Genomic DNA, 57671 nt, shown 5'->3' with positions numbered 1-57671 from the left:
TTGCGCCGATCAGTGAAACCTTTGATGATTTACGTGCTATGCTGCAGGAGGGCTGAGTTTGAAATACAATGTTGTTCGTACTGATACCGCAGATGCTGGTCTGCGAAAGATTGTATTATATATTGCACAAAATTTCGGCAATGATGTGGCATTGAAAAAGTTAGACGAAATAGAAGATCGTATACGACAGCTGGGAGAAAATCCAGATCTTGGAATTGATCCAAGATACCTGGTATTAAAGCGTCAGGGCTATAAGGTATTGATTCTTGAAAAAGACCTTGTATTTTATAAAGTTAATGAAGCCCGAAAGGAAGTTATTATATATGCTGTCGTAGACCAGAGACAGGATTATTTGAACATTATCCGAGGGCTGTGAGGCAAACGCCGAAATATAACTGACCAAGTAAGTCAATTAAGGTTCGCCTTCGGACAGAAGAATAAGCGGTGGGAGTACTAAAATGGATTTGTGCACTTGAAGCGTGGAAACTGTCTTGATTATGAGGCGAAAATATCACAAAAGTAAACATAATTTTTTGTGCAAAAGGTAGAAAAAGTAGAATTTTGTCGATTTTTAGCCGATTTTCTTCATTTTTCCTGTTTTCAGCACCTTTTGGCAGCAACGTCATTTTAAATTGACCTATAATCGATCCCAAATTGACCTATCACATCTGAAAACCACCGAAAATGTAGTAAAAATCAGTAAGCCAAATAAGGAAAAAATCGCCTTTCAGAGCCACGAAAAAGCGTTTCAGAAAAAATTTTAAAAGTCCCGCAAAGCCAGTAAATACGCGGCTTCCGGAAATTTCATAATACGAAAAAAGCACCTCATCCGAGGTGCTCCACTTAGCAGGGCTACAAGGATTCGAACCTTGAAATGACGGAGTCAGAGTCCGTTGCCTTACCATTTGGCGATAGCCCTATGCGCTTTAGCAAGTTGTTTTCTCGCTTGCGACATGTTGTATTATATATCAACACCCATATAAAAGTCAACCCCCTTTTTTCAAATTTTTTAAAAAAATTTATTCAATTCGTGCAAAGCCTTGATTTTACTGGAAAAAATTAAGATTTCAAGTGCCTTTTCCCTGTGCATTTCGGGATGAATGTGTTATAATCAAGCAAAATATACGGAATCGCATAGGCGGCTGCCGTATAAAATTTTTATAATTAAACAGCCTGTCTGGAGCCTGTTTAAAATTATTCAGGTAATTGAGTCTCAGACTGGCCTCATTAATAAGGAGAATAAACATGAGAGCAAATAACCTGACTCTGCTCACGGATCTCTATGAACTTACCATGATGCAGGGGTATTTTAAGAACCCAACTGACCAGACTGTCGTATTCGACATGTTTTACCGTGATAACCCATGCGGAGGCGGTTTTGCTATCTGTGCAGGACTGGAGCAGGTAATTGAATATATTGAGAATCTGAGATTTACAGACGCAGACATTGAATATCTTCGCGGTCTTTCTATTTTTGAGGAAGATTTTCTGGAATATCTTCGCTCTTTCCATTTTACCGGAGACATTTATGCCATCCCGGAAGGCACTGTTATTTTCCCAAGAGAGCCAATGGTGAAAGTGGTAGCACCGATTATGGAAGCTCAGCTTGTGGAAACTGCGATTTTGAACATTATGAACCATCAGAGCCTGATCGCTACTAAGGCAGCACGTGTCTGCTATGCGGCGAAAGGTGACGGAATCATGGAGTTCGGTCTTCGCCGTGCCCAGGGACCGGATGCTGGTATTTTTGGAGCCCGTGCGGCTGTGATCGGTGGTTGTGTCGGAACATCCTGTGTGCTTACTGGTCAGATGTTTGACGTGCCAGTGCTTGGAACCCATGCACATTCCTGGATCATGAGCTTCCCGGATGAATACACTGCATTCAAGACATACGCAAGAATGTACCCAGATGCATGTATCCTTCTGGTAGACACTTACGACGTGCTGAAATCTGGTGTTCCCAATGCAATCCGTGTATTTGAGGAAATGCGGGAGGAAGGCATTGAGCTGAAAAAATATGGTATCCGTATCGATAGCGGTGACCTTGCTTATCTTTCCAAGGAAGCATATAAGATGCTGGCTGCAGCCGGATTTGATGACGCTACCATTTCCGCTTCCAGTGACCTTGATGAGTATCTCATCGAGAGCCTGAAAGCACAGGATGCCAAGATTAATTCCTGGGGCGTTGGAACAAGACTTATTACAGCCAATGATAACCCGGCCTTTGGCGGTGTATACAAGCTGGCAGCAGTGAAAAATCCTGAGACAGGTGAATTTGTTCCGAAGATCAAGCTTTCGGAGAATACAGCTAAGGTAACAAACCCTGGAAATAAGACAGTATATCGTATTTACAGCAAGTCCACAGGCAAGATTAAAGCTGATTTGATCTGTCTTGCTGACGAGAAACTGAACCCAGATGAAACTATGGTAGTATTTGACCCGGTTGACACCTGGAAAAAAACTAAGATTCTGGGCGGCACTTACGAGGTGCGTGAGCTTCTGGTTCCGGTTATTAAGGAGGGAAAACGCGTTTATACGTCTCCGTCAGTAATGGAACTTCGCGCAATCTGCCAGAAGGAACAGAGCACTCTCTGGGACGAGTCCAGACGATTCTCCAACCCACAGAAGGTTTATGTGGATCTTTCTCCGAAGCTTTTTGAGGTGAAGAGAGAGCTGATCGAGGAGATGAGCCGTAAGGATCTGGAGTTTGAGGAAGAGTAATTTAATAAGAAAATAAAGTAAGTCTAAATGGGGCAATGTATCAGCGGAAACGATACATTCGCCTCATTTTTTGTTGAAATTAATCAGAAAAGTGCAGAAAAAAACATAGTGTACAAACTGTAAAAATGGTAAACTGTAGGAAAGGAAATTTTTTACAGGAGGAGTGTATGAAAAAAAGAAAATCCATTGGTCTGTGTGTGGGAATCTGTCTTCTGCTTCTGGGAATACTGGACGTTGTAAATGTTTTTGCTGCAGTGACAGAGGGAAAGGCCGGGGAAACACTTACTGGGGAGTATGCAGTGATTATTAATACGGATACATCTGATTCGAGGAGTACAGGCACACTGATCTTTGATGACAGTGGAAGTACTGCGTCAGTTTCAAGTGGAAGTGAGCTTCCCGCAGCTCAAAGCCTGGCCGGGCTGAATGCAGGGAGCACCCGCTCAGTCACTGCGCTGAATGAAAAAAGCGCTATTTCGTCCATTACATCAGCAGATGAGACTGACGATGGTATATCCGTCCAGGCAGCGACTACCACTTATGCAATAGGAGAAGAAAAATATATTTACAGAAGCAATGGCAGCGGCAAGACCTATATATGCATTGGGATTGGTGAACATTGTTATATCTGGATGGACAAAAATATGAAAGCGGATTATGATGCCGCTGGAAAAACATCTCTCATAGCATCAGACATGGCGAGTATTTATGACAGACAGCCCTATCAAATCCTGAAAACACTGGCAGGAGGCGATCTTCCCTGGGAAGATGGATCCGGCAAGCTCTCTATTGTGCTGGAAACCTTAAGCGGCGCAAGTGGTCAGTTTCAGTATGATGAGGGAATTACAGCAATCCATATCAACACTCCGGTGGCAGCATCCTATGTCTCCGGTGAAATGACCAGAAGAAACGGTCTGCTGGTTCACGAGGGACAGCACGCAGTATTCTGGTTGAAAACAAAATTCAATGCCTCCGAGAAATATATGTGGATAAACGAAGGTCTTGCAGTAACGGTCATGGATTATCTGTGGGGCGGTACGGACACAAATGGCTGGATGAACGGAATTGCAGGAAGTACCGCTATTCGTAACGGCTCTTCCTTGATGTATAAGAGTTATCGCGATGATATTGCCCAGGACTATGGAATGCCATACCTGTTTGTCAGATACGTAATTGACCGTATGGCAGGAAGCTATGAGCCTATGGCTGTATTGCCGAGATTTTATACAGTAGATGCTTCCTCCCTTACCTGTGAAGCTTATCTGGAGAAGGTAACAGGAATTCCGTTTAAAACACTTCTTTCAGATTTTTATACAGCTGTGGCAGCAGGAGAAGCTTCTGGTATATACAGTTTTCCAGGCGATCGGATAGCGGCAAAAAAGGCATCTGCATTTCCGGTATTTTCCGGAGACAGTGGCTCAAAATATTCCATTCCGGCAGCTTCCGCGATCCTTGTGAAACTGAAGGATGGAAAATTTACAGTCCCATCTGATGGGGAAAGCGGAATTGTTTATCGTGTAATAGGAAGCCGGACTTCATTTGTGAAACCAGCTGGCGGAAATGGTACAAGCAGCAGTCCTTATCAGATTGATTCTCTGGATGATCTGAATTTGATCGAGGAAAATCAGGGCGCATATTATCAGCTGACCTCAGATATCCAGACACAGGGAAGAATTAATTTTACCATCTCTTATTTTGGTGGAACGCTGGACGGAAACGGACATACGATCTATGGATTGAAGAAGCCTCTGATAGCCATGAATCAGGGAAAAATCAGGAATCTGCGCGTAGTTGCAGATTTTGATGATGATATGCAGAACGTGCAGGGCGTCATCACACAGTACAATGAAGGAAATATTGAAGACTGTATGGTGACAGGAATGATTAGCGGATATATGGGCGGAAACGGAGCTGTTGTATATCCGGAATTTGGCGGAATTGCAGGTGAAAATGCACTTGCCGGAATTATTTTTGGCTGCACATCAAAGCTGAATGTTAATTTGATAATGGCTCCTATGAAAAGCTGGGTAGGTGGAATTGCAGGTCTGAACATTGGTACTATAAGCAAGTGTGTCAGCACCGGTACGATTCGTGTTACCCAGACAAACGGAAACGAATATCCGGTCTATGTGGGCGGAATTACGGGAGAAATCCAGAAGTTTGGGGGCATGGGCGGTGTGCTCAAAGAATGCCTTCATGCAGGAAAAATCACAGTAACTGCGACAAACAACTGTGTAGGACAGATGTGCGGAACTGCTGCTGATAATGTACTCAGCTCTTCTTACGGTTTAAGCGGACATGTGATGAACTGTTATGGAAAGAGTGGAGAGGGGAATCTTGTCGGCGGAACTGCTGCTTCCATTGGATCAGGTGGACTTCTCACAGAGGCACAGATGAAAGATTCCAAATCTTACGTGGGTTGGGAGTTTGGAACTGACTGGAAGATTTCAGAGGATGGTTTGCCAGAGCGGGTGGAGAATCCGGAGATTACTTCATTGGAGGTAAAAAACAACTGGACTTCCTGTTACGTGGGAGAAAAACCGTGGTATTGGGGCAGGCTTTTGATAAATGGTACAACTTATTCTGAGATTAAAGCCGATATGATAAGCGGATTTGACAGTTCTGCTGAAGGAACTACTCATGTTTATGTAGAATATAAGGGAAAACAGGTTGTCTATTCAATGGAAGTTGTCGCGCCGAAAACCAGTGATATCAGCAGTATTGTAATATCAGGACAGCCGAAGAAATCTTATGTGGAAGGAGATGTATTCAATCCATCCAGAGCCAGTATGTATGCAACGATTGGTGGCCGTGCAGCTTATATTTACAGTGGATTTACCTATGACAAAACAGGCCCACTGAAAACCTCGGATACTCAGGTTACTTTTGATTACTTCGGAGCAAAAATACCGTGGGCGATTACGGTTGCAGCGAATGCACCAGCAGCTTTGACTATGCTTGCAGCTCCTGATAAACTGAATTATGTAGCTGGAGATAAACTCAATCTGACTGGAGTGAAGCTTCAGATTACATATAGCAATGGAAAAGTATCGCCGGTTATTACAGGGGCTGATCTGAATACTTATGGAATACATTTGGCGCTTGGAAGTGGAAGCGGTTCATCGGCAATTGTTGATAATGGCAGAATAATAGAGTCATCAGATAATGGAAAAGATCTTATTGCTTATGCGTCTGATAAGCTGCCGGGAGAATATGGTGCCGTGATCGCTGTGCTTGGAATAATGAGCGTAACAGAACCATTGGCGATTACAGATACTGAGCTGTACGCGGTTACAGGAACTGGAAAAGAGCAGTGGATATATTCAGGCTTTGTTACAGGTGGAAGTGGTAAGTATGAAACTCAGGTTGTTTCTGAGAATTTACCGGCTGGTTTAACTGTCTTTGCGGTTCCTGGCGGAGGCTCTTATGGAAGTAAATATTTTACTTTTTCCGGGACTGTCACTGCACCAGTGGGAATTTATGAGTCACAGTATAAAATTGTGGATACAGGAACAAAGACAATTTTGCCAGTTACAATAAAAATTATAGTTACGGCTTCTAATGAGGCAAGATTTTATAGTTTTGTACTTAACAAGGCGTTTAATTCCCAGTTAAAAGAGGATGTTGTTGGGGAAATTGATAATGAGAACCGTAAGATTACGCTGCGGTTGCCAAAAGGAACTAATGTTACCAGGCTGGCACCGAATATTGATTATGGTTCTGGTACAGGAACAGCGGTGGCAGATGAGTTTACCAGTGGCAGATCTCATGATTTTACAAATTCGGTACAGTATGTTCTGACAGCGCCAGATGGCGTAACGAAGATAACATATACGGTTACAGTTGTTTTTTACGATGAAACGCAGGGTGGTTCCGGGGAAACTGAGCATACGCATACCTGGGATGCCGGAGTTATAACGAAAGAGGCTACCATTTCGAGTACAGGAATTAAGACATATACCTGTACTGTGTGCCAGAGCAAACGCGAAGAGGAAATTCCGAAGTTGGTTGTTTTACCGACGAATACGCCGGTGCCAACGGCAACGCCGACGAATACGCCAGTACCGACAAACACACCGGTACCAACGGCAACGCCGACGAACACGCCAGTGCCGACGAATACGCCAGTGCCGACGAATACGCCAGTACCGACGAACACACCAATACCAACGGCAACGCCGACAAACACGCCAGTGCCGACAAACACGCCAGTACCGACGAACACACCAATACCAACGGCAACGCCGACAAACACGCCAGTACCGACGAACACGCCAGTGCCAACGGCAACGCCAGTGCCGACGAATACGCCAGTACCGACGAACACACCAATACCAACGGCAACGCCGACAAACACGCCAGTGCCGACGAACACGCCAGTACCGACGAACACGCCAGTACCGACAAACACGCCAGTGCCGACGAATACGCAAGTACCGACGAACACACCAATACCAACGGCAACGCCGACAAACACGCCAGTACCGACGAACACGCCAGTGCCGACAAACACGCCAGTACCAACGGCAACGCCAGTGCCGACGAACACGCCAGTGCCGACAAACACGCCGGTGCCAACAGCAACGCCGACAAACACACCTGCGCCGACTGGATATAAAGTGGGCACAACAGTGAAACATCCAGCGACAAACGGATATTATAAAGTTACCGCCACAGACACGGTAGAATATATAAAACCGATAAAGAAAAAGGTAAGCACTGTCACAATTCCAGACAGCGTAAACCTGAAGGGCGCGAATTACAAAGTAACCTCAATAGCCTCCAAAGCATTCAAGAGCAATAAATACCTGAAAAAGGCTATTATAGGAAACAATGTAATCCAGATTAAGAGCTATGCCTTTTATAAGTGCACGAAACTCTCTTACGTACAAATCGGCGGCTCAGTAAAAGCGATCGGAAAACAAAGCTTTTATGGCTGCAAGAAGTTAAACGAAATGAGAATCTACACCTCCCGCCTGAAAGCCAAATACGTAGGCTCCAATGCCTTCAAAGGCACTCCATCCAGGATGAAAATCTACGTCCCCAGGAAAAAGGCAAAGAGCTACAAAACGGTTTTTGTAAAACGAGGCATAAGCAAAAAGATTGTAATAAAGAAGATGTAATATTTGTTTGCGTTATGGGGAGGTCTTGTATGAAATACCGAAGCAAAAACGGTTTTACACTAGCGGAACTATTGATTGTAGTTGCAATTATTGCGGTATTGGTTGCTGTTTCAATCCCGATTTTTAATGGACAGCTGGAAAAAGCACGCAGGGCAGTGGATATGCAAAATGCGCGAATTATTAAGTCGGCATTGACGAATGCATATAATGAAGGACGAATGGATATTCCAAAGAAAGCTGTAGGACAAGAAAATTCAGGCTGTGGTGTCTGGGTTGTGATATGTCGTAGCACAAGTGAACTGCCAGACGCATATACTTCAGATATGTTAAATGAAAAAAGTATCTATTGTGGAGCAAATTCCGGAGTTACAGTAAACGGTGTAAAAAGCAATAATTGGAAGTCGTATAATACTGGTGTTGAAGCCGTATTAAAGGAGGCCGGTTTAAATTGTGATACTCTGAAAATTAAAAGCAGAAACGATAAGGAGAAAGGCTGGGATTGGATTGTTATAGAAGTCGGGTTTGCAAAGGAGCAGTTTTACTCACGTATTTATAGTGGCTTTAAAGGGGATAAATCGGGTATGGAAGTTGTAGAAGCTGGATCTTCAAACATCGAAAAAGCAATAGGCGGATCAAATTAATGTAACAAGAGAATATATAAGGGACTGTAATAGATGCGTGCTGCGTATGAAGTGACATTCATCTGTTATAGTCCCTTTTCTCTTGACATTTTTCCACGTAATGTGCAAAATAAACCTATAAAGTTCAAACAATTTCAGGAGAAATTATATCATGAGACAGGAGTTTTTACACTTAAAGGCACCGGAAAACTGGAGTTAGAAGACACTTTCCGGCCAGGATGCCCTACGCAGCAGTAACCCATTCTGCATAAAAACAACCTTCTAAAATGGGGACTGTCTGAATGTCGAAGATTACCAGATTTCCATAAGAAATGGAACAATTTGTACTGACAGAACAAGAGTATTATAAAAATATGAATTAAAAAGAAAGTTGTGAAACAAAATGAAACGAATTGATTTTGAAAATGGCACGGTAACCAGAAACATTTTCAGCGCTGCAATCCCCATGCTGGTGGCGCAGATACTCAGTCTTTTATATAATATTGTAGACAGAATCTATATCGCCAGAATCCCTGAAGTGGGAACTACGGCGCTTGGCGCAGTCGGCTTATGTTTCCCGCTAATCGTGATTATCACTGCCTTCGCCAATCTGTTCGGCAGTGGTGGCGCGCCTGTTTTTTCCATAAACAGGGGCAAGAAAGACAACCAGAAAGCGCAGGAGGTGATGAATACTTCCTTTACTATGGTGTGCGGAAGCGGGATCATTCTGATGATAACAGGTATGCTTTTTGCAAGACCTCTGCTGGTACTTTTTGGAGCATCTGAGGATGCTTTGGTTTATGCATATCCCTACATGATGATCTACCTGATCGGAACGGTTCCATCCATGATCGCCACAGGAATGAACCCATTTATCAATGCACAGGGATACGCGACAACTGGCATGCTTTCTGTAGCAATTGGTGCAGTCGCCAATCTGATCCTGGATCCATTATTCATTTTTGTGCTTGGTTTCGGAATCAAAGGAGCTGCCATTGCGACTGTTCTTTCCCAGTTCCTATCAGCTGCTTATGTACTACTTTTTCTTGAAAAAAGAGCGGAAATGAAAGCTCGGCTTTTGAAAAAAACAGAGCTGAAAAGCTGCAAAGAGAATGCAAAAAACATTGTCAGTCTTGGTACTGCAGGCTTCATTATGCAGCTGACAAACAGCCTGGTAACCATCTGCTGCAACAATGTTCTGGGGGTCACCGGAGGGGATGTTTACATATCCGTTATGACTATCGTATCCAGTGTCCGTCAGATGGTAGAGACGCCGATTTATGCTATAAATGAAGGAACATCACCTATTCTGAGCTATAATTATGGGGCAAAAAGACCGAAGCTTGTCCGCAAGGCAATGGTCACTCTGGCAGTAATGGTTCTGGTTTATACAGCAGTAATGTGGAACGTGATTATCTTTGTTCCGGATTATCTGATTGCCATTTTCAGCTCCGATAAGCTCTTGATAAAGGATGCAGTTCCGGCACTGAAAACCTACTTTGCAGCCTTTATTTTTATGGATCTGCAGTACATTGGACAGACTGTTTTCAAGTCTTTAAATAAGAAAAAACAGGCCATTTTCTTCTCGCTTTTGAGAAAAGTTTTTATTGTAGTTCCGTTGACATACCTGCTTCCCTACGTGTTTAAAATGGGAACTCACGGAGTATTCCTGGCAGAGCCGGTATCTAATGTAATTGGCGGAAGCCTTTGTTTCGTTACAATGCTGCTGACTATATTGCCGGAGTTAAAGAGGATGGAGAAGAAAAACGGAGAGGCGGACCGTCCCATGGAGTACTTTAAAACGAGGTAAAAATATATGGAAAATACAATTATAATCGCGATTGTAAGTCTTCTCTGTATCCTGGCTCATGTCCCCACTCTGATCCTGCGAATTGTTCCGTTTCACGAAAAAATCTCAGATAAAGACAGGATCAGACTGACTGTAATCTATGCAATTGGTCTGGCTGTGGACTTCGGAATCTGCATGTGGGTGGGAAATTACCGGAAAATTGACGTGCCGTTTTATAAGATAAATCTTATTGCTTTCTGTATTGTAATGGCTGCTGTAAATATCTGGCTTGTCCCTGGATACACCAAGGTGCATTTGTTTGTATTTGGAATTGTGGCAGATATTGTCATGATTGCACTGTCAATCGGAGCTTATGTCAGTTCACTTTTGGGAATGCAGGGAAATGCGATTGGAATTGCAGAAACCAGCGCAATTGCAATTGTAGTGTATGCGCTTCTATATCCGCTGCTTAGCAGCCTGCTCCGTTATACCGTAACACCATTCCTTGAAATTGAATGCCAAAATTATTGGGAGACCTTATGGTTCATTCCTATTGCCATGTTTTTTTCCAGTATTTTTTCAGAAGGAGTGGATGTCTACACTACCACTTTTCCACAAATGTTGAGTAAATGTCTGATCGGCGTCGCCACATTGCTGATTTGCTTTGCGGTGTCTTATGATCAGCAGCATTTTCTAAATGAAAAAGAACTGAACCGGCAGATCGATCAGCAGAAAGGTTACTATCATGCGCTCACGGAGCAGGTTCTGGCAGAACGTGAAGCACGCCATAATTTCCGTCATCAGGTAGCTGCTATTAAAGGTTTTCTTGATAAAAATGATATGGAGGGCTTGCGGGGATATTGTGATGATCTGGAACTGGAAGAGATGGGAAAAGTAACAATTCCATATACAGGAAACGCCGCGGCAGACGGCGTCCTTTATCATTACGGCTGTATTGCCAGGGCGAAAAATATCGAGTTTTCCGTATGCTGCTATCTGAAAGATATTGCTATTCCGGACACTGATTTTTGTACGATTCTGGGCAATGCCCTGGATAATGCGGTGACTGCCGCCGGTCAGTATGACGGAAAACGCTTTATTGAAGTTGCTACGGAGAAGAAACACGACATGCTTCTGATTACGGTAGACAATTCTTTTGACGGAATATTATTCCAGGAAAATGGGAAAATTTACTCAAAAAAACGGCAAAACAAACAGGAAGGAATTGGCATTCTTTCCATGAAAAAACTTTGCGAAAAACACGGCGGAGCCAGTCGCTTCGAAGCGGTCGGCAACAGGTTCCAGGCCAGCTTTATATTGAAAAATGAGGTTGAAGATTAAAAAATGGTTAAAGTTGATTTGATTACAGGCTTTCTTGGTTCGGGAAAAACGACTTTCATAAAGAAATATGCTGCATGGCTGATGAGCCAGGGGCAGAATATTGGAATTCTGGAGAATGATTTTGGTGCAGTGAATGTGGATATGATGCTGCTTCATGACCTGGAAGGTGAGAACTGCGAGCTGGAAATGGTTTCAGGTGGATGTGATGCGGACTGCCACAGAAGACGTTTCAAGACCAAGCTGATCGCAATGGGAATGTGCGGATATGACAGGGTTCTCATTGAGCCTTCCGGGATTTTTGATGTGGATGAGTTTTTCGATGCCCTTTATGAAGAGCCATTGGATAAGTGGTATCAGATTGGAAATGTGATTACCATTCTGGATGCCAGACTGGAGGAGAAGCTGCAGCCACAGGCAGAGTATATTCTGGCTTCAGAGGCAGCTGATGCAGGCTGTATTGTTCTAAGCAAGAGTCAGGAGGCATCCGGGGAAGAAATCAGCGGAACTGTGAAACATCTGAATCGCGCACTGGAAAGTGTGAAATGCAAACGACGTTTTACGGAAAATGAGATACTGAATAAGGATTGGGAAACGTTTACAGATGAGGATTTTCAGCGGATTTTCAACAGCGGGTATGTGATGGAAGATTTCGAGAAACAGTGTTTTGATGAGAAAGAAGGGTTCCAGTCATTGTATTTTATGGAGCTGAAGATTTCCGAGACACAGTTGGAGAAAGCGGCGCATCAGATCCTGGATGATCCGGAATGTGGGGATGTTTTCCGAATTAAGGGCTTTGTGAAATTAGAAGAAAGTGCTGCCGCGGTAACCGAAAACGAAAAAATGAATTCGGGCTCCGCTCAGAAAGCATCCACTGACAATATCTGGCTGGAACTAAACGCCACCCGCAAAGAATTTTCCCTGAAGCCTATTTCCGCAGGACAGGAAGTAGTGATCGTGATCGGGGAGAATATGAATGAGGCGCGGATACGGGAGTATCTGGGGACAGAATAATTTACGCGAGCAACGAGCAAAAGGAAAAACCTCTGGTCGAAGATTGATTTCCTGACCAGAGGTTTTTTAGCTTTTTAAATTACTTTCCGTCCCTGTACATATTTCCCAACCAAATTGCGGTCGTCGGACAGATAAACAAGCCTTTCCAGTCTGTCACGGGTGGAGATTTCCTGGGGATGACGGATGTTGCTGTCGTCCAGGATCATGGCGTCGAATTCATAGCCTTTTTCGAAGCTGCCGACTTTTCCGAAGAAGGAGCCACCACCGATCGTAGCCATATAGAAGGCTTCTTCCAGAGTAACCGGGGCCTGGGTCTGATCCATCAGGCGCCAGCGGAGCTTGGAAACCTGGATGGCATCTGCCATAGCACGGAACATGGAGAGAGAAAAACCTCCAGCAACATCGGTGCCAAGTCCTACATGAAGTCCCATATCAAGATAGAGGCGGACAGGTGCGATTCCGGAAGCAATGTCTGTGTTGGACTCCGGACAGTGGGCGATGTAAACGCCCTGGTCCTTGATCATCTGGATCTCTTCGTCAGTAGAGTGGACGCAGTGTGCCATGATGGTAGGGCAGACGCTGGCACCATCAGATGAAATATGAGCTGCTGTGTTATCAGTGGTATTAAGGCCGGATGCGGAAGCGAAATCAGCCTCGTTAGTATTGAATGCGGGTTTTGTTCCAAACAGCCCGAACATGTCATACGCATCTCCATAAAATCTGCTGGTCGGGCAAAGCTCCTTTACCCATGCAATTTCCCCGAAATTTTCAGACAGATGAGACTGAACCGGAAGGTGATATTCCCTCTGGATTTTTCCAAGCTCGGTCATCAGCTCATCGGTACAGGATGGGGTAAAACGTGGGGTTAGGATTGGGTAGGTGTGGTCGTAACGTCCCTTGATCTCTTCCAGCCACTGGCGTGTATCCTGTGCAGAAGCCTGTGCGCTTTTCTCCTGAAGCTCCGGTGCTCCGTTGCGATCCATATTTACTTTTCCAACCATAGTTGCCAGACCGCTTTCCTCCAGCATGTCCATGAGAAGCTCCGTTGCCGGACGGTGCAAGGTGGCGAAAATGCAGGCTCTGGTGGTGAAGCTGTGCTTTAAGTCATCCACGAAAATGGAGTAAGCCTTTTTCGCATAGGACAGGTCAGCGTACTTGGCTTCCTGCGGGAAAGTGATGGTGTTCAGCCAGTCCAGCAGCTCCAGATCCATGCCGGTTCCGCGGTAAGCGTACTGGGGAGCATGCAGATGAAGGTCGGTGAATCCTGGGATGATCAGTCGATCACCCATGTCTTTTACAGGAATATCTTTATATTCCTCTGGAAGCTGGGAAAAAACACCGGCACAGAGCCCGTTTTCACAGACTGCATAAGAGTTTTCTGCAAAAATAAGTTCTTTCTGATTCTTGCTGTAACAAATTGTACCTTTCAAAGCAAACAAATCTTTTTTCATATCAGACCATCCTTTCTGCCAGAGGCGAGGTAAAGTAAAGTTCCGGGATAGTTTGCGGCTGAGAACGTACTGCCGGAAACATGCAAAATGTGATTTCGGGCTGATTCAGCAATAAAAAAACCACCCGGAAAATGCCATACCTGCATACCTCTTCGCATGCAGCTTATAGACAACTATTAGGGTAGTTGGTAGAAACGTCCAACCAGATTATGGACATATATAAGCGTTTGCTGTTTTTATTTTTATATCTTTATTGTACATGGTAAAGAGTGCAGAATCAAGAGGATTTTCACAAAAAAAATCTACATTTTCATATCTTTATTGATGGATTTGTTATATAATGAAGTAAAATTCGCGGACAAGAAATTAGAGCGTGTTTGAAAAAGGCTTTCTGCAAGATGTGCGTCACAATTTGTGGGAGATTGCGGGAATGATTTTTCAAACAGGCTCTAGAATGGAGATTGACATAACATGAGTTACAGTTTTAAAGGCCGTGTCAGATACAGTGAAATAGGCGAGGATGGCTGCCTGACTCTTCCTGGAATTCAGAATTATTATCAGGATTGCTGCACCTTTCAATCTGAGGAAATAGGGCAGGGAATGGAAGTGCTGGAGGAACGTCAGAGAGCCTGGGTGTTGTCATCCTGGCAGATTGTGGTGAACCGCTATCCGGGATTGGGAGAGACAATTGTGGCATCAACGGCGCCATATGGTTTCAAAGGTTTTCTTGGAATGCGTAACTTCACTCTGAAAACAGAAGATGGAGAGCTTTTATCCTATGCAAATAGTATCTGGACCAATATTGATACAGAGACCGGTCTGCCTGCCAGACTTACAGACGAAGACATCAGAGGATACGAACTGGATGAAAAGCTGGAGATGGATTATGCGCCCCGTAAGATCGCACTTCCGGAAGGGATGGAAGCCCAGGAGCCTTTTGCAATACAAAAACATCATCTGGACACCCATCACCATGTTAATAATTGCCAGTATATCCGCATGGGGGCAGATTATCTGCCAGAAGGCTTTGAAATCCGCCAGATGAGGGCAGAATATAAGAAGCAGGCACTGCTTGGAGACGTTTTTTATCCGGCAGTGAAGCTGGAAATGAGAAAGGTTACGGTTGCGCTTTCCACGGAGAATGGCGAACCTTATGCGATTGTAGAGTTTATGTCTGCATGAGATGCGACTATATGAATATCATGTGAGCGAAATAACTGTATCGCTTTAGAGATATCTCCATACAGGGAGGTCAGCTGAGAATGGCGAAACAGGAAATTTTATTAGAAAGGCGGTTTACATAAATGAAAATTGGAATACTTGGAGCTGGAGGAATTGCAGTTCAGATGGCGAAAACAGTAGCTGGAATGAAGGATGTGGAGAATTACGCAGTGGCAGCCAGAAGCCTTGAACGGGCGCAGGCCTTTGCCGAGAAATACGGTTTTTCCAAGGCTTATGGCTCTTATGAGGAAATGCTTGCAGATCCGCAGGTGGATCTGGTTTACATTGCAACCCCTCATTCCCATCATTATCTTCATGCAAAGATGTGCCTGGAGGCAGGAAAAAATGTGCTTTGTGAAAAGGCGTTTACTGTAAATGCAGACCAGGCAAGAAAGCTTTTTGCCCTGGCGAAAGAGAAAGAACTGCTGATCACAGAGGCAATCTGGACCAGATATATGCCATCCAGAAAGATGATTGATGATATTATTTCAAGCGGTGTGATTGGTGAAGTGACAGCTGTTACTGCTAATCTGAACTATGCCATCAGTGAGGTGGAACGTATCCGTAAGCCGGAGCTGGCAGGCGGTGCGCTTCTGGATGTTGGTGTTTATACCATTAATTTCGCAAGCATGGTTCTTGGGGATAAGTTGAAGGATGTACAGGCAACTGCTATTTTCCGTGAAGGTGTGGATATGCTGGATACTATTGCTATGGTATTTGAAGGCGACCGCATGGCTACCTTGCAGTGTGGTGCCCGTGAAATTTCTGACAGAATGGGAAGTATTTTTGGAACCAAAGGTTATATTCAGGTGCAGAATATTAATAATCCGGAGAAAATCACAGTGTTTGACAAGGAGCATAAGGAGGTTGCAGCTTATATGCCGCCGGCACAGATCACAGGCTATGAGTATGAGGTTGAAGCCTGCGCCAGAGCAATCGCACAGGGCGAAAAGGAATGCCCGGAAATGCCTCATGATGAGACTGTGCGTGTGATGGAGATCATGGATGGAATTCGTAAATCCTGGGGTTATGAGATTCCGTTGTATGAGTAGGCAGGGCGGAAGCTCAGCTATTTTGCAGAAAGCCTTTTTCAAACATGCTTTAGTGAACAGTAACAACAATAGGTTACTGTTCACTCCGTTCACAGTAACGCGCTTCGCGATGCACAGAAATCATGCTTTGCATGATTTCGCGCCGCAACTCTCGGGTTTTCTGTGAACTTTGTTCACAAAAAACACCTCGCGGAACGTTACCAGTGAACAGTAACAACAATAGCAACAGATACAAAAAAATATAAGATACAAGTAGAAATACATCCGCACAAGTGCTATATTATGTTTAATATGATGTCTGTGGTAAAGAATGCAGGAGCTCTGATAGACAAGGGGAATGGAAAGATAGCGGAAGCTTTTTGTGAGATGTAACCAGACATCTGAAGAATAAAATGCGTATTTGCGTGTGTAAAAAGGAGGATACAGCTATGCTTCAAAAATTAAAAGAAGAAGTTTACAAAGCAAATATGGACCTGCCGAAATACGGCCTGGTTACTTTTACTTGGGGAAATGTAAGTGGAATTGATCGTGAAAAAGGTCTTTTCGTAATCAAGCCAAGTGGTGTGGAATATGAGAAACTGACACCGGAAGATATGGTAGTTGTAGACCTGGAAGGTAATAAAGTAGAAGGTAAATATAACCCATCATCTGATACTCCCACTCATGTAGTTCTGTACAATGCTTTCCCGAAGATCGGTGGAATCGTACATACTCATTCCTCCTGGGCTACCAGCTGGGCACAGGCCGGCCGCGCAATTCCATGCTATGGAACCACTCATGCTGATTATATTTACGGTGAGGTTCCTTGCGTCCGTAATCTGGATAAGAGTGAGATTGCGGAAGCTTATGAGAAGAATACTGGCATTCTCATTGCCGACTATTTCAAGAAGAGAGATTATGAGGCTGTTCCGGCTGTTCTTTGCAAGAATCATGGTCCTTTCACATGGGGCAAGAATGCGCACGAGGCAGTGCATAATGCAGTAGTTCTGGAAGAGGTTGCCAAGATGGCTTCCCGCTGCGAGCTGATCAATCCAAATGTGAAACCTGCTCCGCAGGAGCTTCAGGATAAGCATTACTATAGAAAACATGGTGCAAATGCTTATTATGGACAGGAAAATATTGAGTAAAAACTGAGATGAATATAAGGCGAACGACTAAGATAGTCGTTCGCCTTATAAAGATCATTTACTATATTCAATTTCCACTGGTTTCACACCTGCAAGTTCCATACTTCTCTTGTCCGGCTGTGTACAGCCAACGTAAATATGGAAGTGGCTGCCGTCCTCTGTTCTTGCGCCGGTTTCATCTACTACGGTGAAGGCCTTTGGAGCAATGGAAAGTGTGATGGTTTTTGTTTCGCCTGCTTTCAGGAAAACAGGAGTGAAAGCGGCAAGCTCCGGGTTTGGAACGGCCAGAGAAGAATCTACATTCTTTATGTAAACCTGAACCACATCCCGAGTATCAATTGAGCCCTGGTTGGTGACAGTGGCCTGGATTGTAACTGGTGCTGCTGTGGTATTAGTGCCGCTTTCGAAACCTGCCTTGCCGGAAACACTTGTACCATTTGTGTCGGCTGCGCTGTTTTCACTGACAACTGCATCTGTCACTACTACCTTTCCATAAGTCAATCCATATCCAAATGGGAACTGCGCCTTATTCTCCATATAGCGGTAAGTACGTCCCTTCATGGCATAATCTGTAAAATCCGGAAGCTCTTCCAGGGTATTGTAGAAGGTCACTGGTAATTTGCCGGATGGGGAGACATCTCCGAACAGTACTCTTGCGGCGGCTTTTCCACCTTCAGCACCTGGGTACCACAGAACCATCACTGCATCAAAATGTTCTTCTGCATAAGAAAGATCAATGTCACTTCCTGCCATCAAGCAAAGAACAACCGGTTTGCCGGATTCAGCCATGGCTTCCATCAGATCCAGCTGAACCTGTGGAAGCTGCAAGGTCTCTTTGTCACCGGAAGCATAGCTGTTTCCGGTATCTCCTTCTTCACCTTCCAGTGTTTCATCAAGCCCCACGCAGAGAATTACGATATCGCTGTTTTCTGCAATGATTTTCGCTTCCGCAAGTCTGTCCTGAGTAAAAGCAAGATGCTCGGTGCGGTCGCGGAAAAGGTCACATCCTACAGAGGCAAGCACACGTACATCATCTCCAAGGTAATCCTGAATACCTTCCTGGATCGTGCAGTAGCGGGAAGCTGTACCGTGATAATTGCCTACCAGAGCCTTACGGCTGTCTGCATTTGGTCCAACGATTCCAACTGTTTTGATCTTCTCTTTGTTCAAAGGCAGGATCCCATTGTTTTTCAGAAGTACAAAGCTTTCTTCAGCAGCTTTTTGGGAAAGTGCCAGATGGGCAGGTGACTCCACCTCAGAATAAGGAATTTTGTCGTATTCCGTTTCTTCAAATAATCCCAGCAGATATCTGGTAGTGAAAAGGCGGATGGCGGATTCCGTGATGGTATCCTCGGAGATCAGTCCTTTTTCATAAGCTTTCAAAATGTGAAGATAAGTGTTTCCGCAGTTCAGATCGCAGCCATTGTTCAGTGCTAATGCAGCCGACTCTGCCGGGGTGCTGGTTACCATATGATGCTCGTGGAAATCCTTGATGGCCCAGCAGTCGGAAACGAAATATCCCTGGAAGCCCCAGTCGCCGCGAAGTATTTTCTGAAGGGAAGGACTTCCGCAGCAGGGCTCTCCGTTGGTGCGATTGTAGGCACCCATGAAGCCTTCCACGTCCGCTTCTCTGGTTAAAGCTTCAAATGCTGGGAGGTAAGTTTCTTCCATATCCTTCGGAGTTGCGATTGCGTCAAATTCATGGCGGATGGCCTCCGGACCGGAATGGACTGCAAAGTGCTTGGCGCAGGCAGCGGCTTTCATAACTTTGCCATCGCCCTGGAGCCCTTTTACAAAAGAGACTCCCAACTCTTTCGTAAGGTAAGGATCTTCACCGTAAGTTTCATGTCCCCGTCCCCATCTTGGATCACGGAAAATATTTACGTTTGGCGACCAGAAGGTAAGACCTTTGTAAATGTCACGGTCTTCTTCCTGGGAATATGCATTGTATTTGGCACGACCTTCGGTAGCAATGGTATCTGCAATTTGTCCCAGAAGTTCGGTGTCAAAAGTGGCGCCAAGTCCAATTGCCTGCGGGAAAATTGTGGCCTGTCCGGCGCGGGCAACTCCGTGGAGCGCTTCATTCCACCAGTTGTAGGCGGGGATGCCAAGCCGCTTGATTGCAGGTGCGTCATAGCGTAGCTGACTTGCTTTTTCCTCTAAGGTCATCTGGCTGACCAGTTCGGTCGCTTTTTTTCTAGCCTTTTTTCTATCCATAATGTTTCTCCTTGTTGCGAATTCATGGTGACTGTAAAACATTGAGCCATATAAGGTTTGTGACCCACAAATAGCAGGTTACGTTGTAAAGCGAGTGTGAGTTTTCGGGCTGCATATCATCCTTTTACTGCACCTGTGGTAAGACCTTCTACGATCTGGTTACTGAACAGTGAGTAAACAACAACGGTAGGTGCGATTGCGATAATGATCGCAGCAAACATCTGCACATAGTTGGTTGCGTAAGGACCAACGAAATAGGTCAGTGTAACCGGCAGTGTCTTTTTCATAGGATCAGAGATAAATACCATGGCAAGAAGCAGCTCGTTCCAGTTGTTGATGAAGGTCATCAGACCGGATACGAAGAAACCGGTTCTGCAAAGTGGCAGTGCGATCCGGAAAAAGCATCCGTAGATTCCGCAGCCGTCAATGGCAGCAGCCTCGAACATTTCTCCTGGCATGGAACGGAAAAATCCGGTAAGCAGGAAAATGGTCATTGGCAGGGAAAAAGTGATGTAAGGAATCATTAGTCCGCCCTGTGAATTGGTAAGGCCAAGCTTTGCAAATCTTACAAAAAGAGGAATCAGAACACAATGTACTGGAACCATCATTCCGATGAGGAAGAAGGTGTGCATAAATTCTGATAATTTCCAGCGCATTCTGGCGATGGCGAAAGCGGCCATAGCGCCGAAGAACAGGCTGACGATCAGCGTGACACCGCAGACCAGAACAGAGTTTACCAGCGCAGTACCAAGTTTTCCCATCTGCCAGGCCTGCTGATAGTTTTCGAAATGGAACACATCCGGCAGGGAAAATGGTGCTGACATAACGCCAGCGTTATCTTTCAAAGATACGGATAACATCCACAGAAGTGGTGCCAGATAAACAACTGCCAGGATCACCAGCAGGATATAAACCACTACGATTACCGGTTTTACCGGCTTTTTTGTAGCTTTTACTTTTACGTTGCTCATTTTCCCACCTCCTTATGACTCGTAAGTTTCGACTTTGATGACTTTCTTTACCAGAAGAGTTACCAGCAGGCAGAGCACCAGGAGCACCACGGAAATGGCGCTGGCGTAGCCATATTTGAAATAGTTGAAACCTTCTGCGTAAAGCTCAGTTGCAAGGACTTCTGTTCTGTGGTTCGGACCACCCTGGGTCATGTTGTAAACCAGGTCGAAGAATTTCAGGGAACCAATACAGTTCAGGGAAAGGGAAGTAATCATCATTGGTTTGATCAGCGGAAGGGTAATGTAGCGGAATGCTTTTACCTTTGACGCACCGTCTATATAGGAAGCTTCATAAATGTCACGGGAAATTCCGGTGATCTGTGCCATATAAAGCATCATGTTCTGACCAAGGTACTGCCACAGGGCAACAAATGCGATAACCCACATGGGAAGTACAATAAATCCGGTAGAGTCCATCAGCCACAGAGGTCCTTCAATGCCGAATTTGGCAAGAAGATTGTTGATACCGATTCTCGGATTGAAAAGGAAAGACCAGAGAAGTCCAAGTGCTGCTGAGGAAAGTACGCATGGAAGATAATAAATGTTCTTGAAAATGTTGCGGCCTTTCGGGATGTTGGTGAGCATAACAGCAAGTAAAAGACCGAAGATCTGCTGTGTGACTGCTGAAAAGATCATGAAAAAGATGGAGTTTTTCAGGGCAATACGGAATGTGGCGTCACCGAAAAACAGTTTCTTATAGTTTTTTAATCCCACAAATTCAGGGGGTGTAAGTGCTGCGTAATCGCAGAGTGAGTAGTAAACCATTTGTATCGTCGGGATGATCAGGACCAGAAGGAACATGATCAGCGCCGGGGCGATAAATACGAAAATGGCTTTTTTGTCGCGCAGAATTTTATCCATAATATCTCCTTCCGTCAAATGTGTGCGGTTTTACTACTAAAGAAAACCGAATGATAGCAAAGAATAAGCCGTTGTCTGCATGAGTATCGTATTGATTTTGGTGGGCTCGCTGACTGGCGATAACCTTTTTAGTAAAAAGACTGCCGCGGAACATGCCTTAGTCCGTTCCGCGGCAGCCATGTGCCTGGGTTTATAACTTATTTTTATAAGGGAGGATTTATTCCCAAACGTTCTCCTCATAGAATGTCTGTACGGTCTGGAATGCTTCTTCAGGTGTCTGGTTTCCAAGGAAGATGTCAACCATTGCGTTATCAAAGCAGTCACCAGCTTCTACAGATGCAAGGGACTCATTGTAGAATCCGAATGTACCAGTTGCTTTGGCCATGATATCCTGAACGTATTTCAGCTGTGCAGGAGCTTTGTCGTAGTCGATTTCAAGGTCTTTGATGATAGGGAACTTGCCGCCGATTTCTGCTGTGTATTTCTGAGCTGTCTCGTCTGTGAACATCTTCATAAGAGCGATGGCTGCGTCCTGATGCTCTGTTGTGGAGCTCATAAGCAGGTTGTCTGTCTTAACGATCATACGGTTCGGGTCATTTGCACCGTCAATTCCAGGGAACTGGAATACACCACATTTGGACTCAAAGTCTGGGTTGTTACCATTGATCTGTGCGATTGCCCAGGAACCCTGAACCAGCATAGCTGCTTCGCCGTTATAGAAAGCTGCTGTAGCCTGGTCGTTGGAATCTCCGGCTGCTGTAGCCTGGAAATACTGGGAAAGGTCTTTTAATTTGGTGCCTGCTTCGATACAGTTCTCGTCTGTCCAGTTAGCGGTATGGTCTGCGATAGCTGCGAGGTCAACGCCCTGGCGGTCACACAGATAACCAGCGATCATGGATAAGCACCATGCGGTACCTGCGGAGCAGGAGATTGGTGTGTAGCCAGCATCCTGAAGCTTCTGGCATGCAGCGATCAGTTCGTCGTATGTGGTAGGAACTTCAACTCCGGCATCTGCGAACATCTCTGTGTTGTAGTAAACGCAGGCTGCTGCGAAGTTGGTAGGAACTGCCATGATCTTTCCGTCATAGGTCATTCTCTCGAAGATACCATCTGTAAAGGATGCGTACCAGTCTGCTTCCTGATTCTCAAGGATATCGGTAAGATCAGCTGCTGCGCCTGCATTTACATATACGTCCATGTTTGGACCAGGGTTACAGATGTAAACGTCCGGTGTCTGTCCGGCTGCGATCAGTGCGTTCAGCTTGCCATCATACTCTTCCAGGTTGGTGGTGATCGGAGTTACGTGATATTTGCCATCGTACTCTTCGTTGAAACGATCAATGACATCTTTGTAACCTTTGGAAATAAGATCTTCCGTAGCTTCCAGGTCATCCCAGAACATCCATGTGATTTCTTCAACATCATCAGCATAAACCGGTACAGATGTAACCAGTGTTCCAGCTGCCATTGCTGCAGCCATTAATATTGAAAGTGCTCGTTTCTTGTTCATATTGAACCTCCTTTTAAAAATTTAGATCTCGTATTTGGTAATTCTTACTATAGCAGAGATTGCCTGGGTTTTCTTTCTAATTCTTGTTTGTTTACTATCAATTATTGCTATCTAAAATTGTACAAAAACAAGTACATGTCAAAGTATATAATTTAAAACATAGAAAATTATGCAATATAGACAAAGATAAACGATACTTATTTAGATTTAAAATATAAATTTGGCTATATATTGATAAAAAAAGCAACATTTGATACAATACAAACATATTGAAAAACGCAATATTTGAGAACTGAATGACAATATTTGATACTGACCGTCGGAAAATGATATATGTTGGGAAAATTCAAACATGCTCTGGTAAAAGGGTGAAACTCAGGAGCATTATAATAAGAATATACAGGGAAGGAGCATGGGGAAATGATACATAAGCTTAGTGGAATACATGAAACAGTAGATTTCCGGGAGGATGAGCAGGTTTGTCTCTATTATAATGATGAATACGAGAATTACCCACCGCACTGGCATACCTCCTTCGAGGTACTTATGCCAATCGTAAATGGCTATAAGGCACTGTGCGGTGGAAAGGAATACAATCTGCGTGAGGGGGATGTGCTGATTATCGGTCCGTGTATGCTTCATGAGCTTTTTGCTCCGGAAAGCGGAGAGCGGATTATTTTTCAGCCGTGTCTGAACAATATTTCTACCAAGGAGCTGAACTTGCTTACTATGATTATAACCCCGGCTACTTTGATTACACCGGAGGGGTATCCGCAGATTTATGAAAAAGTAAAAACGCTTATGCTGGAAATCAAAGAGGAATATTTCGGGGAGTCTCCCTATCTGGAAACTATGATTATTTCGAAATTCCTTGAGATTCTTACATGCGTTGGAAGACAGCGTGTAAATGCACATACTGTAGCGGGACAGCAGAAAGAAAACGGAGCAAACAGCAGGCAGAAGGAATATGTGGAGAAGTTTATCCTGGTTACAGATTATATTAACAATCATTTTGCGGAAGATTTGAGCCTGGAGGGAGTGGCTTCCCAGGCAGGATTCAGTAAGTATCATTTTTCCAGGTTGTTTAAGCAGTATACAGATTCTACGTTTTATAAGTATTTGAATCAGAAGAGAATTGAATTTGCAAAAACGTTGCTGCAGGATCCGGGAGTGAGTGTGACGGAGGTGGCATTTAAGTCAGGCTTTTCCAGTCTGTCGGCGTTTCTTAGGATGTTTAAGCTGATGAATAATTGTACGCCTACGGAGTTCAGGGAGATGTATGACAGGACGAAGATGGGGAACTAGAGCGTGTTTGAAATAGCAGGTGTCAATTTTATTTAGGTATTGATTTCTTATAGGAAGAAAATTATTATGGCATTAGAGCCTGTTTGAAAAAGCATTATTGCAAACTGCACGCCAAAATTGTGACGCACGTCTTACAGAAAGCTTTTTTCCAAACATGCTTTAGGGGATAAGCTGGTTATTCCTGACATTATAAAATGAACGAAATATATACAACAGGAGGTTCGCGAAATGATTCACGAAAAAATAGAGATTCAATTAAAAGATTCTGAGTTTAAAGCAAATTTATTTACATATTTCCTGGACAATTCACCTGAAATCGATCCGGAGAGAAAAAGACCGGTTGTGCTGATCTGTCCTGGCGGCGGCTATCAGATGACTTCTGACAGAGAGGCAGAAGCTCTTGCTGTCAGATTTATGGCAATAGGCTATCATGCTGCGATTTTGCGCTACAGCGTTGCTCCGGCACGTTTCCCGGAGGCGCTTCTTCAGCTGGCTACAGCAGTTGCAATGCTCCGTGAAAATGCAGAAAAATGGCATATTGATACAGAGAAGATCGTAGTCCAGGGTTCTTCTGCTGGTGGACATCTGGCGGCAAGCCTTGGTGTATTCTGGAACAAGCCCTTTGTTGCAGAAGCTTTGGGCATGGACTCCGAAAAGTTTCGCCCCAATGGGCTTATGCTCAGCTATCCGGTAATCACTTCTGGCGAGAAAGCACATAAGGGTTCTTTTGAAAGCGTTCTGGGAGAGGATTATGCAGATGAAGAGAAACGCAGATTCCTGTCCCTGGAATATAATGTTACGAAGGATACCCCGTCGACTTTCCTGTGGCATACAGCACCGGATGATACTGTACCGGTAGAGAACTCCCTGCTGTTTTTCCAGGCACTTCACGCTCTGGATATTCCGGCAGAATTGCATATTTATCCAGTGGGCAGTCATGGTCTGGGACTTGCCACTGCAGAAACAGCATGCCCCAATGGCTATGGAATCCAGGCAGAATGTGAGAGCTGGATTCAGCTTGCCGGTGACTGGATGAAGCACCTGTTTGAAGCGAAGGAAGTCGTAAAGGCACCTTGGGAATAAAAAGATGGGGTGTTGGTGAAATTTCCACAGTTGGTAAGAATATGAAAGTAATAGAAAATATAGATTAGGTGAGTAGAAGCTTTAAAGTCCGTTGCCTTGGGGATTCCCAGACAGTGGACTTTTTTCCTGTTCTGAAATGTGTTGCTGCAAATCATGCGTGGCGTGATTATAGCACAGAACAAAATGTACTTCAAGTATTGTTTTTACATTATTTTGCTGATATACTTTTTTTATCTTAAATATACGGGAGGTGAAAGAAATGTTGACGAAAGAAGATCTACAGGCGATTGCAGGATTGCTGGTGCCCATTGAGACACGGATTGTGAATTTGGAAAGCCGTTTCGACAAGTTGGAAAGCCGTTTCGATAATTTGGAAAGCCGCTTCGACAAGTTGGAAAGCCGTTTCGATAATTTGGAAAGCCGTTTCGACAGCTTAGAAACTCGCGTTGACAACTTCGAAAGCGAAACCAAGAGGCGCTTTGAGAATCTGGAAGCGAACTTGCGCAGCGTAGACAAGCATGTATGTGAATTGGATGCATCAGTATCAGAATTGCAAAGAAGTGTAAAAGAACTCTGGCTTCATGTGGAGAACACTACAGACTGGAAGCTTCAGGTTGTAGCAGAGAATCATTCCAATCTTTTACAAAAGCTGGAAGAACAACAAAAGAAATGGGAAACGCAGGAAAGACTTTTATTTTACGTGAACAAACATGAGAAAGACATCACTGCGATAAAGCAGAGGCTGTGTATGTAATTGACAGAACCACCCATACATAAGAATGGCTGTAGAAATACTCTCAGAAAAAATGAAATATAAAATGCATCAGAAAAACGTAATAGAAAAACAAAATAGAAAAACGAAACAGAAAAATACATATAGAGAAAGCAAATTGCAAGTAATATATCATTTTATAGAATTATAGAAATACTAAAATACAAAAGATAAATTAACACAAAGAACGAAGAAAATAAGCTTAACATTATAAGCGTTAAATACCATATAAAATAGAATTGGTGTTCAGGGGATTCGGAAAGTTATTACCCTCTGTGCACGAATAGATAAAAGCGGGGAGTACAGCACTGTTGTTATAACATCTGTACTCCCTGATTTGTTTAAAATGTAAAAAATTTGTATTGTTTTATAATTGTCGATGGTGGGTTTGGCAAGTAGAAGGGCTTTTCATGTTGGAAATCATGAGATATCCAGTTCCGGCGGCTCATCCATGGTGTCGGAAACATATTTCCCATTCTTCTTACGCTGTCGGACGCATTCTGTGAGCAGATACTCAATCTGCCCATTTACGGAGCGGAAATCATCCTCCGCCCAGGCTACGATCTGGTCATAAAGCTTGGCGGAAAGCCTGAGCGGGATCTGTTTCTTAGGCCGGGTATCTCTGGTTTCAGCCATTAGTACAGACTGCCGGAATTAACCACCGGCTGGGCATCGTGATTGCCGCACAGCACTACGAGAAGATTGGAAACCATGGCAGCCTTCCGCTCCTCGTCAAGTTCTACCACATTGTTTTCATTCAATCGCTCTAATGCCATTTCTACCATACCAACAGCACCGTCTACGATCATCTTTCTTGCGTCGATGATAGCGGAAGCCTGCTGTCTCTGCAGCATAACCGCTGCAATCTCAGGTGCATAAGCAAGGTAGGTGATGCGGGCTTCAATAATTTCCAGACCGGCATCTGCTACTTTCTGCTGGATTTCATCACGGATGCGTCCGGCTACGATTTCACTGGAACCGCGAAGACTTCCCTCATCTGCTACACCATCCCCAGTGGTATCTACATTGGGTGCTACGTCATAAGGGTAAATTCTCACGATATTTCGTAGCGCGCTGTCACACTGCAAGGAAAGATATTCCTTATAGTTATCTACGTTGAAAACAGCTTTCGCAGTATCTGTTACACGCCACATAACGGCAATTCCGATTTCTACCGGATTTCCCAGGCAGTCGTTGATCTTCTGACGGTTGTTATTTAAGGTCATGATCTTCAGGGAAATCTTTTTGTTTACATATGTACTGCTTGTGGAAGCGGAAGTTCCGGTGGCCAGTGTGAGAACGGATTTGGCGGCATTTCCTCCATCTACGTCACCGCTCTGGTTCAGTCTCGTCTTTGCAGCCGGGTTTACAGCTGTACAAAAAGGATTTACCCAATAGAAACCGTCATTCTTTAAAGTTCCCACATATTTGCCGAATAAGGTGAGTACAAGGGCTTCCTGCGGCTTCAGCACTTTAAGGCCAAGGAACGGGATCCATCCAAGTGAAGCCCAGATGATACCGATGACCATAAGGGAAATCTGTTCGAAGGCTGCGCCGAATATTACAGCGGCTGCGGCCACGGCATAGAGCAGAATAAACAGCACCATCATTCCCATACCATTTTTCTTGTTGTCCAAAACTTTTTCTTTCATAGCAATCCTCCTGATAATGAAAATTATCTTTTGCGAGATATAAATATGATATCATTTAGATATCAAAATGTCAATACATACAAGAGAGTTATAGAAAATTTTTCGTTTTTTTCCAGGTAAACAAATCGTCGATTGACGAAAATCCACATTTTAGTGTATATAAGAGAGTAACGCAAAAGAATTATGGAGGATATCATATAGTGGACGCAAAAAGGTTTGGGGCATTTATTTCGGAAAGAAGAAAAGAGCATCATATGACACAGGCCGATCTTGCCGGAAAAGTCGGAGTGACGGATAAGGCGGTCAGCCGTTGGGAGCGGGGACTTGGATTTCCGGATATTAATACAATGGAACCATTGGCTGAGGCACTGGATGTATCACTTTTGGAGCTGATGCGATCAGAAATGCAGACAACCGAAGGGGCTAACGTGAAAAAAGATGAGGCAGCAGAAAAAGATGGGACAGTAGAAATGAATGAAGCAGCAGAAAAAAACGGGATGGCAGAAAAGAGAGAGAAAGCAGAGAAAAAATACACGTCTGCAGAGGTGACTGAGATGATGCAATCAATGGAAGAAATACGAAAACAGCAACAGCATCAGGATAAAATCGCAGGCTATCTTGCGATACCGGTAATTCTGCTCATTGTGGCTGTGTTTAAATTCTCTGGTCATGCAAACCTTGGCGGTGCGTTATTTGCCGGGCTTCTTGGCGCGGGAGCTGCTGTGAGTGGATATTATCTGTGGGTGAATCGGGAAGATAAGGAAAGCAAAAGAATTTATGGATTTTTTACAATCACTCTGACCGGCATATTTTTCACAATATGTTCTTTCCTGGTTCCTGACGGATTCTGGGAACAACATAGACAGGAAGCAAGTCTCATCACATGTCTGGTGAATCTGGCGAGTGTGATATACGCATTTGGATTTGCAGTAAAGAGAATGTGCAAGGAAAAAAAGAACCCGGTACTTATTGCTGTTGTGGTGGTTCTGGAGATTTTGATAACGGCGTGGACTTTACATGGCTTTGCTGCCAGGTCCATAGAAAATGCCATGGGAACCAGCAAGGGGGATGTGGCAGAACAGTACGCAACACAGCTGTTGCTCAATGAAAAAAATCTTGAAGAAGACTGGATACGGGGATATAGTTATGTTCAGATTGACCTGCATCCGGATATCTACCGTGTAGGTTTTTCCTATTATGCAGATCAAAAAGACGCAGAAGCGGGAAAAGAAAGCATATATGGCTATGATATTCAGGTGGATTCTGATTATAAAATTACGATAAAAGAAGGAAGTTCTGCAATTGGAATGGATTTGTGGAGTGAAAAAATAGAAGGGTAGATCGTATTTGAAAAAACGGGAGAAAAGAACATGAAAGTAGTAATTGCAATTGATTCATTCAAAGGGAGCATGAGTTCTATAGAAGCGGGTGAAGCTGCCGCAGCAGGCATTCGGAAAGTATATTCGGAAGCCAAGACCAAGGCTTATCCGCTGGCAGATGGCGGGGAAGGGACAGTGCGGGCACTGGCCCAGGGACTTGGGGGAAGCTTGGAGAATGTGACAGTTACTGGACCACTTGGAGCCCCGGTTGTCTGCGAATATGCAATTTGGGAGAAACGTAATATAGGCGGTTCAGGTAGAATTGATTTTGTGGGAAAAGAGATGATGGCTGTTTCAGAGAATGCTTCCGTAGTAGAAAATACTTCTATAATAGAAAGTAAACGTGGCTACAAGAATGAGAAAAAGTGCGGAAAGACTGCCATTATAGAAATTGCTGGTGCAGCCGGGATCACTTTGGTTCCACCTGAACTTCTGAATCCTATAAACACTACAACCTATGGTGTTGGAGAGGTCATAAAAGACGCCATTTCCAAAGGCTGCCGAAATTTTATCATCGGAATCGGAGGCAGTGCAACGAATGATGGTGGAATCGGTATGCTTCAGGCTTTGGGAGGAGAGCTTCTGGATAAAAGTGGAAAACAGGTGCCATTTGGAGCAGAAGGTGTGGAAAAGCTTGCCTCCATCAGTTGCAAAAATTTGCTTCCGGAATTAAAAGAATGCAGCTTCCGCATTGCCTGTGACGTGGACAACCCTTTATATGGGGAAAAAGGCTGCAGCTATATCTTCGGCCCCCAGAAAGGCGCAACACCGGAGATGGTGGAGCTGATGGACGGGTGGATGGAAAACTATGCAAAGATAACAGAAGAATATTTTGCAGATTCCAAAACCCAATTGGGAAAATTTAATTATGATCCAAACTACCCAGGCTGCGGAGCAGCCGGAGGCCTTGGCTTTGCCTTCCGTACTTTTCTTCATGGAAAACTGGAACCAGGTATAAGCATTGTCCTGGAAGAAATCGGCATAGAAAATCAGATAAAAAATGCAGACATCGTAATCACTGGTGAAGGTCGTCTGGATGGCCAGACCGTTATGGGAAAAGCGCCCATCGGAATTGCCAGACTTGCAAAGAAATATGGAAAGCCAGTGCTTGCCTTTTCTGGCTCGGTCACTGAAGATGCTGCCTCTTGTAATGAAGCTGGAATCGACGCTTTTTTCCCAATCCTCCGTCAGGTGACCACTCTGGAAGAAGCCATGGATCCGCAGACTGCACAGAAAAATATGGAAAGTGCTGTAGAGCAGGTGTTCCGGGTGATTAGGCTGAAAGAAAGGAATTGGTGAAATTATGGGCGGAAAAGTGCTGGAATTAGAGTCGGATAAACTGATTGAGCAAGGACTTGAGCTTGGAAGACTGGAAAATCAAATGGCTACAGCCGTCAAAATGTTGCAAGTGGGCAAGTATACGATTGAGGAAATTGCAGATATTTCTGGTTTAACGGTTAAAAAATATGTGCGTTGAAGGATGAAAAGAATCTGTGAGCCAGAGAAATATGGAGAAAAACCATGAATTCTGCAACTCCCCCCTCTTGACTTCTCCCACAAACAAGAGTAATATGAACTACAACGCAATGGCGCGTTAGTGTGATAACGCCGCCATTGCATTTTTTTTACCCGGAAATGGGGAAACAACCTCGAAATGAGGAAACACACCGATAAAATATCGGTGGTGCTGTGATTAATGAGTTTTTTACAAAGAGGAGGAAAGAAAAATGAAGAAGAGCTATTTATGGAGAAAAATGACAAGTGGTCTTATGGCAGCAGCTGTTACCGTGACAGCAATGCCGGGACTTGGACTTACAATGGTACAGGCAGAAGAGAAGAAAACATTAAAGGTAGCAATGGAGTGCAGCTATGCACCATACAACTGGACACAGCCAGATGATTCCAACGGAGCTGTTCCCATTTCCGGAAGCTCTGATTACGCATATGGATACGACGTTATGATGGCGAAAAAAATCTGTGACGAGCTGGGATACGATCTGGAAATCGTGAAACTGGACTGGGATTCCCTGGTACCGGCTGTCCAGTCTGGAAAAGTTGACTGCGTAATCGCAGGTCAGTCCATTACATCCGAACGTCAGCAGATGGTAGATTTCACAGAGCCATACTACTATGCATCCATTATTACCCTGGTAAAAAGCGACGGCGATTATGCAGATGCAAAAAGTGTGGCAGATCTGAAGGGCGTTACCTGTACTTCCCAGCAGAACACTATCTGGTATGATTCCTGCCTGCCGCAGATTGAGGACGCAAACATTCTTCCTGCACAGGAAAGTGCGCCTGCCATGCTGGTTGCCCTGGAATCTGGAAAATGTGACGCTGTTGTAACTGATATGCCTACCGGAATGGCTGCCTGCGTAGCTTACCCGGATTTCAAACTTCTTGATTTTTCTGGCACAGACGGAGATTTTGAGGTATCAGATGAGGATATCAACATTGGTATTTCCGTACAGAAAGGCAATACAGAGCTTCTGGATGCCCTGAACAGCGTACTGGATAAAATGACAGAGGATGATTACAAAGAAATGATGGACGAAGCAATTTCCGTACAGCCGCTGTCAGAGTAAGGGTTACAGTGATTTCGCTGCATTTGAGGCTGTTTGAAAAATCATTCCTGCATTTTGTAAGATTCACTTTGCAGGATATTTCGCAGACGGTCTTTGTAAATAAAGTCGAGAGAGATAGGAGAGAAAAATATGCTTCCTGAAACCTTCTGGGGCCGGATCCAGTATCTGCTCCAGCAATACGGTTCCTCCTTTTTGTCAGGAGCCGGAAATACAATGATCATAGCCATTGTAGGCACCTTTTTAGGGTGCCTTATTGGCTTTATAGTTGGAATTATTCAAACAATTCCTGTAGATAAACGGGACTCCGCCGTTAAAAAGACACTGGTTGGATTTCTCAAATTTATTATGGCATGCTACGTGGAATTTTTCCGCGGCACCCCAATGATGGTACAGGCCATGTTTATCTATTACGGAAGTGCTTACCTGTTCAATATCAACATGTCTATGTGGTTTGCGGCATTTTTCGTAGTATCTATCAATACCGGAGCCTACATGGCAGAAACTGTCCGAGGCGGAATCCTTTCTGTTGACGAAGGTCAGACAGAAGCTGCAAAAGCAATCGGAATGACGCATGTACAGACTATGATGAACGTAATCCTTCCACAGGCATTGCGCAACATCATGCCTCAGATTGGCAACAACCTGATCATCAATATCAAGGATACCTGCGTTCTTTCCATTATTGGAATTGTAGAACTTTTCTACACAACAAAAGGCGTAGCCGGAGCCTATTATACTTACTTTGAATCCTTTACCATCGCTATGGTAATGTACTTTATCCTTACTTTTGTATGCTCCAGACTGCTCCGCCTGCTGGAACACAAGATGGAAGGTCCGCAGAATTATGACCTTGCCACAACGGATACACTGGCTCACACAAGTGGTCTGTATTCCTACCCTAAGAAGAAGGAGGAGAAATGATCATGAGTGAAAAAATCCTTGAAGTCAAGCATCTGGGAAAAGCATTTGGCAGCAATCAGGTACTGAGAGATATTGATTTTTCCGTAAGCCCGGGAGATGTGACGTGCATTATCGGACCGTCCGGTTCTGGTAAATCCACGCTTCTTCGCTGCCTGAATATGCTGGAAACTCCATCCACCGGAGAAATCAATTATCATGGAACTGACATCACCAGTAAGAACGTAAACGTTCCGGAATACCGTTCAAAGGTAGGTATGGTGTTCCAGAATTTTAACCTTTTTAACAACATGACTGCCCTGAAAAACTGCACCGTAGGTCAGGTAAAGGTTTTGAAAAAGAGCAAAGAAGAGGCAGAGAAAAAAGCTTTGTATTATCTGGAAAAAGTAGGTATGGCGCCGTACATCAACGCCAAACCCAAACAGCTTTCCGGAGGCCAGAAACAGCGTGTGGCAATTGCAAGAGCTCTTGCCATGGAGCCGGAAATCCTTCTTTTCGACGAGCCAACCTCCGCGCTGGATCCCCAGATGGTAGGCGAGGTTCTGGAGGTTATGAGAGACCTTGCACACGAAGGCCTGACCATGATCATCGTCACCCATGAGATGGCATTTGCTCGTGACGTTTCCAAGCGTGTAATCTTCATGGCAAATGGCGTTATCGTAGAAGACAGACCGCCGAAGGAGCTGTTTGAGAATCCGAAAGACCCGCTGACAAAAGATTTCCTGAGCCGCTTCCGCAATGCATGAGCCGGAAAGTCGCTTTGCAGATGGGAATTCTGCATTTTTTATCCTTACTTCAATAAGTTAATGTTCACAGTGGCGGTAAATGTGTGCTATACTGGACAATAGATTGGGAAGCTACTGAGAAATTTTATATTTAACCGTAATTGAATTAAGGAGAATCCATGATTGAAATAGGAAAAAAACAGAAGCTTATTGTGGCAAAGACCGTAGATTTCGGTGTTTACCTTGCAGAAGATAAAAATGCAGGCCAGGAAGACAGAGTGCTTCTTCCTGCGAAACAGGTTCCGGAGGGAACCAGAGAGGGCGATGCACTGGATGTATTTATTTACAAGGATTCCAGGGACCGTCTTATTGCAACCACCAGAGAACCACTTCTTCAGGTTGGACAGACTGCTGTTCTGAAAGTGCTTCAGGTAACCAAGATCGGTGCATTCCTGGATTGGGGCTTAGAGAAAGACCTGCTCCTTCCATACCATGAGCAGACCAGCCGTGTGCGGGAAGGACAGGAGTGCCTGGTAGCCCTTTATGTAGATAAGAGCAGCCGTCTCTGCGCCACCATGAAGGTATACCATTACCTTTCTACCAGAACCCCATATGTAACAGGTGATTCCGTAAAAGGGCGTGTCTACGAGATCAGCGATCGTTTCGGTGTTTTTGTAGCTGTTGATGACAAATATTCCGCCCTGATCCCAGCCAGAGAAGCCAGCGGCAAATACCGCCCGGGCGAAGTCCTCGACCTTCGCGTTTCCGAGGTGAAAGAGGATGGCAAGATGAACGTCACAGACCGTCAGAAAGCCTACATCCAGATTAACGAAGATGCCGAGAGCGTCCTTAGCATAATCGAAGAATTCGCCGGCGTCCTCCCCTTCGATGACAAAGCCTCACCAGAAGTGATCAAACGCGAATTCGGACTCAGCAAGAATGCCTTTAAACGTGCTGTGGGACACCTTCTGAAAGAAGGGAAGATTGAGATTAAGGACAAACGCATCTACAAGAAATAATGGAATCTGATACCCCCTTTATTGGAAAATAATAAAACCTGCATACCATATTGGAATACCCAAAATATGGTATGCAGGTTTTTTCTCTAAAACACGAACGGGTGTTTACCGGGGCTTGAACTTGTGTTAAACTATTTATTAATCATACTTGCTATTTAATGTGTTGGTCGTTATTCCGGACGCGATTTCACAATGTATATTCACCGCCGCGCGTCCAGGCGTTCCGGCAAGCTAATGACTAACTACGACTAAGACGCTCAGGAGAACCTTCGCGCCTAAGTCTCCGTAAGTCATGGATCTCGCCTCCACTAAAACCGCTCCTGAAATGCGCGGCTTGCGAATATACATTGCAAAATCGCTGGTTACTGGAAAGGGAAGAAAGAAACAGTAACGACAACGGGGGTGAGGTGAAGTAGTTGGTATCCCGCAACTTTATTATTTTTTGCCAATCTATCGTTACCAAAAAAGTATAGGGAAATCACTCACTCACCCTCCCCCTTCGTAAAAAGTTCTTATATAACATCAGTCCCAGCCAGTACACAGCATTTGGACAATGTGTATTACTCCAGCGAGCCATTTCAGGCGCGCTCTTAGCGGAGGCGAAATCCAGCGCTTACGGAGACTTATGCGTGAGGGCTCTCCCGAACGCATTAGTCGCAGTTAGCGATTAGTTCGCTGGAGCGTTGCGCCGGCGAGTGAGTAATACACATTGCCCAAATGCGTCCCTCCTGAAAAACTTTTCACCCTCCCAACACACTAAATAGAAAATTTGCGAAGAAGGAGACACACAATGGCTTTTACCCACCTCCACGTCCACACCGAATACTCCCTGCTGGACGGTTCCAATAAAATAAAAGAATATGTTGCCCGTGTAAAGGAGCTTGGGATGGACAGCGCGGCCATCACAGACCATGGGGTCATGTACGGCGTCATCGATTTTTACCGGGCAGCGAAAGCAGCCGGAATCAATCCGATCCTTGGCTGCGAAGTCTATGTAGCCCCTGGTTCCCGCTTCGACCGCGAGATCGGCAGTGGCGACGACCGTTACTACCATCTGGTACTTCTTGCCGAGAACAACCAGGGCTACCAGAACCTTATGAAAATTGTATCCAAAAGCTTTAAAGAAGGCTTTTACTATAAACCACGAGTAGACCTGGAGCTTCTCCGGGAATATCACGAAGGTCTCATCGCGCTGAGCGCCTGCCTGGCCGGTGAAGTAGCCCGGTTCCTTAACAGAGGAATGTACCCGGACGCTAAGAAGGCGGCCCTCCGCTATCAGGAAATTTTCGGCGAAGGCAATTTTTTCCTAGAGCTTCAAGATCATGGAATTCCGGAACAGCAGAATGTAAACCAGCAGCTTCTGCGCATGCACCAGGAGACTGGAATTGACCTGGTAGCCACTAACGATATTCATTACACCTACAAAGAAGATGCTGATCCTCACGACATTCTTCTGTGTCTCCAGACAGGGAAGAAGCTGTCCGATACAGACCGTATGCGCTACGAAGGCGGTCAGTACTACGTGAAATCCGAGCAGGAAATGGCGGCACTTTTCCCATATGCACTGGAAGCCTTGGAGAACACACATAAAATAGCAGAGCGCTGCCACGTAGAAATTGAATTCGGAGTTACCAAGCTGCCAAGATTCGACGTTCCCGAGGGCTACACCTCCTGGGAATACCTGAATAAGCTCTGCTTCGAAGGGCTGGAGCGCCTGTACGATCCGGTTACCCCAGAGCTACGGGAGCGACTGGAATACGAGCTGAACACTATCAAAAATATGGGCTATGTTGACTACTTCCTCATTGTGTGGGATTTCATCCATTATGCCCGCAGTAATGGCATTGAAGTAGGCCCCGGACGAGGCTCCGCAGCCGGAAGTATTGTTGCATATACCCTTGGAATCACCTTACTTGATCCAATTAAATATGACCTTCTGTTTGAACGTTTCCTGAATCCGGAGCGAGTATCCATGCCTGATATTGACGTGGATTTCGGATTTGAGCGAAGACAGGAAGTAATCGACTATGTTGTACGGAAATACGGCAAAGACTGTGTGGTTCAGATTGTTACATTCGGTACTTTGGCAGCCCGCGGTGTTATCCGTGATGTAGGCCGTGTCCTCGATATGCCATATGCCCAGGTAGACTCCATTGCGAAAATGGTTCCTGCCAAAATACCGAATGTGAAGCTTGTCACAATTGATAAAGCCATGGAAGTAAACCCGGAACTGAAAAAAGCATACGACGAGCAGCCGGATGTGCATCATTTGATTGACATGGCTAAACGTCTGGAAGGTCTTCCAAGACATACCTCCATGCACGCTGCCGGAGTTGTAATCAGCCAGAAAGACGTCTCCGAGTATGTGCCCCTTTCACGCGCGCAGGACGGAACCATCGTCACCCAGTTTGTCATGACAACTCTTGAGGAGCTGGGACTTTTGAAAATGGATTTCCTTGGCCTTCGAACCCTGACTGTAATCAACAACGCAGTAAAAAATGTAAAGAAAAATTACGGCATATCCCTTGATATGCAAAAGATAGATTATAATGACCAGAAAGTGCTGGATTCTCTTGGAACAGGTCGTACTGACGGTGTGTTCCAGCTGGAAAGCGGCGGAATGAAAGGATTCATGAAAGAACTGAAGCCACATAGCCTTGAGGATGTAATCGCCGGAATTTCCCTGTACCGCCCAGGCCCTATGGACTTTATTCCCCAGTATATCCGCGGCAAGAACCGTCCAGACACCATCCACTATGATTGTCCTCAGTTGGAGCCAATCCTGAAAGCGACTCACGGTTGTATCGTGTACCAGGAGCAGGTTATGCAGATCGTACAGAGCCTTGCCGGATTTACCCTGGGACGAAGCGATCTTCTTCGCCGAGCCATGTCCAAGAAGAAACTTAACGTTATGGAAAAAGAACGCCAGGCTTTTGTCTATGGAAATGAAGCAGAAGGTGTTCCTGGATGTATTAAGAATGGAATTGACGAGAAAATTGCAAATAAGATCTACGATGAAATGATCGATTTTGCACAGTATGCATTTAACAAATCCCATGCTGCGGCATACGCCTATGTTACGTATCAGACTGCCTTTCTGAAATACTATTATCCGGTAGAATATATGGCTGCGCTGATGACCTCCGTAATCGACAAGCCTACCAAGGTTGCCGAGTATATTCAGGTCTGCCGTCAGATGAACATTCCAATCCTGCCGCCGGACATCAACAAAGGCGAGTATGGCTTTTCCGTATCAGGAGGCTCGATCCTCTATGCGCTTTCCGCAATCAAGAGCGTAGGGCGTCCGGTCATCGAGGCTATTGTTGCAGAGAGAAAAGAACATGGCGAGTACCTTTCCGTGAAGAACTTTATTGAGCGGAATATGGAAGCTGTGAACAAGCGTGCCATTGAGAACTTTATCAAGGCCGGTGCTCTGGATTGTCTGGAAGGAAACCGTCATCAGAAGATGGTCGTTTTTGGTCAGATCGTAGATGACATTTCCCGAAACAAGAAGCAGTCTATGGCAGGGCAGCTCAGCTTATTCGACATTGCCAGCGAAGATGAAAAAAAAGAATTTGAGATTCGTATGCCGAATCTGGAAGAATATGACAAAGAGACGGTTTTGTCCTACGAAAAAGAAGTCCTTGGCATATACTTGAGCGGCCATCCCCTGGATCGCTACCGTAATATGATGGAAAAAATGATTTCCGCAAGAACTATCGATTTCCAGCCATCAGATGAAGATGACCGTGAAGGTGGTGAACCGGATGAGTCAAAAGTACGGGACAATCAGAAAGTCATCATCGGAGGCATGATCACAGAGAAAAACGTGAAGTATACCAAGACAAACAAAGTGATGGCGTTTCTTACCGTGGAGGATCTGGTTGGAACTGTAGAAGTCATGGTTTTCCCAAGAGATTATGAGAAATGGCAGAATATGATCAATGAGGATGCCAGGGTATTCATCCAGGGACGTGTATCCGCAGAGGATGACAAGGCCAGCAAGCTGATCCTGGAAAAGGTACGGTCATTCTCCGATATTCCGAGAGAACTCTGGATCCAGTTTGAAAGTAAGGATGATTACAGCCAGAAAGAAAAAGGGCTTCTGGAGGATCTACGGAATTCTCAGGGTACAGACACTGTCGTTATTTATCTGAAAGATGTAAAAGCAATGAAAAAACTGTCTGCTGCATACCATGTAAATCTGCAGGATGAATGGCTTGCACAGATGAGTAAAAAATATGGTGAAGGCAATATCCGGGTTGTAGAAAGAGCTCTGAAAACGCTTTAAAGTGAAGAATCAGACAGGTATATGGAAAATTATGGTAAAATCACGGAAAACAGAGTGTAATTTCGGCAATTACTTAAGGAAAGAGTCTTGAAAAACCTTTGAAAATGCTATAAACTAATGCTGAATATGTGTATAGAAAAACGAGGGCGTTTCCACTGAAAATGGAGACACAGCTCCCGACGATTCATAAGATGGAGGAGATTATTATGGCAGAAAACAAAATTAAGACCATTGGTGTCCTTACCAGTGGCGGTGACGCTCCTGGAATGAACGCTGCAATCCGTGCAGTTGTAAGACGTGGACTTTCCAGCGGACTTAAAGTAAAAGGTATCCAGAAGGGCTATAACGGCCTTTTAAACGAAGAGATCATCGATATGACAGCAAGAGATGTATCCGACACCATCGAGCGTGGTGGTACAATTCTTTACACTGCAAGATGTGCCGAGTTCCGCACAGCGGAAGGACAGCAGCGTGGTGCAGAGATCTGCCGCAAGCACGGTATTGACGGACTTGTTGTAATCGGTGGAGACGGTTCCTTTGCCGGAGCACAGAAGCTTGCTAACCTTGGAATCAATACAATCGGAATTCCAGGAACCATCGACCTTGACATTGCATGTACAGAGTACACCATCGGTTTTGATACCGCTGTTAATACAGCTATGGAAGCAATTGACAAGGTTCGTGATACATCTACTTCCCATGAGAGATGCAGTATCATCGAGGTTATGGGACGTGGAGCCGGCTGGCTTGCACTGTGGTGTGGTATTGCCAACGGAGCCGAGGATGTTCTGATCCCTGAGAAGTATGACTATGATGAGCAGAAGCTGATCAATAACATTATTGAGAGCCGTAAGATGGGTAAGAAACACCACATCATCATCAATGCAGAGGGTATCGGCCATTCACAGGCTATGGCAACTCGTATCGAGGCTGCTACAGGAATCGAGACACGTGCTACTATCCTTGGTCACATGCAGCGTGGTGGAAGCCCAACATGTAAAGACCGTGTATATGCATCCATGATGGGTGCTATGGCAGTAGACCTTCTTCTGGAAGGCAAGAAGAGCCGTGTTGTTGGATACCGCCATGGTGATTTCGTTGATTTCGATATCAATGAAGCTCTTGCAATGGAGAAGAGCGTCACTCCATATATGTGGGAGGTTTGTGAGTCCCTTTCTCATAACTATAGGAAATAACAGTGATAATACGGTTCACTTGTCTCAGGGCATATTTCCGACTGGGTTTTACAGTATGTGATACACATTTTGCAGAAATCCTTTGAGCTATGTGCCGACGGCAGGTGAACCGTAATTATAAAAGAGTCATTGTTCCTGACATTCTGCAGCAGAATATTTTGCAAAAGATGCTGAGGGCAGTGGCATAAAGGAAGCTTATGTTCATTCAAAACCTGCAATATAAATTGCATAAACTGAATACGGCACAGATCATTACCCTCAGCTTTGCGGGGGTAATTTTTGTAGGAGGATTAATTCTGTGGCTGCCTTTCTGTACGGCAGCAGGCCAGACCACTTCGTTCTCCGATGCTATGTTTACAGCCACCACCTGCGTATGTGTAACCGGTCTTGTGACTGTGACCACAGCCACTCACTGGAGTCTGATTGGCAAACTGGTGATCCTTTTGCTCATACAGATTGGCGGAATTGGACTGATCGCACTTGCAAGCGTTATTTTTATTTCCCTGAATAAGAAGATCAGTCTGAAGAACCGCAGAATGATCCAGGAATCCTATAATCTGGAGCAGATGTCCGGTCTGGTAACAGTGGTGAGAAAAGTGGTTCTCTGTGTGTTTGCAGCAGAAGGAATCGGAGCCGTCGGCTATGCATTCTGCTTTGTACCAGAGTTTGGACTGGTGAAAGGTCTGGGACAGGCTGTTTTTACAGCGGTTTCAGCCTTTTGCAATGCAGGAATCGATCTTTTGGGAGAGAACAGTCTGGCAGACTATGTAACCAATCCTCTGGTGAATGTGACAACTATGGGATTAATTATTGCTTCTGGACTTGGCTTTAACGTATGGTGGGATCTTGGAGAAAGAATAAAGCTGGTTTTTCAGAAGAAGCTTTCTCCTGGCAGATTATTCCGGACCCTTCGTCTGCAGAGCAAGCTGGTTTTGACTACAACCGGGATTTTGCTCCTTGGTGGGACAATCTGTATTTTACTGTTTGAGTATAAGAACCCGGACACACTGGGAAGTCTGTCCTTTGGACAGAAGCTGATGGCAGCGGCATTTCAGTCTGTGACCACAAGAACTGCAGGGTTTTTTACAGTTGCTCAGGGGGCGCTGACCAGCGGAAGTGTAATGATCTGTCTGTTTCTTATGCTGGTTGGAGGTTCTCCTATGGGGACTGCCGGCGGAGTGAAGACGACTACACTTGCAGTGCTTGTGATGAGTATTATTGCCAACCTTCGGGGAAAAAAGGATGTAGAGGTTTATGGGAGAAAGATTCGCAGCAGTTATATCCGTTCTGCGCAGGTAGTTGTGGGAATGGCGGTTAGTGTGCTGCTTATTTCCGTGCTGGGGATTTTTGCAATTATGCCGGATGCACCTTTTGTGGATGTGCTGTATGAGCTTACTTCTGCAATTGGAACCGTAGGTCTTTCCAGAGGACTGACCGCGGTCCTGAATACACCGGCCAAATGGATCGTTATTTTTACCATGTATCTTGGAAGAATCGGTCCGCTGACACTGGGCGCGGCAGTTGTATCCCGTGCGCAGAAGCGAACTAAAGATGTACATCTGGCAGAAGAGAATATTATGATAGGATAGAAAATGGCGTCTGTGGACGACATTATCCCGCATGAAAGTCCGTTGCTTTCATAGCAGATTTTAAAGGAGATTAGAATGAGCGGAAAATCCTTTGCAGTCATTGGATTGGGGCAGTTTGGAATGACCCTGGCAAAAGAGCTTGCGAATGCAGATTATGATGTTTTGGCAATTGATGATAAAGATGAAAATATTCAGGAAATTGCAGATACTGTCACTTATGCAGTTCGTGCAGATGTGCGCGAGCCTGGAATTCTGAAATCCCTGGGTGTGCAGAATGTAGACGTTGCGATTATTGCGGTTGCAGAAAATATGGAAGCCAGTATTACAGCTACCATGCAGGTGAAGGACCTGGGCGTCCCGCTTGTTCTGGCGAAGGCAATGAATTCCCTTCATGGCCGGATCCTGGAGAAAATTGGTGCTGATCAGGTAATATATCCGGAGCGTTCCATGGGCATCCGCGTTGCCCGTAATTTTACAGCCAGTGGATTTGAGGATGTGTTTGAGCTTTCTACGGAGTTCAGTATGGCAGAATTCCGGATCCCGGATGAATGGGTGGGGAAAAGTCTTTCAGAGATCAGGCTCCGTGAGCAGCATCATATAAATCTGGTTGCAGTGAAGCATGGAGATTCTGTAAATGTAAACCTGAATCCTGCGGAGAAGCTGGAAGCGGGTTGTATTCTGGTTGCAGTAGGAAAGAACGAGGATTTGAATAAATTCCGAAAGCCGCTGTAACAGGGAGGATAATTTATGATAACCAGTGCAAATAATACACAGGTGAAAAATATCATACAGTTAAACCAGAAGGCCAAGGCCCGCAGGGAACAGGGGTTGTTTGTGGCTGAGGGACGGAAAATGTTCGGGGAAGCTCCAAAGGACTGGATTTCCAGGGTTTATGTGACAGAATCCCTGACAGCAGAGGAGTCCCTGATGAAGCAGGTCATGGAGCTTCCGGAAGAAAAAAGAGAAATCGTGGCAGATAATGTTTTCCGCCAGATGTGTGATACCAGGACTCCACAGGGAATTCTTACAGTTCTGAAGAAACCGGTGTGGACTGTGGAAGATATTTTAAAAGGAGATGCTCCTTTGGTAATGGTTCTTGAGGATCTTCAGGATCCGGGAAATGCAGGGACTATTTTCCGAACAGGTGAGGGTGCTGGTGTTTCCGGTGTTTTTCTTACGAAAACCTGCGTAGACATTACCAATCCAAAGGTCATCCGCTCAACAATGGGATCTGTTTACAGAATGCCTTTCCTATATGTGGAGGATGTGGTATCATTAAAAGCGGAACTGGAGCAAAAAGGTATCCGTACCTTTGCAGCCCACCTGAAAGGAAAAAATTCCTATGATCAGGAAGATTATCAGGGCGGCACAGCATTTCTTATTGGAAATGAAGGAAACGGGCTGACGGAAGAGGCAGCAGAAGCTGCCGATTGTCTCATCCGGATCCCCATGTGCGGCAAGGTGGAGTCCTTGAATGCAGCTATGGCTGCAGGAATTTTGATGTATGAGGCTGCAAGGCAGAGACGGTAGGGTTAGCTGATCTGGAATCTGTCTGCTGAAGTATATCTGATGACGTATGGCAGATTTTGACAATCGCTTATCTGAAAGGGGGAGTCTTATGGAACCAATTATCTGGCTGGGAGTCCTGGCTGTGCTTCTGGTTATTGAAGGGCTTACCACGGCACTTACCACCATCTGGTTTGCAGGAGGCGCACTTGCTGCCGCTATTGCAGCCGGCATTGGAATGGGAATCGTGCCGCAGCTTCTTCTGTTTTTCTGTGTTTCACTGGTGCTGCTGTTTTTTACAAGACCGGCAGCTCTGAAGCTTATGAGAAAAGACACAGAGAAAACAAATGTGGAAGGTCTTCTTGGAAAAAAGGCTGTCGTGATCCAGAAGATCAATAATCTGGCCCAGACAGGTCAGGTCCGCATCAATGACATTGAATGGATGGCCCGGACATCCGATGACAGCGTAACAATTCCGGTTGATACTGTAGTAATCATAAAAGCAGTCCACGGTGTTAAATTGATCGTGGAGCCAAAGGAGGCGTAATATGGGAAGTATCTTATTTTTGCTGATTGTCATCATTCTGGTGCTGTGGATCCTGGCATCCTGCATCCGCATCGTACCCCAGGCATATGCGATCGTACTTGAGCGCTTAGGTGCTTATCAGGCAACATGGGGAACCGGCGTACACTTCAAACTTCCATTTGTAGAGCGTGTGGCAAGAAAAGTCAATCTGAAAGAGCAGGTTGTAGATTTTCCACCACAGCCGGTTATCACAAAAGATAACGTAACCATGCAGATTGATACTGTTGTATTTTTCCAGATCACAGACCCGAAGCTGTACGCATACGGCGTTGAGAATCCGATCATGGCCATCGAGAATCTTTCCGCGACTACATTGCGTAACATTATCGGTGATATGGAACTGGATGAAACCCTGACCTCCCGTGAGGTGATCAATACCAAGATGCGTGCTTCCCTTGACGTGGCAACTGATCCATGGGGAATCAAGGTAAACCGTGTAGAGCTTAAAAATATCATTCCTCCGGCTGCTATTCAGGAAGCCATGGAGAAACAGATGAAAGCAGAGCGTGAGAGACGTGAGGCAATCCTGATCGCAGAAGGTGAGAAGAAATCCACCATCCTTGTTGCAGAGGGTAAAAAAGAATCTGCAATTCTTGATGCCGAAGCTGAGAAACAGGCTGCTATCCTTCGCGCGGAAGCGCAGAAAGAGCGCATGATCAAAGAGGCGGAAGGTCAGGCAGAGGCAGTTCTGAAGGTTCAGAAGGCGAATGCAGAAGGTCTTCGTATGATCAAGGAGGCAGGTGCTGACAATGCAGTTCTTACCCTGAAGAGCTTCGAAGCTCTTGCGAAAGTGGCAGACGGCAAATCTACCAAGATTATTATCCCGTCAGAGCTCCAGAATCTGGCAGGACTGGCAGCTTCTTTGAAGGAAGTTGTTGTGGATGAAAAGGATAAAAAAGAAGAGTAACATTCTTGAAACAAGAAATTAATGAGATGAAAGCCGACGATGGTAGTCTGAAAAGTGAAAAATTGAAAGACTTGTACGACAGTTTACTGTAAAGCATGGCAGAAAGAAAAATGGTGCCAGGCACTATACCTGGCACCAGAGGAGGATTATTATGAACTTAAAAGGCAGAAATTTTTTGACACTGAAAGACTTTACACCAGAGGAAATTCTGTATCTTCTTGATTTATCCGCTGAGTTAAAGGCAAAGAAAAAAGCCGGTGAGCTTACCGAGTATTACAAGGGCAAAAATATTGCCCTGATCTTTGAGAAAACCAGTACCAGAACACGTTGTTCCTTCGAGGTGGCAGCCCATGATCTGGGAATGGGAAGCACCTATCTGGATCCAACTGGCTCCCAGATCGGCAAGAAAGAGAGCATTGCAGATACTGCAAGAGTTCTTGGAAGAATGTATGATGGTATCGAGTACCGTGGATTTGGTCAGGAAATTGTAGAAGATCTTGCAAAATATGCAGGAGTTCCGGTTTGGAACGGTCTGACAAACGAATATCATCCAACACAGATGTTAGCAGATATGCTTACCATCCGTGAGCATTTCGGATATCTGAAAGGAATCAAGCTGGTTTACATGGGCGATGCCCGTTACAACATGGGTAACTCCCTAATGGTAGCCTGCTCCAAGCTTGGTATGCATTTCGTAGCCTGCACAAGTAAGAAATATTTCCCAAATGAGGAGCTGGTTGCTCAGTGCAAAGAGTACGCTGCAGAGTCCGGCGCAACCATTACTCTTACAGAGGATGTAGAGGCTGGAACGAAGGACGCAGACGTTATTTACACAGATGTATGGGTATCCATGGGTGAGCCGGATGCAGTATGGGAAGAGAGAATCCATGATCTGACACCATACAAGGTAACCTCTGCAGTTATGAAGAATGCAGGGGAGAAAGCAATTTTCCTTCACTGTCTGCCGGCATTCCATGATCTTAAGACAAAGATTGGCAAAGAGATGGGCGAGCGCTTCAATCTGACAGATATGGAAGTAACAGACGAAGTATTCGAGTCTCCGGCTTCTAAGGTATTTGATGAGGCTGAGAACCGTATGCATACCATTAAAGCGGTTATGGTTGCTACACTGGGAGAGCCTGAGAATAAATAATTCGGCTTCCAGATAACAATGAATTAATGAATTCCGATTGTTTCTACGTTCTTATGTACTACTTTTTATCCTCTGGATAAGATGTATCATTTATTCAAAGAACCTGGACGATTGGGAGTTATAGAAAGGGTATCTGAAATGATTTCCGAAAAAGAATCATATGAAGAAATTGGCACGGGCAGTATCTATAACGAAACCACAATTGCAGATCAGATACATACAAAATGGGCGGGCAAAACCGTCCATTTTGCAAGAGAAACAGATTCTACCAATTTGTGGATCAAGCGTCTGGCGAAGGAAGGCGCATCAGAGGGAACTCTTGCACTGGCAGAATTTCAGTCAGCAGGAAGAGGAAGACTTGGCAGATCCTGGGAGGTACCAGAGGGTACGTCGGTTATGATGAGCATTCTTCTCAGACCGAAATTTGAACCTCAGTATGCACCAACCCTTACCCTTGTAATGGGTATGGCTGTGGCGAAAGCAGTGAAGAATCTTGGATTTGACGTAAGTATCAAATGGCCCAATGATGTGGTAGTTTCCCACAAAAAAATATGCGGAATCCTTACCGAAATGGGGGTTCGCGATGGAAAAATTGACTATGCAGTCATCGGAGTGGGAATTAATGTAAATATCAGAGAGTTTCCGGAGGAGATGGCAGACAAGGCTACATCCCTTTATCTGGAGAGCGGCAAGGAATTTGACAGAAGCCAGATTCCCGGGCTTGTGATGGAAGCTTTTGAGGAATACTATGAAAAATTTGCAGCGACCTGTGACCTCAGTGGGCTGAAAGAGGAATATGAAAGTATTCTTGCTAATTACAATCAGCCGGTGCGTGTGCTGGCGAAAGAGCCGTACGAGGGCGTGGCCAGAGGGATTACAGATGGCGGAGAGCTGTTGGTAGAGAAAACTGATGGAACGATTGTAGCTGTCAGCGCCGGTGAGGTTTCGGTTCGCGGGCTGTATAGCTATGTGTAAGGCTATTGTTTAGGCACATTTTCGCAAATGATATTCCCCACTGATTGCGATAATCCTACAGTGAATGGGGCATATCACTTGCGAAAATGTTGTTGACACAGATGAAAACAGAAAGGTGGGACTTAATTGTATCAGGAGAATGTAGTGCTTTGCGGCGCAAGCGCCTATGAACAGAAATATTACTTTAATAAAGACTTTGATTCTCTGCCTGATCATGTGAAGAAGGAACTGCAGATCATGTGTGTTCTTTTCACAGAAGAGATTGGAGGAATTTTCACACTGGAATTTGATGATCACGGAAACCTGCAGTTTAAAACAGAGGCTACGGAAGCTGATGGATTTTATGATGATATTGGCGGTGCACTGAAGATTAAAAAGCTGCGTGTGGAGAAAGAGGAGCTTCTGGAATCTCTGGAAATGTATTATCGTGTGTTCTTCCTTGGGGAAGATGTGGATAAAGAGAAGACAGAAGAGTAAGCTGTGTGGATAAACTGATAAACAGGGAAAATAGCAGCTCATCAGATGTGACATTTGAGTTCACGAAGCGAGTAATTGTTGAAAGGATTGAATAGTTACACATCAAATATGAAAGTAATTAAGGTGATATGAGTAGTAATTTAGATTCTAAGTTGAGATATGAGCTTCCAAAGGAGATGAAGTGGAAAATCGGAACTGTGGAGATCCCTAACCGGTTCGTCCTGGCACCAATGGCGGGCGTTACCGACCTGGCTTTTCGCAGGCTTTGCAAGGAGCAGGGCGCTGGGCTTCTCTGCATGGAGATGATCAGTGCCAAGGCTATTTCCTATAAGAACAAAAATACCAGGGCGCTGATGGAAATCGACCCGGTGGAGCATCCTATTTCCATGCAGCTCTTTGGAAGTGAGCCAGAGCTGATGACGGAGGTGGCGAAGGAAATCGAGGAGGAGCCTTTTGACATTCTGGATATCAATATGGGATGCCCAGTGCCGAAGGTGGTAAATAACGGTGAAGGTTCAGCTCTTTTGAAAAATCCGGATCTGATTGTGAAGATTGTGAAAAGCATTTCTTCTGCCATTCAGAAGCCATTGACAGTGAAAGTTCGTATCGGTTTTGAGAATGAGCCGGTGGATATTGTGGAGATTGCAAAGCGCGTGGAGGATGCCGGGGCAGCAGCTATTGCAGTTCATGGACGGACACGGCAGCAGTATTATTCCGGGATAGCAGACTGGGAGACCATTGCCAAGGTTAAAGAAGCAGTTTCCATTCCGGTGATTGGAAATGGGGATGTGGATTCGCCGAAAAAGGCGGAGAAACTTTTTCGGCAGACCGGATGTGATGCGGTGATGATCGGGCGTGCTGTGGAAGGAAATCCATGGATATTTCGGGAGATGAATCACTATTTTGCAACAGGGGAAGAGCTGGCAAGACCTTCTCTGGCAGAGGTGAAAGCGATGATTCTGAAGCATGCACGGGCTCAGATTGAAATGAAGGGTGAATTCATCGGGATCCGGGAGATGCGCAAGCATGTAGCATGGTATACAGCAGGGATGCCCCACAGTGCAGGGCTTCGCAGGGAGTCCAATAATATTGAGAGTTATGCGGATCTGGAGAAGCTGCTGGAGAGATTATAATTATGTTCAGTGGATCCGATTCTGCAAAAAATCATTTCAAATGTAGTGTTGACCAGATGAGTGGAAAACCGCTGTATGGTGATAAAAAGATAATAATCAGACGTATGAGAGTCAGGAGGTTTGGGCTGGGAAGGCTGGAACTTGCTGACTTTTTCTATGGTTGAAAGGGAAAGATTATGGATAAATTACTGAGATATAACGGTGTGCAGGAAGCACTAAAATTTCTGCGCGAAGATGATGAAAGAACTTTGCAGGAGCACCTGGAAATGTGCCAGATTCCTGCGCCTTCCTATGAAGAAGGGGAGAAAGCGGAATATGTCCGAAAGAAGATGGTGGATGCCGGTCTTTCAGAGGTGCACGTTGATGAGGTGGGAAATGTGCTGGGAACCTGGAAAGGGACTGGGAATGGACCGCGAATTATGGTTGCGGGACATACAGACACTGTTTTCCCAAGGGAGACAGACCTTACTTTGAAGAAAGAAGGCGAACGCTACAGCTGTCCGGGAATCGGAGACGATACCAGGGCGGTAGCGGAGCTTCTCAGTCTTGCAAGAGCAATGAATGCTACAGGCATTCGCGGCGAGGGAGATATTGTGTTCTGTGCAAATGTGTGCGAAGAGGGACTTGGTGATCTGAGGGGAATTAAGCATGTATTTAAGGATATGGCAGACACAGAAGGGCGCTACGACGGTTTCGTTTCCATTGATGATAAAAAAACCTCTGGAATCATTTACCAGGCAGTAGGCAGCGAGCGCTATCTGGTAACTTTCCACGGAACCGGCGGACACAGCTTCACCGGCTTCGGAATTCCCAACCCGATTCACGCAATGGGAAGGGCGATTGCGAAAATCAGCGATTTCCAGACACCAAAGAATCCGAAAACTACTTTCAGTGTAGGCGTAGTAAACGGCGGCACGTCTGTAAATGTAATCGCGGCAGAGTGTTCTATGCTGGTGGATCTGCGCTCTGTGGATGCAGGGGAACTTGAGAAATTATCCGCAAAACTCCACCAGGCAATAGAAGAAGCCGTGAATGAGGAAAACGCCCGCTGGGGATATGGAACTTTAAGTTCTGAGAGTACAGGAATCCTTGACGACAATAATATGACAGCGAAAAGCAGTGTGGGAGATACAGCTGGCGCAGTGCCAGTGAATGCTGATAATGGAGACAGGGAAACCTCAGCAGAAGATGACCGCATTACAGTCACCTTCGAACAAAAGGGCAGGCGCCCTGCTGGTACCCAGGAAAAATCCTGCCAGATTGTCCAGGCTGCAAATGCTGCAAATCAGGCCATTGGCATGGAAACCCTGTACATCGGTGCCGCCAGCACAGACGCCAACATCCCCATCAGTCTTGGAATCCCTGCCATCACCGTGGGCTGGGGAGGAAAAGGCGGTGGAGAGCATACCATCCACGAATGGTACGAACCTGCAGAATCCTGGAAAGGACCACAGCGTGACTTGCTGTTGCTGTTGGCGTTATCGGGCTATGAAAATATACGAGAGTATCAGCTTCCACGCATAAATCCGAAAGGAAAATAAAAAAACATCCCCCGGAAAGAATAGTCCCAATAAACGGACATTTCCCTTCCGGGGGATGTTGTATTAACTGAATTAGTTCTGATGTTTTTTTCGAAGAATTACATAAACCAGAATCAAAGTAAACAGCACAAACAAAATGGAGCAGGACAGTACATAATTCAATGCTGCGCCCATAATTCCCCACTGCTGCACCAGAATCCGGGCAGCTGCGATGGTAATAATTGCGGTTATGGAATAAACTGGAAGCAGGCATTTTCCCCAGCGGATAGCGATAAGGATATTGTAGATCATGTAGACTTCCGCGCTGATTCCTCCGCCGATAAGCAGAACTACGAAATGCAGCTTATATGGGGAAAGATCCACGCCGTAAATAATCTCCAGCAATGTTCGACCGATGAGATGCCCTCCAGCCACAACAGCTACACAGCAGACCAGGATGATGCCAATGATCCGCAGTATGTACAGTGTGAACTTTTTCACATTATTTTCCCACCATAATTCTGCGATGGTGGTGATGGTAGGCTTAAACACGAACTCGCACATCAGCGAAATCACAAAAGAAGGCATAAACAGAATGCTATAGTAAGTCTGATATTCATCTGTCATAACGCCAGCCATTGCGTATTTTGGAATGTTGTAGAGCAGCAGGGAAAGAAAAGTACCGATAAACATAGGGGTACAGGTTCGAAGTAACTCCCACACATGAGACATCTGAAGCTTGCGTCCATCCTCTTCATGACCAACGTATTTTCTGGTCATCTGTGAGTTAATGATAAGACACAGAATAAGGGAGGTTGTAGAAGTAGCAACACAGGTGCAGTACAGGTTCTTAGTGATAATAAGCATAGCGGTGAAAAAAACTGCGGAATACAGATTTCTCGCCGCCAGCATTTTTCCCATCTGCTCAACATGGTACTTTTGCTGAAGATTTCCGTGGAAAACATCCTCCACCGCATCAATCATCTTCATCATAATAATAAAAGTGCTGATGATAATATATTCGCCTTTGAAGCTGAAGGAACTGTAAATAATTCCAAACAGCATCATCAGTGCACAGGTGATAATGCGGGAAACCTTATACTCGGAAAAAATATATTTGTGCTCCAGATCCGTGGCCTGATAGGTGCGGACACCATAGCGTCCCACCTGCAGAAGCAGCTGTGCAGTAGCGTAGCTTAAGGAATAAAACCCTGCCAGCTGTGCGCCACACACACGAGTTACCACCAGGAGATACAAAAAGGAGGAGCCTGAGTAACAGGTACTTCCGATCATATTCCATAAAAAGGCTTTTTTTACATTTTTTTCTTTATTCATTTGCTAAAAATCTCCATTTATTGGTAATCGCTGCTTAATCCTCAGATGTCATCTGGCGCAGCTGTTCCATAGAGTGCTCACGGAAGCGGGCAATCTGCTCATTTGCATAAGTGAAATCAATTTCTTCAGTAAGCTTTTCGTAAGAAACATCATCCATAGTTCTGTCAGTAAGCTTCACCAGATTAAGAAGCTGCTGAACGCGGCGGTTCATGTGGTGACCGTTTACCTTGGCGAAGAATTTGCGGTTAAAAATAAGGGCAAAAACAACACCATGGAAAGAATCAGAAACTACATATTCTGCATTTTTGAAAAGTCCCATCCACTCTGCAGGACCAACTGTAATCTTGCAATCACATTTCAGAAGACCAACTAATGGGAAAGGAATGTATACAATACGGTAGCCTGTTTTATTGTGGAGCCGGCGGGCGAAGTCTACGATTTCTTTGTTAATTCCCAGCTGGTAAACCAGAATGTATTTTTCTTTATATTTTGGCTCAACCAGAAGCTTATCCCACTCTTCCGCAGTGAGAAGAAGGGTAGGATCACAGACCACTTCAGGACGCTTCTCTGTGAGATTCTCTACAATGTCAGCGCCATAGTCTTCACGAACCAGAATTTCATCAAAATCGGAAAGCAGTTCTTTATATTTCTGCTGGTATTCTTCCGGCGGAAGATTTTCACCGATACTTGCAGCATAGCTGCATTTCTTTTTCCCCTCTTTTACAAAATCAAGGAAATAGGTGGTATCAAAATTGGTAAGCTTGTAATCCCAGATCTGGTCGCTTCCAGCAATATAAATATCGTATTTGCCAGCTACCGGCTGCATTTTACCCTGAGTGACAGGCTGGCTGTAGCGCATGTGTCTGCGGAATCTGTTGCATTTGAAACGGCGGGGAATGTAGCAGATATGGCCGATTGTCCCGTAAATATAGTTAAAAAGTCCTTTCTTTTTCAGGTTTACAAGGCGGAAAGGATTGCTGATATAGTCGCAGCGGTAATCAATAATTTCCGGCTGGGTGCCGATTTCCTGCAGCTTTTTCTGAAGCGCGTAGCTCTGTAGGATGGCACCGTAATTGTCGTAGTTATGGAAGGTAATCACACCTACTCGTTTTTTCTGCATAAAGTCCTCCTGGCTAATATAAGGTAGATATAATATAACACATAAACGAGAAAATAAACAGTTTTTGCAGGTGGATTTATCAATTAATTCCAAAGTGTTTATGGAAGTTAAAGTTGAAATTGTTAAGGAGTACGCTATAATAGAGATAATGAAATTTACCTGAGAAAGTGGAGGCGAAAAGATGGCGGGATATTTAATCGCAGAAACTACCCGTGAGGAGCGGGAGAAGATTGTTGCAGAATCCCTTGGAAATATTGAGGCGAACTGCGACGGTTGTATGGCAGGGCTGGCTGAGATGTATCAGGAATACATTGATGGGAAGAAAGAGCTTCGCCAGATCAATATGGAATTTAACGCAAGATACGTAAAAAGCGAGGACATGCCGGTGAGAAGCCGGTGCCCGGAGTCCTTTTGCTAATAGAAATCAAAGAGGGCACCAAACTGAAATATGAATTGAGGCAGTACGAAGTAACAGAATAAAGAAGCAGTAAGAGCAGAAGTTTTCAGTACATGTAACGAAAACTTCTGCCTTTTTTTAACCAAATGTTAATAGTTCTTTTTTTATTCTGGTGTTATTATGTAAAAAAGTCGTATTATAATTAATAAGGAAATAAAAGGCTATTGCTAATTACGTCTGCAATAAATACGTTCTAGAATTATTTTAGTTATGGAGAAAAGTATATGGAAAAAAACGTATTAAAGGTTCGCATGCTTGGAACCTTTTCGTTGGAATATAAGGGAAAAGAACTGGTACTGGATCGAAATAAAGCATCGAAGACTACACAGCTTTTTCAGCTGCTTATGTTTCATACCGAAGACGGCGGAATTTCCAAAGCTGCTATGATAGATGCCCTTTATGGAAGAGTTGAGGTGGAGAATAAGAACGGAAGCCTGAACAACACCATTTTCAGACTTCGTAAACAGCTGAAGGATATTGGACTTCCAGATAGCAAATACATAAATATCCAGTCCGGAATGTGCTGTTGGGACGGAAATATTGAAGTTCAGGTTGATGTAAATGAGTTCCGGAAACTGATAGAGAAAGAAAAAAAGGAGAAACGGGAAGAGGACAAGCTCCATCTCTGGATGCAGGCCTGGAAAATTTATAAAGGTGAATTTCTCCCGGATATGATCGGGGAGCAATGGGTCGCTGTGGAGAATGTCCGGTGCAGAGATGAGTACTTCCGTGTTACAGAGGAGCTGTGCCGCTGGCTGAAGGGGCATGAACGGTATGAAGATCTGCATAAAGTGGCGCACAGAGCCGCCGAAATTTATCCCTTTGACGAGTGGCAGGTCTGGGAAATCGACAGCCTGATCGGAATGTCACGATATAAGGAAGGCCTTGAAGTTTACCAAAACACCGAAAAGCTTTTATTCGATGAAATGGGAGTGGCCCCTTCGGAGAGATTGTTAAAGCGTTTCAAGCTGATGGGAGAACGGACTTCACAGGCAGCAGGTGCCCTTAGCGATATCAAGGAAAGACTTCGGGAAAAGGAGGCTGCAGTAGGAGCATATTTCTGTCCGTTTCCCAGCTTTGTTGACATCTATCATGTATTCAGCCGTATGGTGGAGCGCTCTGGTTTATCCGTGTTTGTTATGCTTTGCACACTGGACTATAAGGCGGATCATGTTTCGGAGGAGAAGGAACGTGAAAAGTCCGAACTTCTCAGACAGGCCATCCAGTCATCCATACGAAAAGGTGATTTTTACACCAGATACAATGTCCGGCAGTATATTGTCATGCTGATCGAAATCAGCCAGGAGAACTGCCCCATCGTTTCCAAACGAATTGCAAAAAAATTCAATAAGCTCTCTGGCGATAAGAAATTCACTCAGGTTGATTTCTATGTGGCATCCATTGGAGAGATGTGTGAAATGGAGGGATAAATTATGGTCTACGATGTGATTTGTGATGAGTATGAACTCATTTGATCCTGATTTATGGAAAAGACTTGAAAAATGCTAAAAATGCCATAGGAAATCGCTCGTTTTTGCAACTCTTTCGGAAAATGAAAGAGTTGGAGAAAGAGGCAAAGTGATAGAATATATTTAAAAATCATATACTATCTATCATGCAACCGAAAATAATTCCCGATTCGGTTAAAATAAATCTACATATCCAAAGAAAGGAATGAGACATTATGAAAAAGAATGGGTATTTAAGAAGATTTCTGGCACTGTTTCTCGCTCTTGTGATGATCATGGCTGATTCATCTGTGACGACGTTTGCGGCGACGGTGGGAAGGGTGAAGCAGAAGAGTGCGGCCGCGGAAAGCAGCAGTCAGTGCAATGTTCAAATCAATGTTGCAGAAGAACTTGACGTGGAACAATTTTTGAATGATTACAAATATATAATGCTTGGAACGGAGACTCCCGACAAGTGGCCAGGGATTGGGGCAACATCATCAATTGAAAAAATAAGTACAACAGAAAATGTTGTACTGAATGATGTTGCAGAAGGTACAGAGAAGAAAATTTATTTTGTGCAAGGAAAAGAGAGCTGGCAGTGGGGAGCCTATAAAACTACTGGCGATACTTTTCAACAGGGTGAAAATAAATTTAAAATTTCTGTAAGTGAAACTGCAAGTGGTTTGACTGTAAATATAAATAAGGTAGAATTTATTTCTCGCAATGTTCAGATAGTAGCTGATGCAGATCTTGACTTTGCAGCATTTACAAATCAGTATAAGTATGTGATGCTTGGAAAGACCACTTCTTCTGGAGTTGAGGCGGTTTCTACTATTGAACAAATCGATAGCAACACAACAGACGTAGAGTTAAAAGTTGATAAAGATGAAAATGCAGATGATTTAAAACTGTATTTTATAAGGGATACTTATAATTTAAATAGTAATTTGACCAATGATTCAAAATTTAAACAAGGTAATGTAAATTATAAAATAGCAGTAACAACAGATAATAATAATTTCAACGTAAATATCGAAAAAGTGGTATTTCAGCCAGGACCTACAGTTGATTATAAATCCGTTTTAGGAAATTCATTACATTTTGGTATTGTGGCTAATGATTTTACTTGTAATGGAGATCTGGAAGCAAACCTTGCAGTAGGTACTTTGCATGGTTCTGGAAATATGAAGAGTAGTAAAAATTATGGCGGTAATGGAACTACTTTAATTGGTGCATATGTTGATTATGGTTGGTATATTTTTAAGAACTCTGAAGGTGGTCAGGGTGATTTAATCCTTTATACAACACCAGACGCTGCTAACAGATTTGGAAATGATATATGGAGTAAAGGTTTAGTAATTGATACAGAAACATATAGACAAGAGGAAATTCAGAATATTGTTAGAAGTATGGTTGATGAGTCAAGAATGACTAGTAATAAACTAGCTTCTGATGCTCATACAAAAGGTTTAAAATATTCATCTGTTGCTGATGAAAATGGTGTGATTGATTTAACAACCTCTCCAGCTGGAACTTATTATATTGATTTTGAGATAGGAGAATATGCAAATTCTAATTTAAATCTTAAAATTACTGGAGATCAAAATATTGTATTAAACATACCAGACGAAACAGCCACATTGAAAACTTATCAACTTAATATCGATGGGAAGAATTGTAATATTGGTGGATACGCAAATGGTGGAATTGGTGAAAAGGCTTGCGAAAATATTATCTTCAATTTAAACAATGCAAGTTCTGTTATTTCTGAAACAATACATGGTGTAGTATTAGTACCAAATGGTTCTTTTGAAAATAAAGCTGTAGGTGCAGGTTGGATTGTTGCAGATTCTGTAACAAGTGGCGGTACAGAATGGCATTGTCTTTCAAGAGATATTCCTGTTGTGACTTCTTATGCAATAAAAGCTAAGAAGACTGTAAATGGCAAAGCCCCATCCGGTAACGAAGCAGGAAAATTTACATTTAAGTTGTATAAGATTGATGACAAGGGAAATGAAACGCTTGTTGATACAAAATCCAATGGAGATGGTGGACTCGTTTCATTTGATACATTTGGAAATATTACAGAGGCTGGAACTTATTGGTATAAGATAACAGAAGAGGGAACTGTTGCGGGTTATACTATTGATACAACTGTTTACTATGCAGAAGTTGTGGTAAATGCAACTCCTTCAAATGGAGTAATTATTAGCAAGAATGCAAAAGTTACTTATCATAAAGGGACTAAGACTGGAGATACAGCGACAGTTGCGACCTTTAATAATATTAAAAAAGAAGATGAAACATCTGCAAACATTAAGGTTAAGAAAACATTTACTAATGGTGCAGCAGATAAGAAGTTTAACTTTGTATTAACTCCAATTAACAATGCACCAATGCCAGAAGGTGCTGTAAATGGAAAGAAAACAATTAGTGTTGCTCAAAATGATGGTGTGAAGAATTTTGGAGAAATCAAATATACGACAGCAGGAACTTATAGATATGAGGTTGTTGAAGATTCTTCAGAGCAGGCAGCAGGAATTACATATGATAATCATAGATGGACTGTGACTGTAGCTGTGCCAGCTGACTTTAGTACACCTACAGTAACTTATAGTAGGGAGGATGGTATAACTAGTACTATAGGTGCTGAATTTACAAATAGTGAAGAAAACAAGGAAACGGAAATAACCTTGGAAGGAACCAAGAGCCTGAGCGGAAGAAATCTAAAGGCAGGAGAGTTCAAATTCGAGGTAAAAGACGAAGTCGGAACCGTAGTGGCAACCGGAACGAACGATGCAGCCGGAAAGATCGCATTCAGCAGGATCGGATACAAACTGTCCGACCTGAAGAAAGGGGACGGAAGCTATGCATCTGAGAAGACTTACAGTTATAAGGTAAGTGAGGTAAAGGGAAACGCCGGAGACGGAATCACTTATGATGACAAAGAGTATACTGTAAAGGTAAAAGTAAGCTATGACCAGGCAAGCGGAACGATGAAAGCGGAGTTGGCAGACAAGGACCAGAAACTTGCATTTGCAAACAGCTATGACACCGAGACTGGAATTGACCTGGAAGGAACCAAGAGCCTGGAAGGAAGAACGCTGAAGGACAAGGAGTTCAAATTCGAGGTAAAAGACGAAGTCGGAACCGTAGTGGCAACCGGAACGAACGATGCAGCCGGAAAGATCGCGTTCAGCAGGATCGGATACAAACTGTCCGACCTGAAGAAAGGGGACGGAAGCTATGCATCTGAGAAGACTTACAGTTATAAGGTAAGTGAGGTAAAGGGAAACGCCGGAGACGGAATCACTTATGATGACAAAGAGTATACTGTAAAGGTAAAAGTAAGCTATGACCAGGCAAACGGAACGATGAAAGCGGAGCTGGCAGACAAGGACCAGAAACTTGCATTTGCAAACAGCTATGACACCGAGACTGGAATTGACCTGGAAGGAACCAAGAGCCTGGAAGGAAGAACCC

The 57671-nt window shown here is 44.4% G+C and carries 45 protein-coding genes, 1 tRNA gene and 1 riboswitch (1 of these 47 running past the window's edge); of the genes, 36 read left to right on the top strand and 10 right to left on the bottom strand.

Features of this window, described 5'->3' with window-relative positions; translation table 11 throughout:
• Together I2D69_RS02280 and I2D69_RS02275 are read left to right on the top strand one after the other, a co-directional pair.
• Nucleotides 1–56, top strand: the 3' end of a protein-coding gene (locus I2D69_RS02280; protein ID WP_173719200.1) for a type II toxin-antitoxin system Phd/YefM family antitoxin. Its footprint begins 223 nt before the window's first position; 56 of the gene's 279 nt are visible here — the last part of the coding sequence; its start codon lies beyond the left edge, outside the window; the stop codon is at nt 54–56.
• A gap of 2 nt (nt 57–58) precedes the next feature.
• The gene (locus I2D69_RS02275; RefSeq protein WP_173716955.1) at nt 59–376 is read left to right on the top strand and encodes a type II toxin-antitoxin system RelE/ParE family toxin; all 318 of its coding nucleotides are present in this window, start codon (nt 59–61) and stop codon (nt 374–376) included.
• A 471-nt stretch (nt 377–847) separates the two neighbouring features.
• Here the strand turns inward: I2D69_RS02275 and I2D69_RS02270 are convergent.
• Nucleotides 848–919: transfer RNA gene (locus I2D69_RS02270), tRNA-Gln, on the bottom strand.
• A 326-nt stretch (nt 920–1245) separates the two neighbouring features.
• Between I2D69_RS02270 and I2D69_RS02265 the strand changes: the two genes are divergently transcribed.
• The 6 genes from I2D69_RS02265 to I2D69_RS02240 all read left to right on the top strand — a co-directional run bounded on the left by I2D69_RS02265 (nt 1246) and on the right by I2D69_RS02240 (nt 12605).
• The gene (locus I2D69_RS02265) at nt 1246–2721 is read left to right on the top strand and encodes a nicotinate phosphoribosyltransferase (protein WP_148463463.1); all 1476 of its coding nucleotides are present in this window, start codon (nt 1246–1248) and stop codon (nt 2719–2721) included.
• Nucleotides 2722–2888: 167 nt separating this feature from the next.
• Nucleotides 2889–7844, top strand: coding sequence for a leucine-rich repeat protein (locus I2D69_RS02260; protein WP_195379325.1), 4956 nt, complete (start codon nt 2889–2891; stop codon nt 7842–7844).
• A 29-nt stretch (nt 7845–7873) separates the two neighbouring features.
• Nucleotides 7874–8485 (top strand): type II secretion system protein, encoded by a 612-nt coding sequence (locus I2D69_RS02255; protein ID WP_148463297.1) that lies wholly within the window; start codon nt 7874–7876, stop codon nt 8483–8485.
• A 382-nt stretch (nt 8486–8867) separates the two neighbouring features.
• The gene (locus I2D69_RS02250) at nt 8868–10274 is read left to right on the top strand and encodes an MATE family efflux transporter (RefSeq protein ID WP_148463298.1); all 1407 of its coding nucleotides are present in this window, start codon (nt 8868–8870) and stop codon (nt 10272–10274) included.
• A 6-nt stretch (nt 10275–10280) separates the two neighbouring features.
• Nucleotides 10281–11594: an ATP-binding protein gene (locus I2D69_RS02245; protein ID WP_173736161.1), complete on the top strand. Its 1314-nt coding sequence runs from the start codon at nt 10281–10283 to the stop codon at nt 11592–11594.
• Between the two features lie 3 nt (nt 11595–11597).
• Entirely contained in the window at nt 11598–12605 is a 1008-nt protein-coding gene (locus I2D69_RS02240; RefSeq protein ID WP_148463301.1) for a GTP-binding protein, read from the top strand.
• Nucleotides 12606–12679: 74 nt separating this feature from the next.
• Here the strand turns inward: I2D69_RS02240 and I2D69_RS02235 are convergent, their stop codons facing one another.
• Entirely contained in the window at nt 12680–14056 is a 1377-nt protein-coding gene (locus I2D69_RS02235; protein WP_173769646.1) for an amidohydrolase family protein, read from the bottom strand.
• A gap of 146 nt (nt 14057–14202) precedes the next feature.
• Nucleotides 14203–14299, bottom strand: a riboswitch (purine riboswitch).
• A 228-nt stretch (nt 14300–14527) separates the two neighbouring features.
• Between I2D69_RS02235 and I2D69_RS02230 the strand changes: the two genes are divergently transcribed.
• The 3 genes from I2D69_RS02230 (at nt 14528) to I2D69_RS02220 (ending at nt 17456) form a co-directional block, all read left to right on the top strand.
• The gene (locus I2D69_RS02230; protein ID WP_195379324.1) at nt 14528–15238 is read left to right on the top strand and encodes an acyl-ACP thioesterase domain-containing protein; all 711 of its coding nucleotides are present in this window, start codon (nt 14528–14530) and stop codon (nt 15236–15238) included.
• A gap of 122 nt (nt 15239–15360) precedes the next feature.
• Entirely contained in the window at nt 15361–16329 is a 969-nt protein-coding gene (locus I2D69_RS02225; RefSeq protein WP_195379323.1) for a Gfo/Idh/MocA family oxidoreductase, read from the top strand.
• A 428-nt stretch (nt 16330–16757) separates the two neighbouring features.
• Nucleotides 16758–17456 carry an L-ribulose-5-phosphate 4-epimerase gene (locus tag I2D69_RS02220; protein ID WP_195379322.1) on the top strand — a complete coding sequence of 233 codons (699 nt, stop codon included), beginning with the start codon at nt 16758–16760 and terminating at the stop codon, nt 17454–17456.
• A gap of 54 nt (nt 17457–17510) precedes the next feature.
• Here I2D69_RS02220 and I2D69_RS02215 read toward each other — a convergent pair whose 3' ends face one another.
• From I2D69_RS02215 to I2D69_RS02200, 4 genes are all read right to left on the bottom strand, one after another.
• Nucleotides 17511–19673 (bottom strand): glycoside hydrolase family 3 C-terminal domain-containing protein, encoded by a 2163-nt coding sequence (locus I2D69_RS02215; protein WP_195379321.1) that lies wholly within the window; start codon nt 19671–19673, stop codon nt 17511–17513.
• Nucleotides 19674–19789: 116 nt separating this feature from the next.
• The gene (locus I2D69_RS02210; protein WP_173719191.1) at nt 19790–20644 is read right to left on the bottom strand and encodes a carbohydrate ABC transporter permease; all 855 of its coding nucleotides are present in this window, start codon (nt 20642–20644) and stop codon (nt 19790–19792) included.
• Nucleotides 20645–20656: 12 nt separating this feature from the next.
• Entirely contained in the window at nt 20657–21544 is an 888-nt protein-coding gene (locus I2D69_RS02205) for a sugar ABC transporter permease (protein ID WP_118583552.1), read from the bottom strand.
• A gap of 217 nt (nt 21545–21761) precedes the next feature.
• Nucleotides 21762–23054, bottom strand: a complete 1293-nt coding sequence (locus I2D69_RS02200) for an extracellular solute-binding protein (RefSeq protein ID WP_173716967.1) — start codon at nt 23052–23054, stop codon at nt 21762–21764.
• A 420-nt stretch (nt 23055–23474) separates the two neighbouring features.
• Between I2D69_RS02200 and I2D69_RS02195 the strand changes: the two genes are divergently transcribed.
• The 3 genes from I2D69_RS02195 to I2D69_RS02185 all read left to right on the top strand — a co-directional run bounded on the left by I2D69_RS02195 (nt 23475) and on the right by I2D69_RS02185 (nt 26196).
• On the top strand, nt 23475–24359 hold the full coding sequence (locus tag I2D69_RS02195; RefSeq protein WP_148463309.1) for an AraC family transcriptional regulator: 885 nt from the start codon (nt 23475–23477) through the stop codon (nt 24357–24359).
• A 228-nt stretch (nt 24360–24587) separates the two neighbouring features.
• On the top strand, nt 24588–25442 hold the full coding sequence (locus tag I2D69_RS02190) for an alpha/beta hydrolase (RefSeq protein ID WP_195379320.1): 855 nt from the start codon (nt 24588–24590) through the stop codon (nt 25440–25442).
• A gap of 259 nt (nt 25443–25701) precedes the next feature.
• Nucleotides 25702–26196 carry a hypothetical protein gene (locus I2D69_RS02185; protein ID WP_195379319.1) on the top strand — a complete coding sequence of 165 codons (495 nt, stop codon included), beginning with the start codon at nt 25702–25704 and terminating at the stop codon, nt 26194–26196.
• Between the two features lie 438 nt (nt 26197–26634).
• On the opposite strand, the gene I2D69_RS02180 is transcribed toward I2D69_RS02185, so the two are convergent.
• Nucleotides 26635–26850, bottom strand: coding sequence for a PTS ascorbate transporter subunit IIC (locus I2D69_RS02180; RefSeq protein ID WP_195379318.1), 216 nt, complete (start codon nt 26848–26850; stop codon nt 26635–26637).
• The gene (locus tag I2D69_RS02175) at nt 26850–27866 is read right to left on the bottom strand and encodes an SPFH domain-containing protein (RefSeq protein ID WP_195379317.1); all 1017 of its coding nucleotides are present in this window, start codon (nt 27864–27866) and stop codon (nt 26850–26852) included. Before I2D69_RS02175 ends, I2D69_RS02180 begins: the two co-directional genes overlap by 1 nt.
• 200 nt (nt 27867–28066) lie before the next feature.
• On the opposite strand from I2D69_RS02175, the gene I2D69_RS02170 reads away from it, so the two are divergent.
• The 19 genes from I2D69_RS02170 (at nt 28067) to I2D69_RS02080 (ending at nt 49846) form a co-directional block, all read left to right on the top strand.
• Complete coding sequence (locus I2D69_RS02170) at nt 28067–29206, top strand: helix-turn-helix domain-containing protein (protein WP_195379316.1); 1140 nt, start codon at nt 28067–28069, stop codon at nt 29204–29206.
• A 30-nt stretch (nt 29207–29236) separates the two neighbouring features.
• Entirely contained in the window at nt 29237–30544 is a 1308-nt protein-coding gene (locus I2D69_RS02165; RefSeq protein WP_195379315.1) for a glycerate kinase, read from the top strand.
• Between the two features lie 4 nt (nt 30545–30548).
• A complete protein-coding gene (locus I2D69_RS02160) occupies nt 30549–30722 on the top strand; it encodes a hypothetical protein (protein WP_173718335.1) in 174 nt (57 codons plus the stop codon).
• A 250-nt stretch (nt 30723–30972) separates the two neighbouring features.
• The gene (locus tag I2D69_RS02155; RefSeq protein WP_173718336.1) at nt 30973–31830 is read left to right on the top strand and encodes a transporter substrate-binding domain-containing protein; all 858 of its coding nucleotides are present in this window, start codon (nt 30973–30975) and stop codon (nt 31828–31830) included.
• A 129-nt stretch (nt 31831–31959) separates the two neighbouring features.
• On the top strand, nt 31960–32751 hold the full coding sequence (locus tag I2D69_RS02150; protein WP_118583519.1) for an amino acid ABC transporter permease: 792 nt from the start codon (nt 31960–31962) through the stop codon (nt 32749–32751).
• A complete protein-coding gene (locus tag I2D69_RS02145; protein WP_118583574.1) occupies nt 32751–33494 on the top strand; it encodes an amino acid ABC transporter ATP-binding protein in 744 nt (247 codons plus the stop codon). Before I2D69_RS02150 ends, I2D69_RS02145 begins: the two co-directional genes overlap by 1 nt.
• Before the next feature lie 158 nt (nt 33495–33652).
• Nucleotides 33653–34492: a S1-like domain-containing RNA-binding protein gene (locus I2D69_RS02140; RefSeq protein WP_173718338.1), complete on the top strand. Its 840-nt coding sequence runs from the start codon at nt 33653–33655 to the stop codon at nt 34490–34492.
• Between the two features lie 790 nt (nt 34493–35282).
• Nucleotides 35283–38783 carry a DNA polymerase III subunit alpha gene (locus tag I2D69_RS02135; protein WP_187565827.1) on the top strand — a complete coding sequence of 1167 codons (3501 nt, stop codon included), beginning with the start codon at nt 35283–35285 and terminating at the stop codon, nt 38781–38783.
• A gap of 206 nt (nt 38784–38989) precedes the next feature.
• Nucleotides 38990–39979: a 6-phosphofructokinase gene (gene pfkA, locus I2D69_RS02130; protein ID WP_173718340.1), complete on the top strand. Its 990-nt coding sequence runs from the start codon at nt 38990–38992 to the stop codon at nt 39977–39979.
• 197 nt (nt 39980–40176) lie between these two features.
• The gene (locus tag I2D69_RS02125) at nt 40177–41568 is read left to right on the top strand and encodes a potassium transporter TrkG (RefSeq protein WP_173718341.1); all 1392 of its coding nucleotides are present in this window, start codon (nt 40177–40179) and stop codon (nt 41566–41568) included.
• Between the two features lie 75 nt (nt 41569–41643).
• Nucleotides 41644–42300, top strand: a complete 657-nt coding sequence (locus I2D69_RS02120) for a TrkA family potassium uptake protein (protein ID WP_148463321.1) — start codon at nt 41644–41646, stop codon at nt 42298–42300.
• A gap of 15 nt (nt 42301–42315) precedes the next feature.
• Nucleotides 42316–43098 (top strand): RNA methyltransferase, encoded by a 783-nt coding sequence (locus I2D69_RS02115; protein WP_173774042.1) that lies wholly within the window; start codon nt 42316–42318, stop codon nt 43096–43098.
• An 88-nt stretch (nt 43099–43186) separates the two neighbouring features.
• Entirely contained in the window at nt 43187–43621 is a 435-nt protein-coding gene (locus tag I2D69_RS02110) for an NfeD family protein (RefSeq protein ID WP_173717395.1), read from the top strand.
• Between the two features lies 1 nt (nt 43622).
• Nucleotides 43623–44567, top strand: a complete 945-nt coding sequence (locus tag I2D69_RS02105; RefSeq protein ID WP_195379314.1) for a stomatin-like protein — start codon at nt 43623–43625, stop codon at nt 44565–44567.
• Nucleotides 44568–44718: 151 nt separating this feature from the next.
• Entirely contained in the window at nt 44719–45720 is a 1002-nt protein-coding gene (gene argF / locus I2D69_RS02100) for an ornithine carbamoyltransferase (RefSeq protein ID WP_173717397.1), read from the top strand.
• Between the two features lie 138 nt (nt 45721–45858).
• Nucleotides 45859–46695 (top strand): biotin--[acetyl-CoA-carboxylase] ligase, encoded by an 837-nt coding sequence (locus I2D69_RS02095; protein ID WP_173736409.1) that lies wholly within the window; start codon nt 45859–45861, stop codon nt 46693–46695.
• Nucleotides 46696–46821: 126 nt separating this feature from the next.
• On the top strand, nt 46822–47172 hold the full coding sequence (locus tag I2D69_RS02090) for a DUF6145 family protein (RefSeq protein WP_118583962.1): 351 nt from the start codon (nt 46822–46824) through the stop codon (nt 47170–47172).
• Between the two features lie 176 nt (nt 47173–47348).
• Complete coding sequence (gene dusB, locus I2D69_RS02085; RefSeq protein WP_173774043.1) at nt 47349–48305, top strand: tRNA dihydrouridine synthase DusB; 957 nt, start codon at nt 47349–47351, stop codon at nt 48303–48305.
• A 176-nt stretch (nt 48306–48481) separates the two neighbouring features.
• A complete protein-coding gene (locus I2D69_RS02080; protein WP_173717400.1) occupies nt 48482–49846 on the top strand; it encodes a M20/M25/M40 family metallo-hydrolase in 1365 nt (454 codons plus the stop codon).
• Nucleotides 49847–49918: 72 nt separating this feature from the next.
• Here I2D69_RS02080 and I2D69_RS02075 read toward each other — a convergent pair whose 3' ends face one another.
• Nucleotides 49919–51160, bottom strand: coding sequence for a hypothetical protein (locus tag I2D69_RS02075; protein ID WP_118583966.1), 1242 nt, complete (start codon nt 51158–51160; stop codon nt 49919–49921).
• Nucleotides 51161–51194: 34 nt separating this feature from the next.
• Nucleotides 51195–52280 (bottom strand): polysaccharide pyruvyl transferase family protein, encoded by a 1086-nt coding sequence (locus I2D69_RS02070; protein WP_148463328.1) that lies wholly within the window; start codon nt 52278–52280, stop codon nt 51195–51197.
• A 181-nt stretch (nt 52281–52461) separates the two neighbouring features.
• Between I2D69_RS02070 and I2D69_RS02065 the strand changes: the two genes are divergently transcribed.
• The 3 genes from I2D69_RS02065 to I2D69_RS02055 all read left to right on the top strand — a co-directional run.
• Nucleotides 52462–52698, top strand: coding sequence for a purine biosynthesis protein PurH (locus tag I2D69_RS02065; RefSeq protein WP_118583972.1), 237 nt, complete (start codon nt 52462–52464; stop codon nt 52696–52698).
• A 263-nt stretch (nt 52699–52961) separates the two neighbouring features.
• On the top strand, nt 52962–54167 hold the full coding sequence (locus I2D69_RS02060) for a bacterial transcriptional activator domain-containing protein (RefSeq protein WP_173717401.1): 1206 nt from the start codon (nt 52962–52964) through the stop codon (nt 54165–54167).
• Between the two features lie 254 nt (nt 54168–54421).
• The coding region (locus I2D69_RS02055; protein ID WP_202020679.1) for an FctA domain-containing protein at nt 54422–57671 on the top strand (3250 nt) is incomplete at its 3' end.

This window comes from Ruminococcus sp. D54t1_190329_F1 (assembly GCF_015551645.1).
Classification (GTDB): Bacteria; Bacillota; Clostridia; order Lachnospirales; family Lachnospiraceae; genus Blautia_A; species Blautia_A faecis.
This window is presented reverse-complemented; position numbering and strand designations above follow the sequence as displayed.

Coding starts and splice junctions, on each gene's coding strand:
- pfkA (WP_173718340.1), top strand. CDS start 38,990: ATGGCAGAAAACAAAATTAAGACCATTGGTGTCCTTACCAGTGGCGGT.
- I2D69_RS02185 (WP_195379319.1), top strand. CDS start 25,702: ATGTTGACGAAAGAAGATCTACAGGCGATTGCAGGATTGCTGGTGCCC.
- I2D69_RS02200 (WP_173716967.1), bottom strand. CDS start 23,054: ATGAACAAGAAACGAGCACTTTCAATATTAATGGCTGCAGCAATGGCA.
- I2D69_RS02245 (WP_173736161.1), top strand. CDS start 10,281: ATGGAAAATACAATTATAATCGCGATTGTAAGTCTTCTCTGTATCCTG.
- I2D69_RS02250 (WP_148463298.1), top strand. CDS start 8,868: ATGAAACGAATTGATTTTGAAAATGGCACGGTAACCAGAAACATTTTC.
- I2D69_RS02230 (WP_195379324.1), top strand. CDS start 14,528: ATGAGTTACAGTTTTAAAGGCCGTGTCAGATACAGTGAAATAGGCGAG.
- I2D69_RS02110 (WP_173717395.1), top strand. CDS start 43,187: ATGGAACCAATTATCTGGCTGGGAGTCCTGGCTGTGCTTCTGGTTATT.
- I2D69_RS02075 (WP_118583966.1), bottom strand. CDS start 51,160: ATGAATAAAGAAAAAAATGTAAAAAAAGCCTTTTTATGGAATATGATC.
- dusB (WP_173774043.1), top strand. CDS start 47,349: ATGAAGTGGAAAATCGGAACTGTGGAGATCCCTAACCGGTTCGTCCTG.
- I2D69_RS02165 (WP_195379315.1), top strand. CDS start 29,237: ATGAAAGTAGTAATTGCAATTGATTCATTCAAAGGGAGCATGAGTTCT.
- I2D69_RS02215 (WP_195379321.1), bottom strand. CDS start 19,673: ATGGATAGAAAAAAGGCTAGAAAAAAAGCGACCGAACTGGTCAGCCAG.
- I2D69_RS02160 (WP_173718335.1), top strand. CDS start 30,549: ATGGGCGGAAAAGTGCTGGAATTAGAGTCGGATAAACTGATTGAGCAA.
- I2D69_RS02195 (WP_148463309.1), top strand. CDS start 23,475: ATGATACATAAGCTTAGTGGAATACATGAAACAGTAGATTTCCGGGAG.
- I2D69_RS02220 (WP_195379322.1), top strand. CDS start 16,758: ATGCTTCAAAAATTAAAAGAAGAAGTTTACAAAGCAAATATGGACCTG.
- argF (WP_173717397.1), top strand. CDS start 44,719: ATGAACTTAAAAGGCAGAAATTTTTTGACACTGAAAGACTTTACACCA.
- I2D69_RS02255 (WP_148463297.1), top strand. CDS start 7,874: ATGAAATACCGAAGCAAAAACGGTTTTACACTAGCGGAACTATTGATT.
- I2D69_RS02135 (WP_187565827.1), top strand. CDS start 35,283: ATGGCTTTTACCCACCTCCACGTCCACACCGAATACTCCCTGCTGGAC.
- I2D69_RS02235 (WP_173769646.1), bottom strand. CDS start 14,056: ATGAAAAAAGATTTGTTTGCTTTGAAAGGTACAATTTGTTACAGCAAG.
- I2D69_RS02180 (WP_195379318.1), bottom strand. CDS start 26,850: ATGGCTGAAACCAGAGATACCCGGCCTAAGAAACAGATCCCGCTCAGG.
- I2D69_RS02105 (WP_195379314.1), top strand. CDS start 43,623: ATGGGAAGTATCTTATTTTTGCTGATTGTCATCATTCTGGTGCTGTGG.
- I2D69_RS02175 (WP_195379317.1), bottom strand. CDS start 27,866: ATGAAAGAAAAAGTTTTGGACAACAAGAAAAATGGTATGGGAATGATG.
- I2D69_RS02260 (WP_195379325.1), top strand. CDS start 2,889: ATGAAAAAAAGAAAATCCATTGGTCTGTGTGTGGGAATCTGTCTTCTG.
- I2D69_RS02065 (WP_118583972.1), top strand. CDS start 52,462: ATGGCGGGATATTTAATCGCAGAAACTACCCGTGAGGAGCGGGAGAAG.
- I2D69_RS02070 (WP_148463328.1), bottom strand. CDS start 52,280: ATGCAGAAAAAACGAGTAGGTGTGATTACCTTCCATAACTACGACAAT.
- I2D69_RS02080 (WP_173717400.1), top strand. CDS start 48,482: ATGGATAAATTACTGAGATATAACGGTGTGCAGGAAGCACTAAAATTT.
- I2D69_RS02210 (WP_173719191.1), bottom strand. CDS start 20,644: ATGAGCAACGTAAAAGTAAAAGCTACAAAAAAGCCGGTAAAACCGGTA.
- I2D69_RS02155 (WP_173718336.1), top strand. CDS start 30,973: ATGAAGAAGAGCTATTTATGGAGAAAAATGACAAGTGGTCTTATGGCA.
- I2D69_RS02265 (WP_148463463.1), top strand. CDS start 1,246: ATGAGAGCAAATAACCTGACTCTGCTCACGGATCTCTATGAACTTACC.
- I2D69_RS02150 (WP_118583519.1), top strand. CDS start 31,960: ATGCTTCCTGAAACCTTCTGGGGCCGGATCCAGTATCTGCTCCAGCAA.
- I2D69_RS02190 (WP_195379320.1), top strand. CDS start 24,588: ATGATTCACGAAAAAATAGAGATTCAATTAAAAGATTCTGAGTTTAAA.
- I2D69_RS02060 (WP_173717401.1), top strand. CDS start 52,962: ATGGAAAAAAACGTATTAAAGGTTCGCATGCTTGGAACCTTTTCGTTG.
- I2D69_RS02095 (WP_173736409.1), top strand. CDS start 45,859: ATGATTTCCGAAAAAGAATCATATGAAGAAATTGGCACGGGCAGTATC.
- I2D69_RS02125 (WP_173718341.1), top strand. CDS start 40,177: ATGTTCATTCAAAACCTGCAATATAAATTGCATAAACTGAATACGGCA.
- I2D69_RS02225 (WP_195379323.1), top strand. CDS start 15,361: ATGAAAATTGGAATACTTGGAGCTGGAGGAATTGCAGTTCAGATGGCG.
- I2D69_RS02140 (WP_173718338.1), top strand. CDS start 33,653: ATGATTGAAATAGGAAAAAAACAGAAGCTTATTGTGGCAAAGACCGTA.
- I2D69_RS02120 (WP_148463321.1), top strand. CDS start 41,644: ATGAGCGGAAAATCCTTTGCAGTCATTGGATTGGGGCAGTTTGGAATG.
- I2D69_RS02240 (WP_148463301.1), top strand. CDS start 11,598: ATGGTTAAAGTTGATTTGATTACAGGCTTTCTTGGTTCGGGAAAAACG.
- I2D69_RS02205 (WP_118583552.1), bottom strand. CDS start 21,544: ATGGATAAAATTCTGCGCGACAAAAAAGCCATTTTCGTATTTATCGCC.
- I2D69_RS02115 (WP_173774042.1), top strand. CDS start 42,316: ATGATAACCAGTGCAAATAATACACAGGTGAAAAATATCATACAGTTA.